Origin of the sequence: Thalassospira lohafexi, assembly GCF_002844275.1 — a bacterium.
In the GTDB taxonomy this organism is placed as follows: Bacteria; Pseudomonadota; Alphaproteobacteria; order Rhodospirillales; family Thalassospiraceae; genus Thalassospira; species Thalassospira lohafexi.
Genome location: NZ_NXGX01000006.1, coordinates 282,339 through 339,743, shown reverse-complemented (window position 1 = coordinate 339,743; position 57,405 = coordinate 282,339). Strand labels below are relative to the sequence as shown.

At 53.1% G+C, this 57,405-nt stretch carries 60 protein-coding genes and 1 tRNA gene (2 of these 61 running past the window's edge); 23 read left to right on the top strand and 38 right to left on the bottom strand.

The annotated features are described in order from the left end of the window. The 3 genes from coaD to COO92_RS16655 form a co-directional block, all read right to left on the bottom strand. A protein-coding gene (gene coaD / locus COO92_RS16665; RefSeq protein ID WP_101303930.1) for a pantetheine-phosphate adenylyltransferase crosses the window boundary here: on the bottom strand, positions 1–102 show its beginning. 426 nt of this gene lie to the left of the window's left edge; the window shows 102 of its 528 coding nt (coding positions 1–102); it begins with the start codon at positions 100–102; its stop codon lies beyond the left edge, outside the window. Between the two features lie 11 nt (positions 103–113). After that, entirely contained in the window at positions 114–2,918 is a 2,805-nt protein-coding gene (gyrA, locus tag COO92_RS16660) for a DNA gyrase subunit A (RefSeq protein WP_101303928.1), read from the bottom strand. Positions 2,919–3,083: 165 nt separating this feature from the next. After that, positions 3,084–4,079: a DMT family transporter gene (locus tag COO92_RS16655; protein WP_101303926.1), complete on the bottom strand. Its 996-nt coding sequence runs from the start codon at positions 4,077–4,079 to the stop codon at positions 3,084–3,086. A gap of 355 nt (positions 4,080–4,434) precedes the next feature. Here COO92_RS16655 and COO92_RS16650 point away from each other — a divergent pair, with 355 nt between their 5' ends. Beyond that, positions 4,435–4,671 (top strand): hypothetical protein, encoded by a 237-nt coding sequence (locus COO92_RS16650; RefSeq protein ID WP_101303924.1) that lies wholly within the window; start codon positions 4,435–4,437, stop codon positions 4,669–4,671. A gap of 33 nt (positions 4,672–4,704) precedes the next feature. Here COO92_RS16650 and COO92_RS16645 read toward each other — a convergent pair whose 3' ends face one another. Continuing rightward, complete coding sequence (locus tag COO92_RS16645; RefSeq protein ID WP_240626480.1) at positions 4,705–5,538, bottom strand: DUF547 domain-containing protein; 834 nt, start codon at positions 5,536–5,538, stop codon at positions 4,705–4,707. Between the two features lie 196 nt (positions 5,539–5,734). Between COO92_RS16645 and COO92_RS16640 the strand changes: the two genes are divergently transcribed. Next, on the top strand, positions 5,735–6,679 hold the full coding sequence (locus COO92_RS16640) for a putative metalloprotease CJM1_0395 family protein (RefSeq protein WP_101303922.1): 945 nt from the start codon (positions 5,735–5,737) through the stop codon (positions 6,677–6,679). 76 nt (positions 6,680–6,755) lie between these two features. Here the strand turns inward: COO92_RS16640 and pyrC are convergent, their stop codons facing one another. The 4 genes from pyrC to COO92_RS16625 all read right to left on the bottom strand — a co-directional run bounded on the left by pyrC (position 6,756) and on the right by COO92_RS16625 (position 9,859). Continuing rightward, entirely contained in the window at positions 6,756–7,799 is a 1,044-nt protein-coding gene (gene pyrC / locus COO92_RS16635) for a dihydroorotase (RefSeq protein WP_101303920.1), read from the bottom strand. Positions 7,800–7,908: 109 nt separating this feature from the next. Next, a complete protein-coding gene (locus COO92_RS22105) occupies positions 7,909–8,055 on the bottom strand; it encodes a hypothetical protein (RefSeq protein WP_165792383.1) in 147 nt (48 codons plus the stop codon). A 483-nt stretch (positions 8,056–8,538) separates the two neighbouring features. Next, a complete protein-coding gene (locus tag COO92_RS16630; RefSeq protein ID WP_240626479.1) occupies positions 8,539–9,549 on the bottom strand; it encodes a serine hydrolase domain-containing protein in 1,011 nt (336 codons plus the stop codon). Between the two features lie 233 nt (positions 9,550–9,782). After that, a tRNA-His gene (locus tag COO92_RS16625) sits at positions 9,783–9,859 on the bottom strand. Between the two features lie 333 nt (positions 9,860–10,192). On the opposite strand from COO92_RS16625, the gene COO92_RS16620 reads away from it, so the two are divergent. Next, complete coding sequence (locus COO92_RS16620) at positions 10,193–11,197, top strand: Gfo/Idh/MocA family protein (RefSeq protein ID WP_101303916.1); 1,005 nt, start codon at positions 10,193–10,195, stop codon at positions 11,195–11,197. Between the two features lie 84 nt (positions 11,198–11,281). On the opposite strand, the gene COO92_RS16615 is transcribed toward COO92_RS16620, so the two are convergent. After that, the gene (locus COO92_RS16615; RefSeq protein WP_101303914.1) at positions 11,282–12,154 is read right to left on the bottom strand and encodes a LysR family transcriptional regulator; all 873 of its coding nucleotides are present in this window, start codon (positions 12,152–12,154) and stop codon (positions 11,282–11,284) included. Between the two features lie 127 nt (positions 12,155–12,281). Here COO92_RS16615 and COO92_RS16610 point away from each other — a divergent pair, with 127 nt between their 5' ends. Beyond that, entirely contained in the window at positions 12,282–12,632 is a 351-nt protein-coding gene (locus COO92_RS16610) for a rhodanese-like domain-containing protein (protein WP_101303912.1), read from the top strand. Between the two features lie 94 nt (positions 12,633–12,726). Here the strand turns inward: COO92_RS16610 and COO92_RS16605 are convergent, their stop codons facing one another. Continuing rightward, positions 12,727–13,899, bottom strand: a complete 1,173-nt coding sequence (locus COO92_RS16605) for an aminotransferase (RefSeq protein WP_101303910.1) — start codon at positions 13,897–13,899, stop codon at positions 12,727–12,729. Between the two features lie 581 nt (positions 13,900–14,480). On the opposite strand from COO92_RS16605, the gene COO92_RS16595 reads away from it, so the two are divergent. Further along, positions 14,481–14,819: a P-II family nitrogen regulator gene (locus tag COO92_RS16595; protein ID WP_007091888.1), complete on the top strand. Its 339-nt coding sequence runs from the start codon at positions 14,481–14,483 to the stop codon at positions 14,817–14,819. 62 nt (positions 14,820–14,881) lie between these two features. Then, complete coding sequence (gene glnA / locus COO92_RS16590) at positions 14,882–16,291, top strand: type I glutamate--ammonia ligase (RefSeq protein WP_022733560.1); 1,410 nt, start codon at positions 14,882–14,884, stop codon at positions 16,289–16,291. Positions 16,292–16,423: 132 nt separating this feature from the next. On the opposite strand, the gene COO92_RS16585 is transcribed toward glnA, so the two are convergent. Continuing rightward, complete coding sequence (locus COO92_RS16585) at positions 16,424–18,085, bottom strand: sensor domain-containing diguanylate cyclase (RefSeq protein WP_240626478.1); 1,662 nt, start codon at positions 18,083–18,085, stop codon at positions 16,424–16,426. A gap of 159 nt (positions 18,086–18,244) precedes the next feature. Further along, the gene (locus COO92_RS16580; RefSeq protein WP_101303906.1) at positions 18,245–18,586 is read right to left on the bottom strand and encodes a hypothetical protein; all 342 of its coding nucleotides are present in this window, start codon (positions 18,584–18,586) and stop codon (positions 18,245–18,247) included. Positions 18,587–18,787: 201 nt separating this feature from the next. Between COO92_RS16580 and COO92_RS16575 the strand changes: the two genes are divergently transcribed. The 3 genes from COO92_RS16575 to COO92_RS16565 all read left to right on the top strand — a co-directional run bounded on the left by COO92_RS16575 (position 18,788) and on the right by COO92_RS16565 (position 21,651). Then, positions 18,788–19,192 (top strand): OsmC family protein, encoded by a 405-nt coding sequence (locus COO92_RS16575; RefSeq protein ID WP_101303904.1) that lies wholly within the window; start codon positions 18,788–18,790, stop codon positions 19,190–19,192. A 151-nt stretch (positions 19,193–19,343) separates the two neighbouring features. Further along, a complete protein-coding gene (locus COO92_RS16570; protein ID WP_101303902.1) occupies positions 19,344–20,660 on the top strand; it encodes an alpha/beta hydrolase in 1,317 nt (438 codons plus the stop codon). Positions 20,661–20,709: 49 nt separating this feature from the next. Beyond that, positions 20,710–21,651: an alpha/beta fold hydrolase gene (locus tag COO92_RS16565; RefSeq protein ID WP_101303900.1), complete on the top strand. Its 942-nt coding sequence runs from the start codon at positions 20,710–20,712 to the stop codon at positions 21,649–21,651. Positions 21,652–21,664: 13 nt separating this feature from the next. Here COO92_RS16565 and COO92_RS16560 read toward each other — a convergent pair whose 3' ends face one another. Further along, entirely contained in the window at positions 21,665–22,609 is a 945-nt protein-coding gene (locus COO92_RS16560; protein ID WP_101303898.1) for a helix-turn-helix domain-containing protein, read from the bottom strand. Between the two features lie 148 nt (positions 22,610–22,757). Here COO92_RS16560 and COO92_RS16555 point away from each other — a divergent pair, with 148 nt between their 5' ends. Next, positions 22,758–23,729, top strand: a complete 972-nt coding sequence (locus COO92_RS16555) for a phytanoyl-CoA dioxygenase family protein (RefSeq protein WP_101303896.1) — start codon at positions 22,758–22,760, stop codon at positions 23,727–23,729. Positions 23,730–23,826: 97 nt separating this feature from the next. Here COO92_RS16555 and COO92_RS16550 read toward each other — a convergent pair whose 3' ends face one another. The 3 genes from COO92_RS16550 to COO92_RS16540 all read right to left on the bottom strand — a co-directional run bounded on the left by COO92_RS16550 (position 23,827) and on the right by COO92_RS16540 (position 27,807). Next, on the bottom strand, positions 23,827–24,801 hold the full coding sequence (locus tag COO92_RS16550) for an adenosine deaminase (protein WP_101303894.1): 975 nt from the start codon (positions 24,799–24,801) through the stop codon (positions 23,827–23,829). Between the two features lie 70 nt (positions 24,802–24,871). Continuing rightward, a complete protein-coding gene (locus COO92_RS16545; RefSeq protein WP_101303892.1) occupies positions 24,872–26,647 on the bottom strand; it encodes a tetratricopeptide repeat-containing sulfotransferase family protein in 1,776 nt (591 codons plus the stop codon). 299 nt (positions 26,648–26,946) lie between these two features. Continuing rightward, positions 26,947–27,807 carry a helix-turn-helix domain-containing protein gene (locus COO92_RS16540; protein WP_101303891.1) on the bottom strand — a complete coding sequence of 287 codons (861 nt, stop codon included), beginning with the start codon at positions 27,805–27,807 and terminating at the stop codon, positions 26,947–26,949. Positions 27,808–27,942: 135 nt separating this feature from the next. Here COO92_RS16540 and COO92_RS16535 point away from each other — a divergent pair, with 135 nt between their 5' ends. Both COO92_RS16535 and COO92_RS16530 read left to right on the top strand, forming a co-directional pair. After that, positions 27,943–29,532 (top strand): adenylate/guanylate cyclase domain-containing protein, encoded by a 1,590-nt coding sequence (locus COO92_RS16535; RefSeq protein ID WP_133125080.1) that lies wholly within the window; start codon positions 27,943–27,945, stop codon positions 29,530–29,532. Between the two features lie 165 nt (positions 29,533–29,697). Next, positions 29,698–30,768, top strand: a complete 1,071-nt coding sequence (locus tag COO92_RS16530) for an EAL domain-containing protein (protein ID WP_101304024.1) — start codon at positions 29,698–29,700, stop codon at positions 30,766–30,768. A gap of 6 nt (positions 30,769–30,774) precedes the next feature. On the opposite strand, the gene COO92_RS16525 is transcribed toward COO92_RS16530, so the two are convergent. Continuing rightward, positions 30,775–31,383: a TetR/AcrR family transcriptional regulator gene (locus tag COO92_RS16525; RefSeq protein ID WP_276307571.1), complete on the bottom strand. Its 609-nt coding sequence runs from the start codon at positions 31,381–31,383 to the stop codon at positions 30,775–30,777. 183 nt (positions 31,384–31,566) lie between these two features. Here COO92_RS16525 and COO92_RS16520 point away from each other — a divergent pair, with 183 nt between their 5' ends. After that, positions 31,567–32,400, top strand: coding sequence for an NAD(P)H-binding protein (locus COO92_RS16520; RefSeq protein WP_101303884.1), 834 nt, complete (start codon positions 31,567–31,569; stop codon positions 32,398–32,400). Between the two features lie 84 nt (positions 32,401–32,484). Here COO92_RS16520 and COO92_RS16515 read toward each other — a convergent pair whose 3' ends face one another. After that, entirely contained in the window at positions 32,485–34,521 is a 2,037-nt protein-coding gene (locus tag COO92_RS16515) for an NADH:flavin oxidoreductase (RefSeq protein WP_101303882.1), read from the bottom strand. A gap of 149 nt (positions 34,522–34,670) precedes the next feature. Between COO92_RS16515 and COO92_RS16510 the strand changes: the two genes are divergently transcribed. Then, positions 34,671–35,297: a TetR/AcrR family transcriptional regulator gene (locus tag COO92_RS16510; protein ID WP_101303880.1), complete on the top strand. Its 627-nt coding sequence runs from the start codon at positions 34,671–34,673 to the stop codon at positions 35,295–35,297. 27 nt (positions 35,298–35,324) lie between these two features. Here the strand turns inward: COO92_RS16510 and COO92_RS16505 are convergent, their stop codons facing one another. The 6 genes from COO92_RS16505 to COO92_RS16480 all read right to left on the bottom strand — a co-directional run bounded on the left by COO92_RS16505 (position 35,325) and on the right by COO92_RS16480 (position 40,799). Next, on the bottom strand, positions 35,325–36,041 hold the full coding sequence (locus COO92_RS16505; RefSeq protein ID WP_101303878.1) for a GntR family transcriptional regulator: 717 nt from the start codon (positions 36,039–36,041) through the stop codon (positions 35,325–35,327). Positions 36,042–36,096: 55 nt separating this feature from the next. Further along, positions 36,097–37,377, bottom strand: coding sequence for a TRAP transporter large permease (locus COO92_RS16500; protein ID WP_101303875.1), 1,281 nt, complete (start codon positions 37,375–37,377; stop codon positions 36,097–36,099). Continuing rightward, positions 37,377–37,829: a TRAP transporter small permease gene (locus COO92_RS16495; protein ID WP_101303873.1), complete on the bottom strand. Its 453-nt coding sequence runs from the start codon at positions 37,827–37,829 to the stop codon at positions 37,377–37,379. The genes COO92_RS16500 and COO92_RS16495 overlap by 1 nt, the downstream gene beginning before the upstream one ends. Positions 37,830–37,917: 88 nt before the next feature. After that, positions 37,918–38,898 (bottom strand): C4-dicarboxylate TRAP transporter substrate-binding protein, encoded by a 981-nt coding sequence (locus tag COO92_RS16490; RefSeq protein WP_101303871.1) that lies wholly within the window; start codon positions 38,896–38,898, stop codon positions 37,918–37,920. A 487-nt stretch (positions 38,899–39,385) separates the two neighbouring features. Beyond that, complete coding sequence (locus COO92_RS16485) at positions 39,386–40,321, bottom strand: AraC family transcriptional regulator (protein WP_101304022.1); 936 nt, start codon at positions 40,319–40,321, stop codon at positions 39,386–39,388. A 133-nt stretch (positions 40,322–40,454) separates the two neighbouring features. After that, a complete protein-coding gene (locus COO92_RS16480; RefSeq protein ID WP_101303869.1) occupies positions 40,455–40,799 on the bottom strand; it encodes a hypothetical protein in 345 nt (114 codons plus the stop codon). Positions 40,800–40,959: 160 nt separating this feature from the next. Here COO92_RS16480 and COO92_RS16475 point away from each other — a divergent pair, with 160 nt between their 5' ends. From COO92_RS16475 to COO92_RS16450, 6 genes are all read left to right on the top strand, one after another. Then, positions 40,960–41,859, top strand: coding sequence for a LysR substrate-binding domain-containing protein (locus COO92_RS16475; protein ID WP_101303867.1), 900 nt, complete (start codon positions 40,960–40,962; stop codon positions 41,857–41,859). A gap of 554 nt (positions 41,860–42,413) precedes the next feature. After that, entirely contained in the window at positions 42,414–43,322 is a 909-nt protein-coding gene (locus COO92_RS16470; protein WP_101303865.1) for a DMT family transporter, read from the top strand. 364 nt (positions 43,323–43,686) lie between these two features. Beyond that, positions 43,687–44,592, top strand: a complete 906-nt coding sequence (locus tag COO92_RS16465) for a DMT family transporter (RefSeq protein ID WP_240626476.1) — start codon at positions 43,687–43,689, stop codon at positions 44,590–44,592. A 100-nt stretch (positions 44,593–44,692) separates the two neighbouring features. Continuing rightward, on the top strand, positions 44,693–45,709 hold the full coding sequence (locus COO92_RS16460) for a permease (RefSeq protein ID WP_101303861.1): 1,017 nt from the start codon (positions 44,693–44,695) through the stop codon (positions 45,707–45,709). A gap of 138 nt (positions 45,710–45,847) precedes the next feature. Further along, entirely contained in the window at positions 45,848–46,192 is a 345-nt protein-coding gene (locus COO92_RS16455) for an ArsR/SmtB family transcription factor (RefSeq protein WP_101303859.1), read from the top strand. After that, a complete protein-coding gene (locus tag COO92_RS16450) occupies positions 46,182–46,685 on the top strand; it encodes an SRPBCC family protein (RefSeq protein WP_101303857.1) in 504 nt (167 codons plus the stop codon). Before COO92_RS16455 ends, COO92_RS16450 begins: the two co-directional genes overlap by 11 nt. 52 nt (positions 46,686–46,737) lie before the next feature. On the opposite strand, the gene COO92_RS16445 is transcribed toward COO92_RS16450, so the two are convergent. Then, complete coding sequence (locus tag COO92_RS16445; RefSeq protein WP_101303855.1) at positions 46,738–47,625, bottom strand: SDR family oxidoreductase; 888 nt, start codon at positions 47,623–47,625, stop codon at positions 46,738–46,740. Positions 47,626–47,765: 140 nt separating this feature from the next. Between COO92_RS16445 and COO92_RS16440 the strand changes: the two genes are divergently transcribed. Both COO92_RS16440 and COO92_RS16435 read left to right on the top strand, forming a co-directional pair. Then, positions 47,766–48,704, top strand: a complete 939-nt coding sequence (locus COO92_RS16440) for an AraC family transcriptional regulator (protein WP_101303853.1) — start codon at positions 47,766–47,768, stop codon at positions 48,702–48,704. A gap of 275 nt (positions 48,705–48,979) precedes the next feature. Beyond that, entirely contained in the window at positions 48,980–49,348 is a 369-nt protein-coding gene (locus tag COO92_RS16435) for a type II toxin-antitoxin system HicB family antitoxin (protein ID WP_165792382.1), read from the top strand. A gap of 88 nt (positions 49,349–49,436) precedes the next feature. Here COO92_RS16435 and COO92_RS16430 read toward each other — a convergent pair whose 3' ends face one another. From COO92_RS16430 to gstA, 5 genes are all read right to left on the bottom strand, one after another. Beyond that, on the bottom strand, positions 49,437–49,892 hold the full coding sequence (locus tag COO92_RS16430) for a GNAT family N-acetyltransferase (protein ID WP_101303848.1): 456 nt from the start codon (positions 49,890–49,892) through the stop codon (positions 49,437–49,439). Further along, complete coding sequence (locus COO92_RS16425) at positions 49,892–51,211, bottom strand: sensor domain-containing diguanylate cyclase (protein ID WP_101303846.1); 1,320 nt, start codon at positions 51,209–51,211, stop codon at positions 49,892–49,894. The genes COO92_RS16430 and COO92_RS16425 overlap by 1 nt, the downstream gene beginning before the upstream one ends. Before the next feature lie 455 nt (positions 51,212–51,666). Then, positions 51,667–51,888 carry a tautomerase family protein gene (locus COO92_RS16420; protein WP_101303844.1) on the bottom strand — a complete coding sequence of 74 codons (222 nt, stop codon included), beginning with the start codon at positions 51,886–51,888 and terminating at the stop codon, positions 51,667–51,669. A 3-nt stretch (positions 51,889–51,891) separates the two neighbouring features. Continuing rightward, positions 51,892–52,272 (bottom strand): nuclear transport factor 2 family protein, encoded by a 381-nt coding sequence (locus COO92_RS16415; protein WP_101303842.1) that lies wholly within the window; start codon positions 52,270–52,272, stop codon positions 51,892–51,894. Beyond that, on the bottom strand, positions 52,272–52,880 hold the full coding sequence (gene gstA, locus COO92_RS16410) for a glutathione transferase GstA (RefSeq protein WP_101303840.1): 609 nt from the start codon (positions 52,878–52,880) through the stop codon (positions 52,272–52,274). Before gstA ends, COO92_RS16415 begins: the two co-directional genes overlap by 1 nt. A 112-nt stretch (positions 52,881–52,992) precedes the next feature. On the opposite strand from gstA, the gene COO92_RS16405 reads away from it, so the two are divergent. After that, positions 52,993–53,880, top strand: coding sequence for a LysR family transcriptional regulator (locus tag COO92_RS16405; protein WP_101303838.1), 888 nt, complete (start codon positions 52,993–52,995; stop codon positions 53,878–53,880). Positions 53,881–54,296: 416 nt separating this feature from the next. Here COO92_RS16405 and COO92_RS16400 read toward each other — a convergent pair whose 3' ends face one another. The 8 genes in view from COO92_RS16400 to COO92_RS16365 are tightly spaced (at most 51 nt apart) and all read right to left on the bottom strand, a layout consistent with a single transcriptional unit that may run on beyond the window. Then, positions 54,297–54,593, bottom strand: coding sequence for a hypothetical protein (locus COO92_RS16400; RefSeq protein ID WP_101303836.1), 297 nt, complete (start codon positions 54,591–54,593; stop codon positions 54,297–54,299). 51 nt (positions 54,594–54,644) lie between these two features. Continuing rightward, positions 54,645–55,247 (bottom strand): 3TM-type holin, encoded by a 603-nt coding sequence (locus COO92_RS16395; protein WP_240626475.1) that lies wholly within the window; start codon positions 55,245–55,247, stop codon positions 54,645–54,647. After that, the gene (locus COO92_RS16390; RefSeq protein WP_101303834.1) at positions 55,247–55,702 is read right to left on the bottom strand and encodes a DUF5675 family protein; all 456 of its coding nucleotides are present in this window, start codon (positions 55,700–55,702) and stop codon (positions 55,247–55,249) included. The genes COO92_RS16395 and COO92_RS16390 overlap by 1 nt, the downstream gene beginning before the upstream one ends. 1 nt (position 55,703) lies before the next feature. Then, complete coding sequence (locus COO92_RS16385) at positions 55,704–55,889, bottom strand: hypothetical protein (protein ID WP_101303832.1); 186 nt, start codon at positions 55,887–55,889, stop codon at positions 55,704–55,706. After that, positions 55,886–56,284, bottom strand: coding sequence for a phage holin family protein (locus tag COO92_RS16380; protein WP_165792381.1), 399 nt, complete (start codon positions 56,282–56,284; stop codon positions 55,886–55,888). The genes COO92_RS16385 and COO92_RS16380 overlap by 4 nt, the downstream gene beginning before the upstream one ends. Positions 56,285–56,286: 2 nt before the next feature. Then, a complete protein-coding gene (locus COO92_RS16375; protein WP_101303828.1) occupies positions 56,287–56,589 on the bottom strand; it encodes a hypothetical protein in 303 nt (100 codons plus the stop codon). A gap of 34 nt (positions 56,590–56,623) precedes the next feature. Next, on the bottom strand, positions 56,624–57,295 hold the full coding sequence (locus tag COO92_RS16370; RefSeq protein WP_101303826.1) for a hypothetical protein: 672 nt from the start codon (positions 57,293–57,295) through the stop codon (positions 56,624–56,626). Next, a protein-coding gene (locus COO92_RS16365) for a hypothetical protein (protein WP_101303824.1) crosses the window boundary here: on the bottom strand, positions 57,292–57,405 show its 3' portion. It continues 573 nt past the right edge of the window; only the last 114 of its 687 coding nucleotides appear in the window; the start codon falls outside the window, past its right edge — the gene reads right to left on this strand; it ends in the stop codon at positions 57,292–57,294. The genes COO92_RS16370 and COO92_RS16365 overlap by 4 nt, the downstream gene beginning before the upstream one ends.

Sequence of the window (57,405 nt, the reverse complement as noted above, 5' to 3'; positions counted from 1 at the left end):
TCGGGTCGCACGACGAATAATATCCATATGCCCCTGGGTAACCGGGTCAAAGGTGCCCGGATAAATCCCGATACGTGAGGCGGTAGCAGACATTTCAGTCATCGAACTTCCAATTAATCGTCGCTGTCCACACCATCGGATTCCGGTGCATCACCGGCATCTTCGGCTCTTGTCGGCACGGCGTCATCGGTGATTTCGACGGCATCTGCGACACCTTCGATCAGACCTTCTTCGCCCTCGATTTCGTCATCACCACCAAGATTTGACAAACGTTCAACAGCAACGACTTCTTCGTCCTGTGCTGTCCGGAACAGTGTCACACCCTGTGTCTTACGACCGGCCATGCGAATGTCATGGGTTGGCATACGAATGACCTTGCCACCATTGGTGACCATCATCAGTTCGTCGCCTTCTTCAATCACGAAGGACGCGGCAACGTCGCCATTACGTTCAGACATTTCGATGTTGGCAAAGCCCTGACCGCCACGACCGGTTACACGGTACTCGTAGGCCGAGGTCCGCTTGCCATAGCCGTTTTCCGTCACAGACAGGATCATCTGATCGCCGCTGAGAATTTCCTGATAGCGTTCTTCGGACAATAGTTCGAGCGGAAGGCTATCCGCCGTGATTTCTTCGCGACGCAGTTTACCTGCGATCGAAAGATATTCACCGCGTTCTTCCATCGAAACATGGTTGCCAAACAGAACCGACATCGCGATGACTTCGTCTTCGTCTGCCAAACGGATACCACGGACACCAACCGAATTACGGCCGGTAAACACGCGTACGTCCGTCACACGGAAACGAATGCATTTACCCTTGTGGGTGGTCAGCAAGATGTCGTCATCATCGGTACAGGTCTGAACCGCAATCAGTTTGTCGCCACGATCTTCTTCAAGTTTCATGGCGATCTTGCCGTTCGATTTCACATTCACGAAATCGGCAAGACTGTTACGGCGCACATTCCCAGTCGATGTGGCAAACATCACATGCAGGTTCGGCCATTCTTCCTCATCCGGAAGTGGGAGAACCGTGGTGATATATTCGCCCTCAGACAATGGCAGCATGTTCACAAGGGCCTTGCCGCGCGATTGCGGAGTTCCTTGCGGCAGGCGCCAGACTTTCATTTTGTAGACCATCCCCTCGGAGCTAAAGAACAGCACCGGGGTATGGGTATTGGCAACAAACAGTTTGGAAACGAAATCTTCTTCGCGGGTCGCCATGCCTGAGCGCCCCTTGCCACCGCGACGCTGTGCGCGATAGGTCGAAAGCGGAACACGCTGGATATAGCCAGTATGAGACACGGTCACCACCATGTCTTCACGTGCGATCAGATCTTCGATGTCATGTTCAAAGTCGCCTTCCTGAATTTCACTACGACGTTCGTTGGCGAACTCGTTGCGCATTTCAGTCAGCTCATCCTTGAGGATCGTCAGCTTCCGCTCACGCGAGGCCAGGATATCAAGGAAGTCTTTGATTTTCTCACCCAATTCGGTCAATTCGGCCGCGATTTTATCGCGTTCGAGACCGGTCAGGCGATGCAGGCGAAGCTCAAGGATCGCACGGGCCTGTGCTTCAGACAGGCGATACTGACCATCGGTCGAGCCCACCTGAAGCGGATCGGCAATCAGTTCGATCAACGGCACAATATCGCCAGCCGCCCAATCACGCGCCATCAGCTGTTCACGCGCAATCGTCGGATCAGCAGCAGCCCGGATCAGTCGGATAACTTCGTCAATATTGGCAACCGCAATCCCAAGACCCACGACAACGTGGGCACGATCACGGGCCTTTTTAAGAAGGTGGATGGTCCGACGCGTAATGACTTCTTCGCGGAATTCGACGAATGCCTGAATGATTTCCTTCAGGTTCATCAGTTCCGGCTTGCCCCGGTTCAGGGCCAGCATGTTAACGCCAAACGACGTCTGCAACGCGGTAAAGCGGAACAACTGGTTCAGAACCACGTCCGAATTGGCATCACGTTTAAGTTCGATCACCATGCGTACGCCTGAACGATCAGACTCATCGCGCAGATCGGAAATGCCTTCGAGTTTTTTGTCGCGCACCAGATCAGCGATCTTTTCCATCAGGCTCGCCTTGTTCACCTGATAGGGAACTTCGGTGACGATGATGGCTTCGCGGTTGGCACGGACTTCTTCGACATTGGTGCGGGCCCGCATGATTACCGACCCACGGCCGGTTTTAAATGCAGAATGGATCCCCGAACGGCCCAGAATAAGCGCGCCAGTCGGAAAATCCGGACCATGGACGAATTCCATCAGGCCTTCGATGGTGATTTCCGGGTCATCGACATAGGCCATGCAGCCGTCAATAACTTCGCCAAGGTTATGCGGCGGAATGTTGGTTGCCATACCAACCGCAATACCACCCGCACCATTGACCAGCATGTTGGGAAAACGTGCTGGCAGAACCGATGGTTCCTTGGTGGTTTCGTCATAGTTGTCGCGGAAATCGATGGTGTCTTTATCGATATCTTCGAGCAGGAAGTGCGCGGACTTGGCCATGCGGGCTTCGGTATAACGCATGGCGGCGGCTTTATCGCCATCCATGGACCCAAAGTTGCCCTGCCCGTCGATCAGTTGCAGGCGCATGGAGAAGCTTTGCGCCATACGAACCATCGCGTCGTAAATCGCGCTGTCGCCGTGCGGATGGTATTTACCCATCACGTCCCCGACGACACGGGCCGATTTACGGAATGGCTTGTTATAGTCAAAACCGTTTTCATGCATGGCGTACAGAATACGTCGGTGCACCGGCTTCAAACCGTCTCGGACGTCAGGCAGCGCACGGCTGACGATCACGCTCATCGCGTAATCGAGATAGCTTCGGCGCATTTCTTGTTCGATGGATACCGGGAAAATATCGCGGCTCTCGGAATTGGTCTCTTTGGTGGACAAAGGCCGTGACCTCTTAAACGCTTGATCTGAAATGATTCAATCGGCGTGACACGTACCTGTTTTCAAGCACATGCCGGACCAGAAAGGCGGAAAGTATCAGGTTTGTCGTCGACAAACAATATTGACAAATCCCATCTGTCCGCATTGGACGACAAAGTTCGGTTTTTATCGCTTATTTTGGCTTTTCGTACTGACCTGACTGGATTTTTCAAGGGTGTCTTTTTCCAGCACCGGCGCAATCGGATCACCTTGTGTATCACTGTTTTCGACCCGTAGCGATTTTCGTGTGAATCGCACCTGAGATGCTGCAATCCCGGCAAGAATAATCACCATCGCCAGGATCGCGGTTGGCTGGGGCACTTCGCCCAGAACAAGGAAGCTGATCAAAACCCCGACTGCGGGCACAAGATAGTTATTAAACACCAGAAAACTGGTGCCCGCTGCGGCAACCAGTTGCAGGATCAAGAACATCGCAATGCCGGTCGGAAACACGCCAAGATACATGATCGAAAGCGCGCCTTCGACATCCCATGTCATGGTCCATGGCTGATCAAGGATCAATGTAAACGGCATCAGCATCAGGGATGCGAATGTCAGGATGACAGCCGTTGACCCAATGCGCGGCTGATCGCGCAGGTTCCGGGTGATCAGCGATGACACGGCATAGCCGACTGCGGCAATCAAAATCGCCAACTGGAACAGGAACTCACCGCCCAACCCCGACAGGGTTTCCGGCCCAACCAGAACAACAACCCCGATTGTGCCGAGAATAATCCCGACCACCTTGCCAAGTGTCAGTTTCTCATCGGCGGTAAAGAAGTGCGCAAGCACCACAGCCGTCAGTGGGACGGTGGACATCAAAATGGCTGCCAGACCGGCATCAACCTGGGTTTCGCCATAGCTGATCAAAAAGAACGGTATGGCGTTACCAATCAGGGCAATGAAAAAGGTCGAAACCCATGCTTTTTTACCCTTGGGCAGTTCGGATTTACGTACCCATGCAAATCCCCACAGCACAAGTGCGGCAAACGTCAAACGTCCGCCTGCAACCACCAGTGGCGAATAGGCATGAACGCCAATTTTGATAAAGGTGAACGAGCTGCCCCACATACCGGCCAAAAGCAGCAGCAGAACATATTCGCGAATTCCCGGACGTGTCATCTTCAGAGCCTGTTTTTGCCATATTTATTGGGCTTTATAACAACGGCAATAAAACCGGATTACAGCGTTAGAGGTCAGGCATCAAAGAATCAAGAAAATAGCGGCACGGGCTTTGCCCCCATAACACTTTGAAGCTGTGGCGTTAACGCCCCTATCGGAGCATGAAGGCCAACAAGCGACGTCAAACCCCGCCTGCAAACGCGCGCCGTAAAGACGGCATAGCTTACGGTGATTGGGATGATGACCTAGAACATAATCGGAAAGATCGAGAAAAATGCTTCAGACACAACTTTTTAATTGCGAATGACTTTCAATATCACTACACTGCGAATAACAAAAAACGGGATATGAGCAGATGAGTTACGTTGATCAGGAATTGTCGGTCGAAGATATGCTTGCCGACCCGATCGTGCAGACATTAATGCGCTATGATGGCATTTCTGCCAGTGACGTTCGTCACACGATGGAACAAGTAAATCTAAACCGCCCTGACATGCCGGTCGGCGCGCACAAGAAATCCATTGATGGCACCAGCAAACATTGGGGCATATCGCGCCCGATCAACGGCGGCGCACCACACAAAGCCGCCTGAACCAAGACGGTTTGGCACCCTGCCCGCCATGCATCATTTGGCGGCGGCGTTTAACGTCCAGTCATATTCATACCCGGCAATATCCAAACGCGGCGCATCGGCCTTTAGCTGTGTGGCAAGCGCCGGCCCGGCATAACGGGTTAAATGTCTGATGAAATCCGCATCACTTTTGCCAAAATCATCCCGATACCAATCATACAGCTGTGACAGCACAAACGCCCCATCCCCATCGCGGTGCACAGACCGGGGATGATTGATGAAACCCTTGGCCGCCTGATCAAGTTGCGCGTCAAGAATGTCTGCATCATAGGCCTTTGGCGCCAATGCCGGACAGCCAATGGACGCACAATTGACCGCGTAATGAATGCGCGGGTCGTGCCAGATCGGGCGTAAAATACGATGTTCGATATCATCAAGGCTAAGCATGCGGCCCTCGACCGTTATAAGCTTTTTGCCCCACGGCCCGGATGAAAACAGTCCTGGCGAAATGTCGATATCGCGGATCGATGTGACCGGATAGTGATCAAGCACCACCTGCACGGTCAGGGCGTTATATAGATTAACCCAATAGGCAAATTGCTGATCACGGTTGAGATCATCAACGCCAACCTGCGCCATGGATGCGATATAGCCCGATATTGCGTCATAACCGCCTGACTTGGCCGACGCATAATCAAATGCGGTAACGCCGGGTTCAACCACCACAACATAACGATCCAGAACGTTCTGCCATAAGCTGTGATCAACCGTGTCGGTGCTTTGCGGATCATGGGCCTGCCAATCGGACCAAAGGTCGGCATCAGGTGCGCTGCGCGCAACGCCGGGGCACAGCAACAAAACCAAAACCATGAAGATCGAGACACGCATTATCGACACCATATTCCAACGTGAATGCAGCAAGCTTCCAACCGCTTTTCGCAAAAACCATTGATAGCCTTGCCCCATAGACACAGTCACATCAAACCAACGTGATCGCCCCAGACGCAAAATCAATTGGTTAAGTCAGGCATTTCACCCATCGGCCTTATATACATTTAACCCAAGGTTGGGTTATAATGGCCCCATGATACAGGCAGGTGCCATACAGGTTATCCCCGGAAGTGGTGGGCAACTTGGCCAAGTCATAGCCACACGCGCCCTGCCCGGCTCCGGGAGCCAACCGACGGTCAATGGATCGGGCGGAACCAATACCGTTGCGCCATCGACCCAGCCCGCCGCCGTTGCGATTGTGCCGCTGGCCTCAAACGCCCCGAAACCGCTGCCGCCTGCATCGTCACCGCCATCCTATCAACAAGCAACGCAAACCACATCCGTGCAAGCATTCAATAGCCAAAGTGCTACGGGGCAAAGTGCGACTGGACAAGGCGCTGACGGGCAACCTGCCGTGCCACAAGCCCCACCTGCACCTGCACCACCACCGCCACAGCAAACTGCGCCGATCCAAAGTGCCGCCTCGGTCGTTACCATCATTCAGCAACTTGATCCGCGTGACATTGACGGCGAAGCCGCATCCCAGCAAACCGACACCCGAAGCCCGGCCGAACGCCAGCAGCAGGAGCGCGAAGCGACACCCCAAAGCGCACGACAACCAACATCCAATCCGGCGATTTTAACCGCCAGCGAACGCGAGATTATTCAGGAATTAAGTGCGCGTGATGCCATCGTTCGCACCGAAGAAGAAAGCCATCAGACCTTGGCCGGGGCCAATGCCGGCATGATCAGCTATAGCTATAGTGCGGGGCCGGACGGGCGGCTTTATGCCACCGGCGGGAAAGTCAGCATCCATCCGCTTCAGGGATTGGAAGGCGTTGCCGCCATTGCCAATCAGGCCGCCATTTCGCGCGCGGCATCGGTGCCGGGAAGCTCTGCCGCCGATTTTAACGTCGCCAAGGGTGCCTCAAAGAATATCTCGACCATGATCGCATCACAGGCCAGCGCCGCAGCCGAAAGCTACCGCAACACAATTGGCCTCAATACCACCCCCGGCACCGTTGATTTGAGCGGGTAACCCTGCCCCAGCCGACCACACAACAAAAAAGCGGCCCACATTGGAGCCGCCTTTTATATGGATTGATCGCCGTTGATCAGGCGTAATGCCAAAACACGTCAAAGCCCGGATTAAACACCGTCACCGGACCTTCGCCCGTTTCGATCTTTTCGGCGAACTTGGCCGGTTCGGCGCGCTTTTCCAGCGTGATCTTGTCGCCATTCAGCGGCAGGCCATAAAACTGCGGGCCGTTCAGCGACGCAAAGCCTTCGAGCTTATCAAGCGCGTCTTCCTGCTCAAACACATGCGCCAGCAATTGCACGGTGTTATTGGCGGTAAAGATACCGGCACAGCCACACGGGCTTTCCTTGCGTTCATCGGTATGCGGGGCTGAGTCAGTACCCAAGAAGAAGCGCGTATCACCCGATGTTGCAGCCGCACGCAGCGCCAAGCGGTGCTTTTCACGCTTGGCCACGGGCAGGCAATACATATGCGGATGAATGCCACCAACCAGAATGGCATTGCGGTTAATGATCAGATGATGGGTGGTGATGGTCGCACCAAGGTTCTTGTCGTGCGCCTTGACATATGCGACACCGTTTTCGGTGGTGATATGCTCCATAATCACCCGCAAGTCCGGCACCCGCTTGCGCAAGGGGTCCAGAACCCGGTCGATAAACACCGCTTCACGGTCGAAAATATCAACATCCGCATCGGTGACTTCGCCGTGGACACACAGCGGAATGCCAAGCTCGGCCATACGTTCCAACGCAGGCATTGCCTTGTCAAAATCACGAACACCACTGTCGGAATTGGTCGTCGCCCCGGCCGGATAAAGCTTCAATGCCGTGATCACCCCGGCCTTATAACCTTCCTCGATATCATCGGGATTGCTGCCCTCGGTCAGATAGAGCGTCATCAGCGGGGTAAAATCATGGCCAGACGGGATGGCGGCAGTAATACGATCCCGATACGCCACCGCATCATCGGTTTTGACCACCGGCGGCACCAGATTGGGCATAATGATCGCACGGGCAAAATGTTCGGACGTCTCGCCAATCACCGATTTCAGCATATCGCCATCACGCAAATGCAAATGCCAGTCATCTGGACGGCGAAGGGTTATGCGATGTGTCGACATGCGGCGATCTCCTGGCAAGCAATGAAATACGTCTGGGGAAAGTGCAGGGGTTAATTAACAGCTTAGGTTGGATTTGGGAATGTCAAAGAGGATCAAGTCGCATGACTTATCATTCGTGTTGCGCTTGAGCTTCACGAGCCTCACAAGCAGCAAATTCATAGACCTCCGAAGCATACTGCTGTGCTGACGACGCAAAACTGTTAGCGTCTTCAATTAGCTGGTTCAAATCATCAATATAGCTATCGATATCGCTCAAATAAGAATCAATTTCCCACTGATCGCATGTATGCTTTCCTGAAAAGCTATAGCTAGACAAACAATATGGAACCGACGGTCGTCGAAGAAAAGAGCTGGGAGTGTTGTTATAAAAGCTCGGCTCGAAACAGGATGCAAACGCTGGACTCCATTGGAACGACGTTAAAATAGCAACCAACGTAAACACAAAACTTCTAAAAAACAGCATCGATACACCTCAATACAATTAGATTAATCTAATTATACTTATAATTACTGTTTTCAATAAGTAAGATTTTGCTGGTAACTGAATTCGTTTGAACTGCTAAAATACGAAAAAGTCTAGGCATTTCTGCCTGACCTTTTCACAATGGGGCGAGTGATGGGGATTGAACCCACGGCCTCCAGCGCCACAAACTAGCGCTCTCAACAGAAAAAGGGGACAGATTTATTTTTCTGCCCCATCCTGCCCGCCACCCTTTTTACATGCTCTTCGTCGCATCCGTCAGGCGAGTGAAAGCACCGGCCCCTCAAGCAGATCCATCAAATCCCCAAAATATCCGCCTGATCGTGCGGGCGACGTCGGATCAGAGGTGATGGCCACCGCCAGATCCTGTTCTGGATGTGCCGCGATGATCTGGCCGCCATAGCCGCGTGCGATAATGAAGCCGCTGCGGGTCAGGAACCAGCCATAGCCATAATCAAAGCCCGAATAAGGTGATCGGGTGCGGGCTTGGGTTGATTGGTCTATCCAGTCGGCCGGAATGATCTGGTCCCCATCGAACCGGCCTTGATCCCGCATAAGGGTTGCGATGCGCAACATCCCGCGCGGCGTCAGCGCCATCTCATTCCCGCCGAAATAATAGCCTTGCGGATCCTGTGTCCAAGCTGGAATTTCAATGCCGAGCGGCTGACCAAGGACAGCGCGCGCCTGCGCAAGCAGGCTTTTTCCTGTCGCAACCGCGAGCACAGCACCAAGGATATGCGTGGTGCCGGTGGAATAGATCATACGCCCGCCGGGCGTGGCGACCATCGGTCGGCGTAGCGCAAAGGCAACCCAGTCTTCGGAATTGACCCAAGCGCCGTAGTTTCGCCCTGATGTGCCCTCAAGCCCGGCCCTGAGCGTCAACAGTTCTTCGATGGTCAAGTCTTCTACACCGGGGGTGGCATTTAAAGGAATGATAGACGGCGCTATTTCGCCTATGGTGGCATTGACCGAAGGGATCGAGCCTTGTGCGATTGCATTGCCAGTCAGCAGACCGATGATGCTTTTCGAGCAGGACTTGATGTTCGCAACCCGATCCAAGCCGCGCCCGCGCGGCGCTTCTGCGACGATGATTTCGTCACCGCGCTGTACCAGGATTGCATGAAGCTGGGACATGACAGCAATTCGCGAAGGGATGTCGGACGGCGCCTGTGCGAAGGCCCGGGCCACAAGGGGAACGGCCATCGCACCCAGAAGGGTCGCCGAAAAGGCACGACGGGTCAGCATCGGATGTGGTCTGTCGCTGGGCATATCCATCAGTCCTTGGAGGTAGGGATCATGTGCGTGCCCAAACTATTCGCAGTCCATATGACCACGGGCAACAACGCACGACTTTCCAGCCAATCGGCCCGGAAGAAAAAACCATTATTTGGAATTATTTAGTCAACAATGTGACACCAAACCAAAATCGGACAAGACCGTGTCGCAGCGTTTTGTAACCAGAAACGAAAAAGGCCAGGCATTTCTGCCTGACCTTTTCACAATGGGGCGAGTGATGGGGATTGAACCCACGGCCTCCAGTGCCACAAACTGGCGCTCTAACCGACTGAGCTACACCCGCCATCGTGTGGCGCGGTTTATATGGCCCGAGGCCCCCAACGTCAAGCGCATATTTTGACTTTTTTGCAGCGGTTTCCCCAGCAAAGCACAAAGCGCCGATTTTTGCGGCCTTTGAGTATCGCCGTCGGTAAATCGCGATTGATTTGGTCACAAATGCCCCAACCTACCCGTCCGAACATCTTGCATGTCACGTCATATGCCTTAATTAATTCAATTCAATACCACATCCTGTTGGTATCGCGCTCGGCCAAGGGCTGATTGTGACGCCGAAGATCAGGACTGCCTGTGTTTATCAATGCAGGCCACGAACGAGAAAAACAGACGGAGTATCGGAATGAAGTGGGGCGTTATCAGCACCGCCAAGATTGGCACGGAAAAAGTCATCCCGGCCATGCAGGAAAGCGATCAGCTGGAAATACTGGCGATTGCCGGCCGCGATCTTGGGAAAACCCGCGAGGTTGCCGAAAATCTTCGCATCCCGCGCGCCTATGGCTCCTATGAGGAGCTTCTGGCCGATCCGTCGATTGAGGCGATTTACAATCCCCTGCCCAACCACTTGCATGTCGAATGGACCATCAAGGCACTTGAGGCAGGCAAGCATGTCCTGTGTGAAAAGCCGATTGGCCTCGACACCACTGATGCCAAACGCCTGATCGAAGCACGCGATAAAAGCGGCAAACAGGTGCTTGAGGCATTCATGGTCCGCCATCACCCGCAATGGGCTGAGGCGCGCAAGATCATTGAAAGTGGTCAGATCGGCGAGCTGACCACCGTGCAAAGCATCTTTACCTATTTCAATGCCGATCCGAACAATGTGCGCAACAAGAAGGATATCGGCGGCGGCGGTTTGCTTGATATCGGCTGTTACTGCATTGTTGGTCCGCGCTATGTCACGGGCAAAGAACCGATACGGGTCGTATCACTGATGGATAAGGACCCGAAATTTGGCACGGATCGGCTTGTGTCGGGCATGCTTGATTTTGGATCAGGGCTTCAGGCAAGCTTTGTCTGTGGCACACAGTCCGCCGCAGTTCAGCGCGTGCATATTTTGGGCACGGAAGGCCGGATTGAAATCCTGATGCCGTTTAACCCGATCCCGGAAAACCCGGCACTCATTCGCGTTGCCGGGCAGAAACAGCCGGGCTTTGACGACGCACGCGAAATCAAATTCCCGATTTGCAATCACTATACCCTGCAAGGTGAGTCCGCGACGGCGATATTCAAGGGCGAAAGCCCGGTCGATTACCCGATCGAAGACGGCATTGCCAATATGCAGATTTTGGATGCCATGGCGCGTTCAGCCAAAACCGGTAGCTGGGAAATGGTTTCTCCACGCTAAGGCCTCCGCCATCAACGCGAACCGTCTCATCAAAGCACAAAAGCCGGGGGAAACCCGGCTTTTTCTTTATCTTGCCGGTGCTATCTATTGCCCGACGAAAACGGCATTGTGTGCCTTTAAACGCGGGAACATGAAATCATTAAAGGCCCGAATGCGCGGCACTGTTTGCAAATCACGATGAATCAGCATCCATAAATCGTTATCAAGTCCGTCAATCGGATCGGTTAATATCCGAATATTGCCAAATGCCTTAGCCAGAAAAACCGGCAACACCGCAAGCCCGCCGCCGCCATCAACCAACCGTGCAACATTCAAAAGTGAGTTGCTGCGAAGTGCGACGTGCTGATTTGCAAAATTCTGATCCCGCCAGCGAGCTGCTGCGATGTGGGCCAGTGTTTCATCACATGTGATCCATGGACCTGCCATTGGATCGGGATACTGATCCGATCCGCAGATGACCGATCTGATCAGCCCAATTTGACGCCCAAACAAGTTTTCGTTGGGGTGATTGATCGGTCGGATGGCAACATCCGCATCATGACGGTTGAGATCATAGAACCGGTTATCGGTCGTAACATGCAGGGTAATTTCGCCGTAAGCCTCGCAAAATGCGGCAAGATCGGTCGCCAACACACCATGGAGCAATGTATCGGTGGTGGTTAGACGCACGACACCGGATGGGCGGATGTCTTTCCCCGCAAGTTTGCGGGCAAGGACCGCCATTTCATCTTCGAGTTTTTCGGCCGTTTCAACCGCAGCCAACCCTGATGGGGTTGGCTGATAATCACCCTGCTGGCGCTCAAACAGCTTCGCACCAAGACGTGTTTCGATATCTGCCATCCGACGAAACAGTGTCGAGTGATGCAAACCAGTTTGTTTTGCGGCCTGCGTTACACTGCGTGCTCTGGCAACGGCCAGCACCAGTTTCAGGTCATCCCACTCAAGCATGTCTGCCATTTCTGCCCACCTCAGTTGATATTCGCATTATTGCACACACTATGTGAAATATCGCAAATTTACTTTGCACATACGCACATCGATACTGATCCCATCAGACAACAGAATTCCAGATGGAGATTGGAAAATGACTGCAAAAATAACCCGTAGTGAACTGCAATCTGTACTTGGCAGCGCACAGGCCCCGGTTTTGATCGAAGCCCTTCCGGCACGGTATTATGTCGATGCCCACCTGCCCGGTGCGATTAATATTCCCCATGACGCGATTGATGAAAACATCAAACACATCCTGCCCGATTTGTCAGCGCCCATTGTGGTCTATTGCGCCAGCGGTCCGTGCAAGAACTCCGGCATTGCCCAAACGGCCCTGACCAAACTTGGATATCAGGATGTCCGCGACTATCACGACGGCAAACAGGACTGGCTTGACGCAGGCCTTCCTTTACAGGGGCAAGGTGTGCTTGAAAAAATGGCGTAATCTGGCGTCAGAAAACACTTAAAAAAAACAGGCCAGCATTCCCCCTGCTGGCCTGTTTTTATATCGCTTTTTATCTTCAAGGCGGTTTTGGCGTTTACTTGGCAAAGGCCTTTTTCATCCGCTCGATGGCGTCCGCCATTTTGGCTTCTTCCTTGCAGAAACAGAACCGTACGAAGTTACGCACGCCGCCGTCTTCGCCCTGATAGAAGGCCGACACAGGAATGGCGACAACGCCGGCCTCCTTGATCATCACCTGGCAAAACTCGACATCATCGCAATCATAGCCAAGCGGGCGGAAATCACAGGTGATGAAATAGGTGCCTTGGGAATCAAGCACATCAAACCCGACTTCCTTTAGCCCCTTCATCAGGAAATCACGCTTGGCCTGCATTTCCGCGGTGAAGTTTTCAAAGTATGCATCGTCCTTGTTCAGGCCATAAGCGACCCCATGCTGCAATCCCGGTGGCACAGTGAACACAAGGAACTGGTGGGCCTTTTTGATCGGCTCCATCAACCGTGCACAGGCGGTGACATAGCCAATTTTCCAGCCTGTCAGCGAGAATGTCTTCCCGGCTGATCCAATCCGCACGGTGCGGTCATGCATCCCCGGGAAGGTCATCAAAGGTTTGTGTTTGCGACCATCAAAGACAAGATGCTCATAAACCTCGTCACACAGGGCGATCACATCATGCTTGATGCACAAATCGGCGATAAATTGCAGTTCATCGTCGCCATAGACCTTTGAACACGGGTTCTGCGGCGAGTTGATCAGGATCAGTTTGGTTTTTTCAGAAAAGGCCGCAGCCAATTCATCGCGCGGCAAATCCCAGTGCGGCGGGGTGACGCGGACCAGTTTTGGGATACCACCGGCCAGCTTCACAATTGGAAGGTAGCTGTCATACAGCGGCTCAATCAGGATGACTTCATCACCCGGAGCGACAAGACCAAGGATCACATCGGCCAGTCCCTCGGTCGCGCCGACGGCGACCAGAACTTCGGTTTTGGGATCAACATCAATGCCATAGAAACGCTTGTTGTGATCGGCTACCGCCTGCAAAAGTTCCGGCACCCCGGCAAGTGGCGGATACTGATTGGACAGTTCCATGGTTGCGCGGGCGGCGGCTTCGCGGATATCAGCCGGGCCATCGGTATCGGGCGCACCCTGCCCCAGATTGATGGCCTGATGTTTCTGAGCCAGTTCGTTCATCACTTCAAAAATCGTGATGCCGCCCGAAGCAAAAAGAGGATTACCGACAAATTCGGTCATGAGGCGTCCTTTTTCTTTATGGTCCTGTCACCGGATGGTGGCGCCATGGTTGAGTACGGTGGCGTCCGGCATTTGATCCCAGATATTTATCCAACCCTGATGCCATGACTATATACTATATCGCCAGCGATACATCGTATCGACATGATCCGTCGACGCAAAGCCAGCAACAAACATTCTGATTTGGTCCCGTTCAGGCCCCCGAAAAGTCCGCCGTCCGGCACCAAGATCGAAAGATCGTCGAGTCACCCGCATCATACGGATTTTTCAGTAAAATTTGATCTGTTATGGCAAATTCTGTCGCATGACGGGGTAAACTTGGCAAGTGCTGATCCGTCTCAGCCCGGCGACGACACGCCGATAACACGGATTTGCATATTTTTTGATCATCTTGCCTAAAACTAAGTCACACCCATCGCAGAAAATGTTAAAAATTTCATGGGTTTTGCTGGGTTTTCATGCAGAGAATCCCTAGAATGCGTTGGCGGACCTGAATTGGCATGGTCCGTGCAAATAGAGAGCGAGCGAAGCATTATGCTTTCCGAGTTCTACGCAACTCTCGCAAAAGCAGAGGGCGCTTAATGAAAAAGATTGAAGCCATCATCAAGCCATTCAAGCTTGACGAGGTAAAAGAGGCCCTTCAAGAGATCGGCCTCAAAGGGATTACCGTCACCGAAGCCAAAGGTTTCGGCCGTCAGAAAGGTCACACGGAGCTGTATCGCGGCGCCGAGTATGTCGTGGACTTTCTGCCGAAGGTAAAGCTGGAAATCGTTGTCGAGGACACGCTTGTCGAGCGTGCGATTGAAGCAATCCAGCAAGCCGCTCATACCGGCCGTATCGGCGACGGTAAAATTTTCGTTTCCTCGCTTGAGGACGCGATCCGTATTCGTACCGGTGAACGGGGCAACGACGCGATCTGATCGGTCTTGTCTGTTATTGAACACCGTACGGTAACTAATTTTGAGTTTTAAAGGGTTGCATCATGTCTGACGCCGCTTCTGTACTTAATCTGATCAAAGAAAAAGGCATCCAGTTTGTCGATCTGCGCTTTACCGATTCCAAAGGTAAATGGCAGCATACTGCGCAGGATATCTGCACGATCGACGAAGACGTCTTTGTTGACGGCATCATGTTCGACGGTTCGTCGATCGCCGGTTGGAAAGACATCAACGAATCCGACATGATCCTGATGCCGGACCCGGCATCGGCTGTTGTTGATCCGTTCACCGCACAGCCTTGCCTGATCCTGTTCTGCGACGTTATCGAACCGGCCACCGGCCAGGGTTACGAGCGTTGCCCGCGTTCGACCGCGAAACGCGCACTTGCTTACATGCAGTCGGCTGGCATCGGTGACACCGCATACTTTGGTGCAGAACCAGAATTCTTCCTGTTTGACGACGTCCGCTGGACCACCAGCCAGGACAGCATGGCTTACGCGCTTGACTCCGAAGAAGGTCCGTACAACACCGGCACCGAATTTGAAGGCGGCAACCGTGGCCACCGTCCGGGTCCGAAGGGTGGTTACTTCCCGGTCCCGCCAGTTGACTCGGCAAACGACATTCGTGCCGAAATGGTGAACTACATCAACGAAATGGGCGTGCGTTGCGAAAAGCACCACCATGAAGTTGCACCGTCGCAGCACGAACTGGGCATTGCCTTTGGCACCCTGATCGACCACGCCGACGCGATCCAGATTTATAAATATTGCATCCAGATGGTTGCACACCAGTATGGCAAAACCGCAACCTTCATGCCGAAGCCTGTCTTTGGTGACAACGGTTCTGGCATGCACGTGCACCAGTCGATCTGGCACGAAGGCAAACCACTGTTTGCTGGCAACGGCTATGCCGATCTTTCTGACACCGCACTTTACTACATCGGCGGTATCATCAAGCACGCCAAAGCACTGAATGCTTTCACCAACCCGACGACCAACTCATACAAACGTTTGGTCCCGGGCTTTGAAGCACCAGTTCTGCTGGCATATTCGGCTCGTAACCGTTCGGCTTCCTGCCGTATCCCGTACACTGCTTCGCCGAAAGGCAAGCGTGTTGAGATCCGTTTCCCGGATGCGCTGGCAAACCCGTATCTTGCATTCACCGCAATGCTGATGGCTGGTCTTGACGGCATCCAGAACAAGATCCACCCGGGCGATGCCATGGACAAAAACCTCTATGACCTTCCGCCGGAAGAGCTCAAAGACGTTCCGACCGTTTGTGGCTCGCTGCGCGAAGCACTTACCAGCCTCGATGCAGACCGCGAGTTCCTGAAAAAAGGCGACGTGATGACCGACGACCTGATCGATGCATACATCGGTCTGAAAATGGAAGAAGTCATTCGCTTCGAACAGTCACCGCACCCGGTCGAATTTGACATGTATTACAGCGCATAATCCTTTCACCCGAAAGGACGACGCCAAAGCGAAACGCCCGGTCATCACGACCGGGCGTTTTTCTTTTCGGCTAAAACAAAAGCAGCACCTTGCGCACGTTTTCACACACCAGACCAAGGCTCCTGCGTGCCCCTACTCGACATCATCCTGATGAATTTCAGGTTCAAGGGCTGGGCTATACAGGCAGCTTTGCGCTTTTCCGGAGTTCTTGGCCTCATACATGGCCTTATCCGCACGGCGGAGCTGTTCACTCATATCGCTGTTTCCGCCCGCGAATACCGAAAAACCGATCGAGGCCGAAATACCACAGTCGTGCTCTTGCCAAATGAACGGCTTTGTCATTTCCGCCAAGATGTCGTCCGCCATCTTGGTCATATCGTCTTCTGTGCCCTTGTTGATGAACAACAGACAAAACTCGTCCCCGCCAAGACGTGCGACCTCATCAGCCCTCCGCGATACACGTTTTAGCCGCTTGGCCGTTTCCACCAGCACCCAATCCCCCGCAGCATGCCCCTTGGTGTCATTCAGATTCTTGAACCCATCCAGATCTAGAATAAAGATCGATGCCGGTGTATCTGTTCCGCGTAAAACGGCTTCGCACTGATCAAGTTTTTGCATGAACCGCGCGCGGTTCGCCAAACCGGTCAATTCATCATTATTGGCTTTGTTTTGAAGTTCGCGCGCGGCGTGCTTTTGCTTGGTGATGTCACTTGTCCACCACAGAACGGCTTCTTCGCCTTCGAACGTCAGCGGCTCAAGCGACGTTTTCAACCATCGGGCTTCTGACATGCCAGGCCGCCGCAATCGCAACTCGACATCTTTCAGTTCGCCAAGCATGTCCATGTCTTTAAGCGACTGCTTCCGGTAGCGTTCTGACAGCAAAATGGAATCAGTTGGGTCATTGACCTCGGCTATATCAAGCAGGGTTTCAAATGTGCGGTTAAAGAAGCGGAAAACACCGTCATCACGGTTTGAGATCGCAACCCCGACCGGCGCACTTTCAAGAAGCCCCGTCAGACGCTGGGTTGCTTGTGCCACCTCAGTCTGGGCCTTTTTAAGCGAACTGACATCAATCAAGGATCCGATTGTACCTGCGATGGCGCCACTTGGTGCCTTAAGACTTGATGCCGCAAATAAAGCGACGCGTTCCTGATCGCCAAGCATGAAGGCAATTTCATCACGCACCTGACCTTCTTGCTTTAAAAGCGGTGCTTCGTGGTCGGCGACCGTTTTATTGAGGTCCTCCGGGGCTATTTTGCTGAACTTTGCCCCGATGACATCTTCCGGCTTTTGTTCGAAAAACGCGGCGAAGGCCCCATTGCAGCGGCTGATCACCCCATCAAGGTTTTTGATGTAAACTGGCGTGGGCAGGACATCAATCAGGTGCTGAATGAAGATTTTGTGGTCGGCCAGTGCCTTGGCAAGTTCCTGCGCCTTGCCAGCATCGCGTAAAACAAGCGCTGTCGTATCAGACGGTCCCTGAGCGCAATGCCACGTGAATATCTTGCCAGACAAGCGAAATCCGGGCAAATCGGCCTGCTTACCTGCTGAAATACTTGCCAGTGCATCACGCACGGCACCCACACCGTCGCCGCTGACGAATTCGCCATTCTTGGCAAGATAGGCAAGGAACTGTTTAATCTCTGTTCCTACCCGCATAACGGACTTGGCATCTTCAAGATGCTTTGCCGCAGCCGGGTTGGCATGCACGACCTTAAGACTGGATCGTTCAAGAAGAATAAGACTATCGCGCGACAATGCCGCCGTTGCAGCAACTTCAGGACTTATTGACAATACACCCGTAGCGCCAAAAGACGGCGCACTCCCACGTTGGTATTTTCAGTGATGCCCCAAACCCAGCAGACCTTGTTTTTCGGTCTTTGTCTTTATGCGTAAGCCATTACATATACAGAAGAATAAGTCATTATAATTCTTATGGTGGGGTACAATCAACTATGATTTTGCCGCCGAAACCGGCAGATCGATATAACCACGGTCGATGCAATGCTCCAGCTCACGCGCAGCAGCCAGCATTTCCTGATAGGTTTCACGAAGATGCTTTAGCTTGGCAAGTTCTTGCTCAGTCGGGTGCTGGTCGGTACGGTCTGCACTTAATTTGAACGCGTACTTCAGGTATTCCGCACGCAAACGGGCGACCGTAATCATCAGTGGCACGGCGTTTTCAACCGACATATCGGGAATTGCCGGACTAATGATCTCGTGATTGATTTCGCGAAGCACATGTTCCATGCCCATCATGAAACGGCTTTTGCTGCGAGCTGCATCCTGCGACATGACCTATACTCCTTAAGCCATAAGGGTCTAATTCTGACGTAAGTATCACGCCGGAAAGTAAAAACTCCAATAACAGTTTACCACCAAGGGTCGCATTAATCCCGCGCTGTGTTGTGGGGACAAAACTGATCGTACCTTGCAGGCACGCGCCAACCGCGCTAGACGATGGATCAACAGTTTTTCAAAAACAGGAATTTGATCATGGAAGCACGGGTAAAGTGGCTTGAGAACCTGACCTTCACAGGCACCAGCGGCAGTGGCCACGCTGTTGTCATGGATGGCGACCGGGAAAATGGCTTTGGTGCCAGCCCGATGGAAATGCTTCTTCTGGGCATTGCCGGGTGTTCGTCAATTGATGTCGTTCATATCCTTAAAAAAGGACGCGAGAACGTTCTGGATGTGCAAACCGATGTCAAAGCCGAACGTGCTGAAACCGATCCTAAGGTTTTCACCAAGATTCACCTGCATTTCAAGGTGAAGGGGGATAACCTGAACGAAGCTAAAATCGGTCGGGCCGTTGAATTGTCTGCGGAAAAATATTGCTCTGCCTCGATCATGCTGTCCAAGGCGGCAGAGATCACCCATAGCTGGGAAATCATGGAATAACCAAGACGCACCATAATATCTCGGTGCCGAAAGTCGACATACTTTTAAAGCGGTCTGATAAAGGCCGCTTTTTTTGTTGCTCGCACATGATCGATGCCCGCGTTAAGGTTGCAGTTGATCAACACACTCGCCCCAGTTCTGGAGATGCCCCATGTCCGTCCGTCACGCGATAGGATTACGACTTTGTTCCATCAGTATCGCAACCGGCCTGCTTGCGGGGGTAAGCACAATACAGGCCGCCAACGCCGATGCCCTTTCCCCATCAGGCATGGTCGTTCAGGCCCCCTCGCCCAATGGTGCATTTCCTGACTATGTCAAAAACACCCGAAGTCAAATTCGCACGGTGTTAGAAAGCACGCGCTTCGCCGATGAAAAACAGCCGTTTGGATCGTTCGGTCTGGATGAAGTTGTTGAAATGCGTGCGCCTTACGACATTGCGCCAGACCGAAATTCCTGTGCGGATGGTGACGTCACCTTATCGCGCGGCGAAAATCTGGGTTTTGTCATGGTCCATGGGCTTACGGACAGTCCATATTGGTTAAGTGATGTACGCGATGCCTTGCGCGATAATTACCCGTGCGCATCGTTCCATGGTGTGTTGTTGCCTGGGCATGGCACGGTTCCCGCCGACCTTATGGACGTTGCGTATCAGGACTGGATGGATACGGTTAAGTTTGGCGTTGAATCGTTTGGCCCGGAAGTAGAACAGATCATTCCCATAGGTTTTTCAACCGGTGCGGCCCTGATTGGGCGTTACTATGATATGGCTGATCACGATGATCGCCTGAACGCCCTTGTCATGCTGTCACCCGGCTTTTCTGCGCGCAGCGGCATGGCATGGCTCACCCCCTATGTCCGCTATGTCAAAAACTGGGCGGGCAAGGGTGAAAACAATGATCCGGGAAAATATGGTTCGATGGCGATGAATGGTGCGGCAGAGTTTCATTTGCTCACCGCCCCCTATCGCGATGGATCAATTGGCACTGTCGACATTCCGGTATTCGTTGCGGTCAGTTCGGATGACCAAACCATCGACCCGCTTGTCGTGCTTGATTTCTTCTGTGAAAAGGTCACTGTCCCAAACCGTCATATGGTCTGGTATCAAGGGGAAATCGAAATCCCCGACGAACAAACCCAATGTGACGGTATTGACGTTGTTAAGTCTGCAAATGCGGACTTCAGAACGTTAAACCATGCTCATACCGGCATTACTCTTTCGCCGAACGATCCTGTTTACGGGCTTGATGGCAAACATCCTGATTGCGGTCACTATGACAACAAAGAAGACAAGGAAACCTGCCAAACAGCACCCGATGCAGTTTACGGTGAACGCAACCTTGTTGACGGTGCGACACCCGGAACCCTGCGACGTGCGACGTTTAACCCGGATTTTGACACCATGATGGAGAAAATCATGCATTTCATCGCGGTGTCACGTGCCCCGGCGACCCCAAATCCCGTAGAATAGATATGCGGTTTTGACGTCGGCTTGAACGGAACTTGAGACAGGCATTTGAATGAATTTCTCCCTGCATCACGTAACCAATAAAGATGGCGTGCGGTTACGCTATGGCATCAGCCCGCCTTCTCGGGGTAATTCGGATGCCTATGTCCTTATTCTGCAGGGGCGCGGCGAATATATCGAACGATACCAAGAAACTGCCGAGGACCTGACCCAACGCGGGTTGGGGTGCGTCACGTTTGATTTCCGCGGGCAAGGTGGTTCTGATCGCACGACGTCAGATCCCATCATGGGCTATATCAAAGATGTCACGGAGTATGTGTCTGATACCGCGTGTATTATAGCCCATATCAAAGATCAGCATGACATAACGTGCCAAATGCTTTTAACCCATTCGACGGGCGGGCTCGTGGCAATGAAGATGCTGCTATCGCAACCAGATCTTTGGAAAAGTGTTGTGATGTTGGCGCCGTTTTTTGGCATGGGTGGTCCGGATTGGCTGGCGCTTGCGGCACAGTTCTTATCCGCCAGCCTCTGCCGATACGGTTTTGATCAGCAATACCTTCCGGGTCAAAAGGCATTGTCACCGCTGAATGCATTTGAGCCGGAAAACCTTTTGACGTCGGATGCCGAACGATATGCTCGTAATGTTGCGCTGCTGACAGCTCAGCCAGACCTTGTCATCGGCGGTGTTTCTGCAGGGTGGCTTGATGCCTGTTTTCGTACTCAGGCCAACCTCATGGGCAAACTTGCGGCACCTGCAGAAGCCATGAGCCTCCCCCCTATCACCATGGTTCTCGCTGGCAACGATCAGGTTGTGTCAAACACCACGACAAATGACCTTTTTGGCAACCATCCCAATGTAACCATGTGCGAAATTCCCGAAGCCCGGCATGAAATCCTGCAAGAGCAGGACTATCTTCGCGATCAATTCTGGGCAGCATTTGATTTGCATGTTTCACGCCATCATGCCGAGTGGCTTTCAAACGCTGGCTAACATCCCAAACAACTCACCGGGATGACGTGCTGATTTCTACCCCGTCAAAGCGCATTTTTCGAAATGCACTTGGCGCCACGCCACGATGACGACGGAACTGACGGTTAAAGTGTGACAGATTCTGAAAACCGGCTTCCTCCGCTACGCAATAAATCGGCATATCTGATGACAGCAACAAACTGACCGCACGCCCAAGCCGCAGCCCCATCAGATAATCCTGAATATTTGTGCCCATATGGCGCTGAAAAAAGCGCCGCAATGTCCGTTCGCTCATGCCTGCATTTTGTGCGATCACACGACTGCTGACGGGCTCGACATAGGCACCATGCAATTGATCAAGCACCTTGCCGAGCCGACTGGCATCGTCGCGACCCGGAACATCGGCATTAAACCGATCAGAGGCCAGCGGCTTGAGGTCTTTGGCTTCAATCAAGGTGCGCAGCACTTCGATTAAAAGCACAAGCTGATCTGCCGGTTTTCCCTGATCAAAATTTGTTGCAAGCTTGGCCACCTTACGCGCAATTTTTGAATCGAACTTCACGCCACGCCGCGACAGAAGCAGGATTTTTCCCAGCGATGATAATTCGGGGATGGTTTTGCAGATCGAATTGATCCAGTCCACCGTGAACCAGAAAACAAACGCCTGATGACCCTTACGCCGTCCCTTAACCTGAAGGGCTGCGTCATGAGCACGCATACCACCCGGCGTTACCGACGGTGGGCCCGCATTTTTTGAGTGCCATGTATGGGGTAAATTCGGCCCCAATAGAACCAGGTCATCCTCGCCATACGTCCCGATATGGTCGCCCACGTATCGCTGTCCATAGCTGCCTAGCGTCAGGGTTAATTCATACTCAGGATGGAAATGCCATTCGAACGGAATTGCTTCCAGATTACGGTGCAATCCCTTCCAAGACCGGTCTGCTGCGATCTGGACATGTTCAAACAGCAATTTCATTTAAATACCAATCACGCTTATACGGCATATATATTGGGCAATATTGACCGAATAGTATCAGTATTTGTCCGTGCTGTCAGTGGGCAAATTCCCGGGTCAGAGGTTAGAATTCAACCTGTCACAAACAAAGCACTCGGGAGATACCGCAATGTCGATGCTGGCAAACGCCCCAATGTCAAACACCCCCAATGCCGATCGTCCCGGCAATGCGTCGGTTAAGGAGGTTCGTGGTGCACAGTTGCGCGACCTTGCAAAGACGTTACCGCTTCGCGTTTTATCCGAGGATGATTTTACCCATTGGCAGACCTATGGCTATGTCGTCGTGCCAAATGCGGTTCCCGATGAACAGGTCCGTGCGACCCGCGATTTCCTATGGGAATTTCAGGAAATGGACCCGAATGATCCGGCCAGTTGGGGCCGACCGCAAATGCGCGATCATGCAATGACCGAACTGAACAATTCAGGCATGGTCGAAGTCTATAATCATCAGACACTTTGGGACAACCGTCAGACACAGCGCGTTTACGACGCGTTTGTTGATATTTGGGATCGGACCGACCTTTGGGTGTCGATTGATCGTGCCAACCTGAACACGCCCAATACAGGTAAACGTGCATTTGACGGCTTCATTCACTGGGATGCCGATACGACGGCCGATCCTTTGCCAATTAATGTGCAGGGTGTTTTATCGCTGGTTGATACCACCGACGATATGGGTGGTTTTCAATGCGTGCCCGATTTATTTGCCAATTTCGAGCAATGGCGCAAAACGGCACCATCAGGTCGCGACCCGTTCCGCCCGGATATGGACAGCATCCCCTATGAACCAAAGCGCATAGCGATGAAGGCTGGTGACCTTGTGATTTTCAACAGCCTGCTCGCGCATGGCATTCGCGCAAACCGGTCGGATCAGTCGCGTATTGCGCAATATATCTCGATGGCACCGGCAACGCCCGAGGAACAGGACCTTGTTGACTGGCGGGTCAAAAGCTGGTCCGAACGTCTTCCCGCCCGCGGCCATGCCTTCCCAGGTGATCCACGCAACTGGGAACAAACCTGCTATGACCGGGCAAACCTGACGCCGCTTGGCGAAAAGCTTCTGGGGAAAACACGCTGGTAATCCAACCCTGCACGTATCATTTAAAAAGCGCCCTTCTGACAGGGCGCTTTTATTTAGGACAGAACTCACCTTGCTGTCATAGGCAGCAGAAACGTGGTCAAAGCTTTGCGATCAGCAAAGCTTTGGTATCGTCATCGACAAAGGCCGCTTCAAGGGCGGTTCGGGTAATGCCAAGAAGTTCCGCATCACTGAACCCGAAACCATCCTGCGCACACTGATATTCATCTGCCAAACTTGTGTGGAAGAACGGCGGATCGTCAGATCCCAGCGTCACCTTGACCCCGGCATCATAAAGTTTACGCAACGGATGCGCCGCAAAATCGGGATAAACCGAAAGTGCGATGTTTGATCCCGGGCACACCTCAAGAACGATGCCACGCTTAACAAGTGCCTCAACCAGTTTCGGGTCTTCGATTGAGCGTACACCATGCCCAATTCTGGTCACTGGCAGTTTATCAATCGCATCCCAAACACTCTGGGGACCTTGAACCTCGCCCGCATGAGTGGTGCAACCAAGACCGCCATCTGCCGCAACCTTGAATGCCGGGTAAAAGGTTTCTTGCGAAAACATGCTTTCATTACCCCCCATGCCAAAACCAACGACATAGGGGTGCCCGCATGCAACGGTGTCTTTGGCGACATCAACGGCAATGTCACCGCCAACATGGCGTACGCAGGTCATGATGATCCGGCCAATGATGCCACATTCCTTTTCTGCGCGGTCAATGCCATCAACAACCCCTTCAAGGTGATCATCAAACGAAATCCCGCATTCAGCCGCATGGGTTGGCGAGCAGAACAGCTCGACATAAAGCGCACCTGATTTGGCCTGCTCGGTCAGATAGAAATGCGTCAGATCGGCGTAATCTTGCTTCGTGCGGATCGCGGCACTTGCCTTATCAAAACTCTTGAGAAACTCGGGAAAATCCGACCAGATATACCGATCCTGATCATCATAAATCCCAGCAGGCAACGTAAGGCCATTTCGCATGGCAAAGGACCGTACAAGCGCAGGCGTCATCGCACCTTCAAGATGCAAGTGCAGCTCTGCTTTTGGGATTTGACGGGTCATTTGGGGGCTCCGGCATTTGCGATTTCTTGATCTTGCAAGAAACCTTTCTACCCCGAAAGCCCCAATGACGTCACGCCGCAAACGTTTTGCGGGTCGATTTCTTATCTGCTTTTTTATCAGGCACTGCGATGTCGGCAACCAGATCGGCAAGTGGCCCGATAAAGGGCTCAAACCGCTGCCACTTGCCAAGGGAGTCCTTATTAATCGGGCGACGCACCTGTATCATGCTTGCAGTTGTCGATGTCTTACCGTCGCGATAGAATTCAAGGCATTGCTCATGCCAATCCAATCCGCAGTGAGCGAGATAATCCTTGGCAACAGCTTCGGGGTTTGCGACCAGGTCTTCATAGCGCAGGTCATAAAGCATCCCGTGCTGATCGGTTTCAAAAAACACGTTCATTAGTGTGCTATAGCCACGATAGTAATCGGCTAAATCACCAAGATCATCAGCAAAGCGCATCGGCACAGCAAACGGCGTTGTATAGATAGAAAGACACGTCGCCAGAGGATGACGATGCGTGTGAATGATCGGCGCCTCCGGAAATATACGGCGGATCGCTTCTAATCGTAAAAAGTTAGCAGGTGTCTTGTTGGCAACAAATCGCGCATCCGAGGCATAGGCCTTCATCGCCACAATATAGCGTTTGCGAATTTCAGCGATGTTTTTCTTAGTCAACCGCGAAACCTGCTCAGCAATGGAGTAACGACCTACGACCTCAGTCAAAATCCGTGCAAGGTCGCCAATTTCGCCCGCGGCATAGACATCGGGGTGCGCCCCAAGAATCCGCTCGCACAGCGTGGTTCCCGATCTCGGCATGCCAACAATAAAGATCGGCATGGGCCCATCTTCTTTCTCTGCCGAGACGTCTTTGACATCGCCAAGATCGACGGTGACGTTATCGCGCGCTAATTCTGCGATACGCTTCATTTCATGAAACTCTGCGACCATGTCAATTGGTCGTGCTCTGCGGTTTGCATCATGTCCGGTTTGATACCAGTCGAATGCCGACTTCATATTGCCATCGGCCTCATCCATCCGCGCCAACGCGAATGACGCCTTATAAACCTGTCCCGCATCGTTTTGCGGGTTAATGGCAATCTCAGTCAGAACCTCGCGTGCGTTTTCCGGCATGGATTGCGGGCGCATAAATGAAATGATGATAAAAGGCTGCGCCCCTGCATCAGGAAAATCATGGATGATTGCAAGACTAGCTGAAACGGCTTTTTCAACTTCCCCAGCAATCGCATAACTGGACGCCAATAGTTCACGTAACGCCCTGTTTTGGGGTTGCTTTTGGGTGATACTTTCAAGTAATGGAAACGCTTTTTCATGCTCTTCTTGATACAGATAAATCCGCGCTAAAAGTGTTTGCATGTCTCGATAGCACGGGTCAGACGGTGCCGTGTTTTCCAGAAGTTCAATTGCCTGAGCCAGTTTTGGCGCATAACTGCGCCCCGGACTTAACTTGCATTGGTAACGGAAAATGACATCCGCAAGCATCAAGGCAAAAACGGAATGCTGCGGCGCGGCGCGATGGCGTTCTTCCAGCACCGACTCGACTGAACTAAAGTCATTTGTAATATAAGCATATTGCAGAAGATTCTGCGATATAGGCCCAAAAAAACGATCATTCGGAAGTAATGTGCGGAAGATACGTCGTAATCTCTTCCCGGCCTGCAGAGGGTTCTTTCCCTGCATCTCGCTCACAGCAGTCATGACCTGTATATCGGTCCGCTTTGGGTGCAGCCTTAGAATCCGGGCACCAATTTTGGCCGCCTTGTCAAACTCGGCGGCCGACATTGCCAATTTTAAATCCTGTGCAATGTCCGCTTTTACCTGCGTCATTTACGTGTCCTTGGTGCGTAAAATATTACAAACGCCCCCTCCCCAAGTACTCCCCGACTGTAAGTCATTTACATGACACTGCACAGCACAAATATATGTATTACTACGTATGGTCACGTAAATGTGAGTGAGCCATCATTTCATGCGACACGACAGGAGCACCGACGAAGATCATCAAACATCCAACGACGATGGTGCGCGTTACCTCCATTTTGCCAAAGACGACACGCAAAATTATGCTGAGCAGCGCCCTACCTACTGCAATCGATCCGACAAAGTTTTTTTTGATTTTTGTGTGGCTAGATGTCACCCAACTGATCGGGTAGTTGGCGGAGCATCCTGACTGGAGGATGTCCGAAGCGGCGTGAGAACGCGCGCGAGAACGCGCTTTGATCGGTAAACCCGACCTGTGATGCCACTACCCCGATTGAGGTCTGTTCATCAGAACCAAGCAATAATTGGCGTGCGGCAAACAAGCGTTGCTCGGTAAGCCAGCGCATCGGCGTTGTGCCAAGATATCGCTGAAAACTGACAAAGAAGCTGCTTTCCGACTGAACCGCAACAGCAGCCATATCCCCAACCGTAATCGGGTCGGCCATTCGCACGTCGGCCCAATCGAGAACGCGTTGCAAACGGGATGGCAAAACACCAGGCAACTCCCAATCATCAGCAGACGTCGTCAAAGCCGCCGACGTTCCCGACAAAATGCGCCGTAAACCGTCGCAAACAATCCCGTCTTCACCTGTTAGGTCATCAATCATGGCCCCGCAGTCGCCAACCCGGCTCGGCCGTCTGATATGATTCCCGTCGTGTATGGTTTTTGACAGAACATGAAACAGGTCGGAAATCACCGCCTGTCGCCCCGTCGCCATTTGAAGATAAGGTGATGCATTGGCGTTACGACGCCACAGCTTTTCAATACCAGTCCTCTGGGCAACAGCAATATCGACATCAAGCACAAGAAACCTGTTTAATCCCTCGGCTCGATAGGCATGCGTATCACCAGCGGGCACAAAGGCCATCTTTGTACCGCGCACCTGACCGCCACGACCTTCAATTTCCATTTCCAGAAGCCCAAGATCGGAAATGATAATCTGGTGAAAATCAGTGTGGTTGTGGCTTGCTGCCTCTGCCTGATACTGTCGAAGACTAAACTGCATGATTTTCCTATCTTCCCCGCATCATCATAAGTGCAGCAAGGCACCCTGCCAACCTGACTTTGACTGCATCTAATCGAGATCAAATGAACCTGATTGCCGTTCTGCTCGTATGAATTGAAAACAACAGGAAAATCCGTGACCCAGGATATGAGCAACATCGCACAAAGCATTTTGCGCCCGACAACAGCGAGCACCGATCAATCCGCATCGGCACCCTTTGTCGCGCGCTATGTCGTTGCGATGATTGGTATGGCAATTATTGATGTGTGTTTTTCTGGGGCGTATGTCCTGATTTCCGGAAACACATCCCTGATCTGGCGCGCAGCCCTTGTCAATATCGCCATTCTGGTCGGGTTAAATGCGATTGGTGCATGGTTTTTATTTCGCCCAATCAGCAAAATGATCGTCGGCTTGCACACTAACTCGTCTCAGCGCCTTAGCCCGGGATTGCGCAGGCTGCGGCAGCTTGCGCTTGCTTCATCCATCTGGGCGTTTTGTGTTGGGTTGATCTATTCTGTTGCAGCATTTGGACTTGGCATCTTCAATACCTATCCGGAACTTTCCGCACAGGTGCCAACCATCCTGAAAATCTATGGCAGCCTTTGGTTCAGCTTTGCCTATGCTGCCCATTTTGCGATTTACGCCTTCTTTGCCGCTGCCGCATGCAGCGAAACAATCAAGCACGATATCCATAAAAAATGGGGATTTAATTTCCGTCCCGGTCGCGCGCGAATTGGTCATCGGCTGGCGGTTGTTATCCTTGCCCTGACCTTGATTTCGTCAATGGCCATTCTTTTGGACCTGACAGTCTTTCGCGACATTCGTGCAACGCAGGGCCTAAGTGTCGAACAGGCCGTAATTTTGGACGTCATCGCGACCGAAACAGCCGCTGTTCTATGTCTGTATTTCATCAACCGCACCCTGACATCCCCCATCAGCCGCCTGACCGAGGCGGTCCGTGACATCGGCCAGGGCAAGATAGACACCCGCATTGCCGTCACCAGCGATGACGAAGCCGGAAAACTGGCCTTTGAATTTAACCGCATGGCCGAAGGCCTATCGGAAAAAGACCGTATGCGCCGGGCTTTTGAACGCTATGTCAGTCAGGATGTTGTCAATCTGGCAATGGAACGTGAACGCAACGATGACCCACGCGCATCGGGCGAGTTGCGTTATGCGACAGTAATGTTCACCGACATCAGCGGCTTTACCCGCATGGCAGAACAACTTGAACCGGCAGAAGTTATCTCGTTACTCAATGAATATTTTGATCTGGTGAATGCCCCGATCCGCGATCATGGCGGGGCAGTACTTAATTATGTTGGTGACGCGCTGCATGCTGCATTCAATGTGGTCCATGATGATCCTGATCACGCGGCAAATGCCGTGCGCGCGGCCATTGCCATGCAAAACCTTGGCCGTGAACATCTGTTTGCCGGACATCAAAAAATCGAAACCAGAATTGGCATTCATACCGGCCCTGTGGTTGCAGGACCGGTCGGATCACGTGACCGGGTCGATTTTACCATTCAGGGGGATGCTGCCAATCTGGCATCGCGGCTTGAGAATATGAACAAGGAAACTGGCACTGAAATCCTGATCAGTGAAACAACACGTGCGCTATGTCATAAGCTTGAAGACGCCGGTGTCGACTTTCGTGCACTTGGCACTTTTGACATCCGTGGTCGCCAACAAACCATCGATTTGTTTACCATCGATATTTGACCTGATGCGTCCCCTGATTTATCCCTTTAGAATTGAATTTTTCAATATGGGCTCCCGTGCTTTGGCGCGACAAGGCCCAAATGGCACTATTATAAGCCATTCAAATTGCCACCTAATCTCTTTTCGTTCAGTATGTTGGGCAAAGATGATACCGGGGAGGAACAAGTGACGTACTGCAATAAATGTGATTCCATTCCGGAAATCGCCCCGAAAGAAGGTCAGTTGTTTTTATGGCCACCGGTGTCACACATAACAGGCAAGATTCTTGCCTCGGCCAAGTCTATCGACGTTCCCGTTGAGAAGACGGCATCCGTTGCAACATTGACCATTAACTATTCCCGCCCGGGGTTGCGCGACCTTATTGATGCGATTTCAAAAGATCTTCTGCCCGAAGAAATGGCCGCAACCAAAGCATTGATCATGCCCCCCAAACAGTCCCCGGAAATCGATGACATTTCCCGGATCACAAGCCTGAATGCAATCAGGGCTGCGATTGGCGCAGAATGGCTGGGGGATGTTTTACGCGAAAGCCGCCTGAACTCCGCATTTCAGCCGATCTTCCCGATCAGCAATTTCACCGCCCCCTATGGACATGAATGCCTACTACGGGGTGTTGCAGCAGACGGCAGCGAAATTACACCCGGGCAACTGTTTGACGCCGCACAATCCGCGACACTTTTGTTCCAGCTTGACCGCGCCGCGCGTGCGGCAAACGTGCGCAATGCTCACAAGGCAGGCGTGACTGGCAATCTGTTTATCAATTTCACGCCGAGTTCGATTTACGATCCCGATTTCTGCCTGCGATCCACCATCGAGGTGGTCGAAGAATGCCAAATCGACCGCAGCAGCATTGTCTTTGAAGTCATTGAAACCGAAAAAGTCCGCAGCACGTCGCATCTTGGCCACATCCTGCGATCATATCGGGACTCAGGTTTCAGGGTCGCACTTGATGATGTTGGGTCAGGATATTCGACGCTCAACATGTTGCCGGATCTGCGTCCGGACATCATTAAAATTGACCGCGAGCTGATCGACCACGTTGATCATGACAACTACAAACAGGCCATTGTCAGCAAACTGATCGACCTTGCCAAACAGCTCGGCATCGAGGTTATTGCCGAAGGCATTGAACGACAGGAAGAACTCGACTTCCTGACAGAGCACAAGGTCGATTATGTGCAAGGCTTCCTGCTCGGACGCCCGGGACCAAAACCATTCACGACAGGCCGCGCATAACCGTTCCTACGACGCATCAAGCATTTCAGTGATTTCACGGCGCGTCATGCGCTTATAGCTGCCAACAATTTCGCGACCTTCTTCAACCGGAACGGAAATCGCCAATCTCATGGTGGCCTCCCCCATACTCATGATCAAAAGACACCGGGCCGAAATGGACGGGTCGGCAGTCTGCTCATTGCGCAACCGCGCGATTGTCCGGGCAAGGAACGCACCATTTTCCCGACTGACTTCAAGCTCCATATCACGCAGCGTCTTATCAGCCTGCGTACCCGTCCAGATGTCGCATATGACCGGTTCGGCAAGGAACAGTTCGAAATAGGTGTCGATCAGTTGATCAAAGGCCGCAATCAAGTTGTGCGCAGACGTGACCGCTGACAGGGCTTCTTCGATACAGTGGCGTGATTCATCGTTGTAGCGATCGGCCAGCGCATGAATGATCGCCGCCTTATCAGGAAAATACTGATACAGCGATCCGATGGAGACTCCCGCCTTTTCTGCGAGTTCCCCCATCTTCATCCCATCACTTCCCTGCAATGCAATCAGCTCGCACGCCACCTTAAGGATGTTTTGCACCCGCTCGCGACTTCTTTTTTGCGTGGGGGCACGGCGCATCTTTTTCGCGTTATCTGACAAATACTTACGTCCTGTTTTCATAAGCTTATCTAACTGTTTTTAGACAACAGCAACAGGCCGGTTCCCTGTCAACTCTCTTGACGAACAGAATACGAGGATTTATCACATTTAGCAAATGTGAGGATTTATCATATTTAAAACCCCAATGTCAGGAGCCCTAAAATGACAGTAAAAACCCGTTTTCTCGTGCTTGGCGCAACGGCCAAAACCGGCCGACGTGTCGCTGAACAACTGCAAAACCTTGGCCATTCGGTACGTGCTGTATCGCGCAGCACCACGCCATCGTTTGACTGGACGAAGCCCGACACATGGGATGATGTCTTACGCGACATTGACGCCGTTTATGTCACGTTTCAGCCTGATCTGGCTGTTCCCGGCTCGGATCAGATCATCGCTGATTTTGCAGCCCGCGCCCTAAGCCATGGTGCGAAACGACTTGTGATGTTGTCGGGCCGCGGGGAAGATGCTGCACAGGATGCGGAACGCACATTGCGAAATTCGGAGGCTGACTGGACCGTGCTTCGGGCCAATTGGTTCTTCCAGAACTTTAGCGAAGACCTGTTCCTGCCTTATCTTCAAAACGGCTTGCTTGCCCTGCCTGCCGGCGACATTCCCGAGCCGTTCGTTGATGCCGACGACATCGCCGAATGTGCGGTCACAGCCCTTCTTGACCCAACGTATATTGGCAAGACGTATGAGCTTTCAGGGCCTGATGCCCTGACCTTTGACGAAGCAACCGCCATCATCGCCAGTTCCGCCAACCGCGACATTGCCTTTGTTCCCATCACACTTGACCAGCTTGATTCTGGCCTTGAACAGGATGGCGTACCCGACGACGTCCGGCGTTTAATCCGCTATCTGTTTTCAGAAGTTCTGGACGGTCGGAACAAAACACCGACAGGCGACATTGAACAAATCCTTGGCCGCAAACCAAAACCCCTTCGGACATATGCCCATGAGGCTGCACAAACCGGCGTTTGGGGCACCCCGGACTAATCCTGACCTTGGATGCGTGCCGCAAACAATGTGCGGCACGCGCCAGTTCATTGGGTAATCGCACAACCGACCCGAGCCGACCGCTTAAATATCCTTCAGGAGCCTGAGGGCATCATAGATCGCCGCATGTGTATTGCGTGCAGATACCGCATCACCAATGCGGAACAACTGGAAATTTCCGTCCGCATTGCGCACAACTGACTGGGGCTTTCCGGCAATCAGTTGATCATGCGACATCTCGCCATGGTTTGAGGACGCCGATTTGAGTTCAAAGTAAAGATCATCAAGCGGAATGGTCCCATGATTGATCACCACCTGATCAACCGTGCGCCGTTTGGCAACGCCACCATAATCACTTCCGACATGGGCCGTCAGGTGATTGCCGTCTTTCTCAACCGCCGCCAGACGATATGTCACCGTAAACGTCACATCGAGTTTTTGCATGGAGCGCATGTAGGGAACAAGGTTCATCGCCATGACTTCCGGTGCGAATGAACGATCCGGGGTCATGATTTCGACCTTTGCACCAGACTGCGCGATAAGTTCGGCAGCCTGAAGTCCTGAATGATCGCCTGCGTCATCGAACACCAGAACATTGGTCCCCGGCTTGACGTCACCGGAAATAATATCCCACGAAGAAACCACCAGATCGTTGCCGCGTGACAGCACTTCGGTATCGGGCAAGCCGCCGGTTGCAATAATCACAACGTCGGGATTTTCGGCCTGAACGGTGTCAACTTCCGCCCATGTATTGAAGTGGAAGGTGACACCATGCTGCGCACACTGGTTCATGCGCCAGTCGATGATGCTGATCATTTCCTTACGGCGTTCGTTTTGCGCGGTTAATCGCACCTGCCCGCCCGGTTTGTCGGCGGCTTCAAAGACAACAACGTCATGTCCGCGTTCACCTGCAACCCGTGCCGCCTCCAACCCCGCGGGGCCGGTCCCGACAACCACAACCTTTTTGCGAATTTCCGCTTTTGAGATGATATGGGGCATGTCGAGTTCACGCCCGGTCGCCGCATTGTGAATACAATAGGCCGCCCCACCCTGATAAATACGGTCAAGGCAATAGTTCGCCCCAACACAGGGTCGAATTTCCTCTTCGCGTTTCTCAATGATTTTGCGCACAACATGCGGGTCGGTCATATGCGCACGGGTCATGCCAACCATATCGACCTTGCCCGAGGCAATCGCATGACGTGCGGTTGCGACATCGGGGATTTTCGCCCCATGGAAAGTCGGGAAGTTGGTCGCAGCACGAATTTCACCGGCAAAATCAAGATGCGGCGAATTTGCCATGCCCTGGATCGGGATCACATCGGTAAGGCCCGCATCGGTGTCAATATGTCCCCGAACGACATTGAGAAAATCAATCATTCCGCTGTCTTTCAGGCGCTTTGAGATCGACAGACCGTCTTCTTTTGTCAAGCCGCCCTCAAGGCACTCATCCCCGGAATAGCGCACACCGACGATAAAATCGGAACCGACCCGTTTGCGAATTTCAGTAAGAACGTCAAAGGTAAACTGCAACCTGTTATCGATGCCCCCGCCATATGGGCCATCAAGATCATTGGTCAGCGGCGACCAGAACTGATCCATCAAATGGCCGTAGGCCTGAAGCTCAATCCCATCCATGCCGCCCGCTTTCATCCGTTCGGCTGCATCTGCATAATCCTTAATGATCCGCTCGATGTCCCAGTCTTCCATCTTTTTGGGGAAGGCACGATGGGATGCTTCGCGGTTGTGCGATGGCGACACAACCGGCAACCAGAATTCTTTATCCCACCGCGTCCGACGGCCAAGATGGGTTAACTGGATCATCACCGCCGCACCGTGTTCGTGAATGGCGTCGGTCAAATCCTTCATCCACGGCACAACCTCGTCCTTATAGACAAGCAGGTTGTTGAAAACCGGTGGGCTGTCCTTTGATACCGCAGCAGACCCCGCTGTCATGGTCATCGCCACACCACCCTTTGCGCGTTCCACGTGATAAGCGCGGTAGCGTTCCTTTGGCATGCCATCCTCCGGATAGGCTGGCTCATGAGACGTCATCATAATCCGGTTGCGCAGGGTAAGATGCTTGAGCTGATAGGGCTGAAGAATGGGATCGTTGGACATGTGCGGGAACTCCGGTTTCGAACTCTCTCTTCTCAACCATATGGATAAATGTACACTTATGTCAATTTTAAGTTCATAGATGTATATTTATAGTACATTCATGTGTAGTTTGCTTGTTATGCACCCCGCAGTTTGCTATGGACTGAGCCATGGAAGAACAATCACAAAATGGTGGCTGGCGCGGTTCGCCCGACGTCTGGCTGAATGCGGCCTATGACGCATTGCTTGAAACCGGGGTGGACGGGGTTAAAATTCAACCCCTTGCCAAGCGGCTTAACCTGTCACGAACAAGTTTCTACTGGTTCTTCAAGGATCGGAAGGAACTGCTGGATGCCCTGATCACGCAGTGGCGTGCGAAAAACACCGGCAACCTCATCAAACAGACAGAGGCATTTGCCGAAACCGTGACAGAGGCGATGCTCAATGTCATTGATTGCTGGTTAAAGCCGGAACTGTTTGACGCCAAATTTGAATTTGCCATTCGGGGCTGGTCTGTTCGATCCCCGGCATTGCTCAGGGAAATACAGTCTGCCGACGAACAACGCCTTGATGCGCTTAAACAAATGTTTATGCGCTTTGGCCAGAACGAGCGTCTGGCCGATACCCGTGCAAGAACCACATATCTGGTGCAAATCGGCTATATCTCGATGCAGACGGACGAAGACCTTGCGGTACGCCTGCAGCGCATTCCCGAGTATGTCGAAGTCTTTACCGGTCAACCGCCCGCGCAACGAGAACTCGATCGCTTTCTTGCCCGAAATCAACATCCGGCCTAACGATAAACGATGAAAGACAAAGGATGGTTAGGAAAACAGATCCTTGTTTTCGTCGATTATCTGGGGCAAGCGTTCCATTGTTCCTGAGAGGTGCTGACGCATCTGCGTGGTCGCCTCATAACCATCACCTGATTGGATGGCGGCAATAACGGCCTTATGGCCTTCGAGAACCGAAAACATTTTTCCCGCACGTGGCAAATCAAGGGTCCGAACCCTTTCAAGATGCCCACTGCGCGCGGTAATCTGCAAATGCAGGTTGGACTGATTGACGCCATTAAAAAGTGCCGCGTGGAAGCTTTCATCGAGCTGTTTGAACAGATCAATCTGTTCAATATCGCCGACCAGTGCTTCTTGCATTTTGACAATGCCCTTGGCCTTGATAACCGCAGCTGTTTCCGGTGCTTCAGCCAATTGACGAACCGCTTCACATTCTGCGGCCACCCGCAGGAAATGCTCTTCGCGAATGCGCGCAACATCAATCTTGGTCACAACTGTTCGTGACTGCGGATAGGACACAACCAATCCGTCCTGTTCAAGCCGCATGATCGCTTCACGCACGGGCGACTGGCTGACACTAAAACTGTCAGCCAGCTCCGCACGCACAAGCGTCGTTTCAGGCAGAAGCGTCAAAGAAACAATCTGTCTTCTGATTTCTTCATATACCAAGGCAGAGGCAGGTACATGAGCGTTGGTTTTAATCCCGCCGCCCTGCACCGCAATCAATCCACCAGTAGAAGTCTTCATGTTCGATATATCTCCTTGGCAATTCTTCTGGTGCCTGAATTTCTCAGGTCATCGATTACATCAATGTATTGGGCAAGATCAACGTCAAGCTTGGTATTGCAGCCATCAAAATGAAGAATATTCCCATGGCGATGAAAAACGGGATCGACGCGCGGCTATAGGCGCCAGTCTTGACATCAAGAATGCCACAGACCGTAAACATGATGACCCCGACAGGCGGTGTCAGCCCGCCAAAATTGATCAACGTGACAATCAGAATGCCCATGTGCACAGGATCATAACCAGCACTGATCAGCACCGGCATGACAATCGGTGTAACCAGAAGAATATTGGCTGCCCCCTCGAGAAACATGCCGCTGACCACCAGAACCGCGACCACCAGCATCAATATCATCGTCGGGTTTTCCGTCAGCGTCGTGACAAATTCGGTGATTTGTTGTGGGGCACGTTCGATGGTCATGGCATAGCCAAGAACAGCAGCCATAATGATCAGCAACATGACCATTCCCAGATCGGAAATTGAGCTTGTCACAGCTTCACGGAACTTCTTGAAATCAAGTTCACGATAAATGAACAACCCGACGCCAAGCGCATAGAAGACAAGGAAAGCACCGGCTTCGGTCGCGGTAAAAATGCCAAAGCGGAACCCGACAATCAGAATAACCGGGAATGCCAAGGCCCAGACACTTTCAGAAAAGCTCGACACCAATTCCTTACCACTTGGAACGGTTGGAAGGTCGGGCTTGTATCCGTTTTTGCGCGCAACCAGCCAAGTTGTGATCATTAAAACGATTGTCAGGAAAATACCGGGTACAACCCCGGCAAGGAACAGGCGACCAATAGAGACCTCGTTGACAAAGCCAAACAGGATCAAACCGATGCTCGGTGGAATGGTTGCGGTAATCACCGAACCAAAGGCCAAAACAGCGGCCGTCATCGCCTTGGAATACCCCTGCTTGATCATGCTGGGGCCCAAAAGGCGTGCCTCCATCGAGGCATCCGCAACAGCCGAACCGGAAATACCGCCCATCATGAAGCTCAGCACAATGGAAACCTGCGCCAAACCACCCGCCATCCAGCCGGTTAGCAATCGGGCAAATTTAACCAGGCGATAGGTAATGCCCGTCACGTTCATCAGGTTGCCGGCAAAGATAAAGAAGGGCACAGCCAAAAGCGGAAAACTTTGTGTTGCCGTCACCATTTTCTGAATAACCACCGTCGGTGGCATGGCGCCGCTTACAACAAAAACCGGAATAGATGCGAGCCCAAGCGCAAACGCCACAGGCATGCCGATAATGAGGAAAACCGTGAATAGAACCGCGATCAAGATCAACATCAGTTTGCCTCCCTGCGTCGCATACGTCGGATAAGTTGCGATACCATGGTGCGGATCATCAAAAGGATGCCAACGACCATCGACGCATGAATGTAGGAAGCATTGATCTGGGCCGCACCAACAAGACGCGGATGCATCAAAACCATGTTGCCCCAAGCGTAATAAAGAAGAAACGCAAGGAAACCGATGATCACAACGATGTTGAAAATCTCGATCAGATCGGCAGTACGCGCAGAAACAACTTCCCTTACGATTTGAAGCCCGAAATGCCGGTCTTCCTGCATGGCGATATCTGCTGCCAACATGCACAGCCACGCAAAAATCAGCTGAGCCATTTCGACCGACCAGATAATCGGCGTTCCCATTGCCCTTGAAACGGATGCGACGGCAACAAGTAACACAACGGTGACAAGCAGCATTCCGCCAAAGGCAAACTCAATTCGCTTGAGCATGTATTCTATTCCATCTTGAAATTTGAAGTGCGTTGCTGCGCACGCGCGGCAACGCACTTTTGTTCGGCACGTTTTCTAAGCGCTGGAATTAGCGTCCAAGAACCTTGTTGACGATTTCTGCCTCGGCTTCGAGATCAAGCATCTGATAAACCGGAGCAACGGCTTCCTTGAACGGAGCCAGGTCAACTTCACTGACCTCAACGCCACTTGCCGCAACGTCTTCAAGCGCCTTTTCACCAAGCTCGATGGTCAACTTGGACGCATAGCGACCATTTTCGACAGCCAGATCACGGACAATTTTCTGATTTTCCTCAGAAATCTCGTCCCAGGCATCTGCGCCAACAACAAGAGCTGTAACCAGCTGGATATGTCCCGTTTTCGTGACATTCTTGATCACTTCGTAAAGTTTGGCATTCCAAATCGCCGTTGGCTGAGCTTCAGCCGCATCAATTGTGCCAAGCTGCAATGCGCTGTAAACTTCACCCCAAGCAATCGGGGTGGGCTCAGCCCCCATCGCACGGATGGTTTCAATCCAAACAGGCGCTCCGATGGTCCGCATCCGAACACCGGAAAGATCATCCGGACCCGAAATAGGTTTCTGGGTCAACGCATGACGTGCGCCCTGATACCAATTCGATGCAATCATCAAGAGGCCGGATTTCTCGCGAAGTTCTTCACCCCAGGCGAGGTATTCATCGGAAAGGGCGAATTTGTCGGCCTGTTCATAATTATCAAACAGAAACGGTGCCGACATGATGGCAAGTGACGGTACAAAACTGGAAAGACGGGCAACATCGGTCACCGTGCCAACAGCAGCACCCGCACGAGCCTGATCGATCATTTCGGTGGTATCGCCCAATTGGGAATTATGGAACACCTCAATGAGAACGTCGCCATTGGTCGCTTTTTCGACGTCGGTCTTAAACTTTTCAAGCCCCTGCCCCATCGGATCATTTGGCGATAAAACCGTTCCGATACGCAGCGTGGTCTCTGCGTAAGCTGACAGAGGTGCGGCAAGTGCGCCTGCAAGCACCGCACAGAGTCCGAGTGTTTTGAACGTGGTTTTCATTTGGATATCCTCCCGTTGGATTGGCTTTTGCCATTAATTGATATTTTAGTTGTTGTAAAATCTTAGATACCAAATGCCAATCTTGTCAACGAAATTATCAACTTGTAAAAATTGATTAATACCAACAACTTAATAAAATTATCTCATTTTCTGATCGCCAACTTGTAATCAACCGCAGCACGATTAACCGCAAATGCACATGGTGCGAGACAGAAATCATCGCTGCGAATTAACGAACACACCATCACGGCGGCAATCGTTTTCGGGCCTTATGGGGGATTATTTGCGAGCAGCCACACAAGTGTCTTATGCGTGCGGATACGCGCAAAGGTGATGATGGACATGGGCTCGAAAAAATAAGGAAAACAAGTAAAAGATCACGGCAACCGATGGTCACGCGACCAGACCGTACTTGTCATGACAAAAAGCCAGACGGCACATGCCCCTTGAACGATGTTAGCGCTAACACTCTTTTGAAATCAGCGCCTTAAGATATGTCGCGGTATTTTGCCGGTGTCACACCGGTCATGGCGCGAAAACGGGTGGTCAGATGCGCCTGACTGGAAAATCCGGTGGCATGTGCAATTTCCGCCACAGCATACTGCCCGGATCGCAACATCGTCATCGCCAGTTCGATCCGACGCCGCAAGACAAACTTATGCGGCGCTTCGCCGACCGATTTTCGAAACATGCGGGCAAAGTGATAGGCCGACAGGCCGGAAACAGCCGCCAATTCCTCAATCGTCAGGGCTGCCTCCAGATTGGCATCGACATAATCAAACACCCGGCGTTTGATCACTGGGGACAATCCACCGCGCACCTTAAAGCCCAGATCACGCCGCGTTGAATAGCTGCGCAACATATGGCCCATCAACGATTGCCCGGCATGTGACATCGCCATCCGGTCGGCCGGAATATCCCAATCAAGGGGCAACATGGCATGCCGCACGGTTTGTTCGATCAAGGGATCAAGAAAGAAGGTCTTTTCGGGGACTTCGACGCCGTTGGGTTCAATGTCAAAGGCCTCAACCACCGCCCGTTCCCACGACGCATGCGGGATATAAAGGTGAAACAGTTCCACCTCACCCTGCACCACCCAGTCAGACGTCATGTGGGCTGGCATAAAACAACAGCGCCCCGGACCACCGCCGGTAAGGGGATCTGCACCGATTTTACGCTGAATGCCGGTCCCGCCATTCACATACAGACTGATGGTGTGATGGTCCGGATCGGTATAGCGCGTCAGGACATCGGCCTTACGCCGCCAGTGTGCCACCGAAATGCTGTCGCCAAAATCACCCGCGCGCAGCAGATTTGCATCGCCAATCAACTGATTGAAGACTTCAAATTTCTGATAGCGCCCATTGGGTTCGAACTTTGCCTGCTCGGCCCCGGGGACAGATGCGAATTGCGGTTCTGGCATCGGCATTCCTGACTTTCTGAACACAGATCATCGCACCGTGCATCACAATTGCAAAGTCCCGTGCGCGCATCCCTGCCCTGTTTTGCGCAAGAATGTGAAAACAGGGCAGCACGGATGTCGTTTTCAAAACGCCTCAATCCTTTTTCTTTGGGCTGGGCCACGCCAGAACCATACCGGCAAGCACATCGTGCGCGGCAAACCCCCGCCCGGTTCGTCGGTCGTTTGTGCCCTGCATCTGTTCGGACAATTCGGCCGCCGTCATGCCCGAAATATCGCGAAGTGTTTCCGGATCAAGCGACAGCGTTTTCTTCAATGACTTTTGCTTCTGACGATTTTCGCGCCATGCCGTCAAGGTATTCAGGAAACGCCTGGCAAAACCCTCAGACTTTGAGGATGACAGCGTCACACCAGCCTGAGCACACGCTTGTGATGCACGGGTTCGTTGAGTGTTTTCGTAGGATATGAAGGATGCAGACATGAGAATCTCCAATCGTTGTTTTTAAAACAATGAACATTTCTCATTGATGAGACAAACGAGAAGATTTAACATCACCGATTAGATATTCTCATAGATAAGGTTTTCTGTCGGTGGCAGCACTCATAACGAGATGCCACTCACCAAAACAATGAGGCTGGCGATGAACACAACTCCCGCCCTGATCCATAACCTTGATCTGGACCTTGCCCGGACCTTTGTTGCCATCTGCGAAACCGGTAATTTTTCGCGCGCGGCCGAAAAGGTCCATCGCAGCGCATCGGCCATCAGCCTGCAGGTCAAAAAGCTGGAAGGCATGGTGGAACGTGAATTGTTCAAACGTGAAACCCGCCGTGTCAGCCTGACCGAAGACGGCGAAGTGCTTTTGGGCTATGCGCGGCGGTTACTCAAACTCAATGACGAAGCCATATCGCATTTTCATGCGCCGGAATTTTCCGGGATCGTCCGGCTGGGTGTTCCCAATGATACCGGCATCATCGCCATTCCCGAAATCCTCAAACGCTTTGCCGACAGCCACCCGCACGTTGATATCGACGTCCATCTTGGCCCGACCTACAATTTGCGCCATCGCGTTTCCGATGGTGAAATTGACGTGGCAGTGTTTAGCTACGATCCCGAACTTGACCCGCAACCACCGATACACTCCGAACCGCTTGTCTGGCTTGGTGCGCGGCATGGAACGGCCCTTGATAAACGCCCGGTCCCGATGGCGATGGCCGAACAGGGATGTTATTGGCGCACCATGGCGCTCAAGGCGCTTGACGAAGCCGACGTCAATTACCGCATTGCCTATACCAGCGAGTTTTGTCAGGCCCAGATTGCTGCGGTACGTGCTGATCTTGCGATTGCGCCCCTACCAATCAGCGTGATTTCCGATGATCTGGTGCATCTTGGCCCGCGCCATGGCCTGCCGAAACTGGGCGAATACCGCATGACCCTTGCCAAACGTGATGGTCACGGTGCGGTCGAAGAAGCCCTTGCCGCGCATGTCGTCGCCGGGTTCAGGAAAATATCGGAACGCGGCATGCGGCTGTTTGCCTAAGCATATCCGACGAGGAACAAATACGTTCTGCCACGTCACGTACTTAAACTAAGGACGAAAAGTCCCTTTTTCACACCAATAGCGAACAGTGACTCCTGGCTGTTGGGCAAACAGTCCTGCCGTGATCGCGCAGTTTTCCTGATTGTATGAGGGCGAACTTTCCGCCGCATCGAAAGTCGCAATATGTATTCGCATGTTTGCGTCCAATGAAGATGCTCGATATAGAGTGAAAACATGATTGTCGTCACATCCTCCTAACAGAAGAACTAGTCCGACTGTTATCCAGACGTTCCTTTTCATGCCCCCTCCATAACTACTTTCACCAGATAGATAAAATCACGGTATCTCTAAACATGCGCCAGACTGATGCTCTGACCATCGGAACAATATGGCACAAGAACATGAAAAACACCGCAAGAACGTGAAAGCCATCCCAGCGGTTTTCGGGCTTAATCAGGTGTATCGGATATGCCCCACATGTCCGTTGCACACCCTTGGCTCCCCCCCCCTCGCGCGCCACCAATCGCGCCTGTCTTTGATTGAAAGCCCCGCATATGACCGCCCTTCTGTTTGTCATCGTTACCGCCTGCTGGGGATTTACCTGGTATGCGATCAAGCTTCAAATCGGGCCGATCCCGGTTGAAACATCGATCTTTTACCGCTTTGCGCTGGCGGCCATTGTGCTGTGCGGGTTCTTGCTGATCAGCCGAAAATGGCGCCCGGTGCCATGGCGCGCCCATCCGTGGTGCATGCTTCTGGGCTGCGGACTGTTTAGCATCAATTTTATTCTGATGTATTCCGCGACGGCCTATATCGCGAGCGGCATTGTCGCGGTGATCTTTACCACCTCGACCATTTTTAACGCGCTGGGCAACTGGGCGTTTTATGGCAACCGTCCGGGGATGCGCTTTGTGTTTGGTGCTGCCTTTGGTCTTGCCGGGATTGCCTGCCTGTTTGCCAATCAGATTTACGCGCTGTCGCATAATCCGCATGCCATCACTGGCATGTTGCTGGCGCTTGGCGGGACGGCGGTGTTTAGCTGTGGCAACATGGTGTCGGTCAAACTGCATGCCATGGGCATTCCCAACCGCGATGCGGTGGCACGCGGCATGGTCTATGGCACGGTACTCTTGTTTATCTTTGCAGGTTTGCGCGGGCAAACACCGGTGATGCCGACAGAACCGCTATATATCGGTGGCTTGCTCTATCTTGCCATTCCCGGCTCGGTCGTTGCCTTCCTTGCCTATCTGGCGCTGGTCAACCGGGTTGGGGCTGGCCGGGCGGCCTATGTCACGGTTCTGTTCCCGGTCGTGGCCCTGACGGTATCGACCTTCCTTGAAGGATATGTCTGGACACCGATAGGTGCATCGGGCCTTGCGATGATCTTGCTGGGTAACATCACCATCTTTGCCAGACTGCCAAAATTCATTGGTATGAGGAATAAAACAGCCCCTGCCGACTAACGATTTTTACATCACACAATAAACGGGGCGGTTCGATTTTCGGGCCGCCCCGTTTTACGTTTAAGGAGGTCACGGCGGCAATCAAGTCCACCAGATCATCCATCATCCTCGCAACATCATATGCCCACATCCCGGCTGGCATTCACGTCCGGAAGTGGCCAGCCGTCCGATTGGTTTTGCCATAGGCTCCGTTTGTCATCACGCCCCACATAGGATGGAACAAACGATGTTGCCCCATGAAACAAAGACACGCCGCCTTAAACTTGACGAATATGCCGATAGCCGCACCTGCAGTCACACGCACCGCGCGCGGCATGCGCCTTCCCCACAACAAATCAAACCGTCCGCAAGGGATACCAACGCGATGGATGGCAAAAGCTGTTTGATGCTGATTGTGCTGTCGATCCTGTGGGGTGGATCGTTTTTCTTTACCGAAATTGCGCTTGTCGATTTGCCGCCCTTTACGCTAGTGCTGTGCCGGGTGGCGATGGCATCGCTGATCCTGTGGTGGGTGGTGTTGCTGCGCAATGTTCCGATCCCGCGTGATCCGAAATTCTGGGGTGCGATTGCGGTGATGGGTGCCCTAAATAACCTTGTGCCGTTTTCGCTGATTGTCTGGGGCCAAACCCATATCGCCAGTGGCCTGGCGGCGATCCTCAATGGCACCACGCCGCTTTTCACCATCATTATTGCCCATATCGCCACCGACACCGAGAAACTGAACCTGCGTAAGGCAGCAGGCGTTTTAATCGGCTTTGCCGGGGTTCTTGTCGTGATTGGCATGCCCGAGGCAAAGACATCCGCCGCGACAGACTTGCTTTCCACGCTCGCCCCCTGTGCGGTTCTGCTGGCGGCGATATCCTATGGCTGTGCCGGGGTATATGGCCGCCGGTTTAGCAGCACATCCCCGATCCTGACGGCGGCGGGCATGACCAGCGCGTCGAGCCTGATGCTGATCCCGTTGGCCGCCGTGGTTGATACCCCGTGGCACCTGCCCGTCCCCTCGCCCACCACCATTATGGCCGTGCTGGGGATCGCAGCACTTAGCACCGCGCTTGCCTATATCCTGTATTTCGCGATCCTGAAACGGGCCGGTGCCAGCAACCTTTTGCTCGTCACCTTCCTGATCCCGGTCAGTGCAATCTTGCTTGGGGTTGGGTTTCTGGGTGAAACGTTGTTGCCGCAGCACATCGCCGGGATGGGCGTGATTGGGGTCGGGTTGGCGGTGATTGATGGGCGGTTGGTCAAACGACTGCGCAGAGAAACATAAACCTGTCCCCGTTGTTGGCTTTTGCATTTGTCTCGTTTTTGCGTTTTACATATCCGCTACATGCAGTGATCATTCAATTGCCTTCACACAAGGAGCAGGCATGAACGGGAACAGTGCGGCAGCAAACAGATCGAAGATCGGCCTAATTGTTCTGGCCGTCGCACTCGCGACAACGGCCATCATTGTTTGGCCCACGCAGGCCTGGATTATGGCGCGTTTCATTGCCCTTAGCCTGCTTTCCGTGGCACCCGTTGTCGTGCCGGGAATTTTTCTGACCGCCTGGGTCATGGCAAGCGGCGCAGACGCCCATATTGCGCGCGCGTTCGAAGGCAGGCTTTTCCCCACGGTGATCGTGGCCTCTGCAATCGGTGCAATCACCCCGGTCTGTGGCATCACGATATTGCCTTTAATGGCGGGCTTGCTGGCAGCGGGAATACCATTAGCCCCGGTCATGGCCTTTTGGCTGGCATCTCCGATCACGGACCCTGCGATGCTTGCCACGACTGTCGCAACACTTGGCGTCAGCTTTGCTGTCGGCAAGACTCTGGCCGCTTTCGGGTTGGGGCTTTGGGGAGGTTTCATCACATCGGTATTTTCGTCAAGCCCATGGGTTACTACGCCGTTACGAAACAACAAACTGGTCGGCAGCATTCAGCAATGCCAAATCTCCGAACAAACACCATTCACAGCCCGCATCTGGTCAGATGCTTCGCGCCGCGCCAGCTTTAAACGAAACTTTATCGCGACGACGCGGCTTATCCTGATCTGTTTGATCCCCGCCTTTGCTGCGGAACATGCACTTAACGCCGTGCTGCCCGCCAAAGCCCTGTCCGCGTTCGTCGGCGAAGACGTATGGTGGGCCATCCCCTTTGCCGTATTCGTCGGCGCACCCGCATATCTCGACGGGTATGCAGCATTACCACTGACACGCGGGTTGATGGAGCACGGAATGTCTTCCGGTGCGGCCATGGCCTTTCTGGTGTCCGGCGGGGTGGTGAGCATTTGGGGCGCATTGGCGATACTCCCTATCCTGAAACTCAAGACCTTCTTTTTGTATCTCGCGCTCGCCGTCTCCGGCTCCCTGATCGCAGGATATGTCTTTGATTTGGTATCCTGAGACCTGTCCTGATCAATCACATCGAAATCCACGCGACCGATAAGCCCTGTTTCAGTTTCCCTTGGGGTCATCCAAATAAAATAGCCGATAAAACACTTAGCTATTGATCTAACTTTTCAGTTCATTATAGTTAGCCGTATGGATAAGTATAATGAACCACTCGACACCATCTTTCACGCACTGGCCGACCCGACCCGCAGGGCGGTGGTCCAGTGCTTGGTGAAAGGCCCGGCACCGGTCAAGGAATTGGCAGCACCGTATAATATGGCTCTGCCTTCCTTCATGAAGCATATCAGCGTGCTGGAACAGGCAGGACTGATTGCCTCACAAAAACAGGGGCGCGTGCGCACCTGCACGTTCAATCCCGACAAATTGGCGGCGGCAGAGCAATGGTTCGAGCAACAGCGCGCCATCTGGGCAAGCCGCTTTGACAATCTCGACAATCTACTGACAACCCTTCAGGGAGAAACCGATGAAACCTGATCTGCGCTTTGACTTTGTCGCCGACATGCAGAAAAGCACCCTGACCGTCCGGCGAGAATTTGCCGCGAAACGGCAACTGGTGTGGGATTGCTATACCAAGTGCGAACTTCTCGACCAATGGTACGCCCCCAAGCCGTTGACAACGAAAACCAAGTCTTTTGATTTCAACGAGGGCGGGCATTGGCATTTTGCCATGATCGACCCGAATGGCACGCATTACTGGAGCCGCACGGATTACGAAACGATCACTCCGATTGACGGCTATACCGGTTATGACGGCTTTACTGACGAAACAGGCGTCATCAACCCTAACCTGCCGCGTTCTCACATTGCCATGACCTTCACGGATCAGGGCGCGCATACGCTGACCGAGACAGTGGTTTCTTACAACTCGCCCGAAGACCTGCAAACGGTCATTGATATGGGCATGGAAGAAGGCATGGCCTCGACCCTTGAACGGCTTGACGAGTTGCTGGTGAAATTGACGGCGTAAGCTACCGTCCAAAATGCAAAAAGGACCGGAACTGCCCGGTCCTTTTTCTGTTTCATGCAGCAAAATATCCGGCGTTTTTCATATCCGTGATGAGCCCCACCTCATCAGGTTTCCAGCCCAATGATTTTTGCGTCATGGCGCTCGATGCCCGGCAGTCGATTGCCGCAAAATGGGTAAACCAGGTAAAGTAATCTTTGGCCTGCTCCATCGTCAGGGATTTCAGCGGTACGCCCAAACCTTCGCTGATGGTGTGCGCGATATCGGCAAAGGCAATCGCACCTTCATCGACCGCATGATAAACCCTATTTAGCGCGCCCTGTTCAATTGCAAGCCGATAGGCGCGTGCCGCATCAAGTCGATGCACCGCCGCCCAATGGTTTTCGCCGTCTCCGATACAGGCCGCAAAGCCCTTTTCACGGGCCAGATTGATCAGGATCGGAATAAATCCATGGTCACCAGCCCCATGTACCGAGGGTGGTAACCGCATAAGTGATGCATTCACCCCCTGTGCTGCAATTTTCGCGACGGCTTCATCGGATGCCTTGCGCGGCGTATCTTCCCCGACCGTGTCGGTTTCAACAACAGGATGGTCGGCCCGCAATAAAGCGATCCCCGATGTCGCAATGAACGGGCGGTTCGACCCCACCAAGACCGATCCCATCGCCTCAATCGCAAGACGGTCTTTTTCGCAATTTTCGGCAAATTTCGAGAAATCGTGATTAAATCCAGTATGGATGACCGCGTCGCAAGACGCCGCCCCGCTTTTAAGGCTTTCAAGGTCCTCAAGATCACCTCGAAAAACCGTCGCACCCGTTTTGGCAAGCTTGTGGGCCGATGCATCAGACCGCACCAGACCAAGCACCGAATGCCCATGATCCAGAAGTTCACGCACCACCGCAGAACCAACAAACCCTGTCGAACCGGTTACAAAAATACGCATTCTTACTCCATCCTGACATTTGGAAAACAACCGGGAAACACAACCGTCCCGTTTCAAGCAAGATACCGTCTGTTACTTGGATGATCTATGCGCTACACTCCATTATTCATTCGTAATCGTCCAATATCGAAGGAACCCTCATGGATCCACTTTCCGATGTTCTGTCTCTGATCCGGCCTGATAATTACCTGTCTGCCGGGTTTGATATCGGTGCCCCTTGGGCGATCCAGTTCCCAGATCAGGGACAAAACATCAAAACCGCTGCCGTGGTCAAAGGCGCATGCTGGCTTGCTGTGGACGGCATGGCCGATCCTGTACACCTGAAAACTGGGGATTGTGTGCTTTTGCCACACGGCAAGGCGTTTTTGATGGGAAGCAACCTTGACATATCACCGATGGAAGCCGGTAAAACCTTCAAACCCACCGGGTTTGGCCATATCCGTACACTGAATGGTGGTGGTGATTGTGTGGTCGCCAGCAGTCGCTTTGGCCTTAAAGGCCCACAGGCCGATTTGCTGCTTAAAATGTTACCGCCCCTTGCCGTCATTCGCGACCGGGCGGGAAGTACAGAACTTCGCTATTGCATTGAACGCACCATGGCCGAAATGCGTAAAAACGATCCGGGCAGCAAACTGATCCTGCAGCATCTTGCCCATATGATGCTGATACAGGCATTGCGCATGTACTTAAGCAATGACGCCAAAGGTATCGGCTGGTTCTTTGCCCTTGCCGACCCGCAAATCAGCATCGCCATTTCTGCCATTCACGCCGCCCCGGCGCAGAACTGGACCGTAGAAAGCCTCGCGCAAACCGCCGCTATGTCACGATCAGCCTTTGCTGCCCGCTTCAAGGAAAAGGTCGGACAAAGCCCAATGACCTATCTGACACACTGGCGGATGTTGCTCGCCGGTGAAAAGCTCCTGAATTCCCGCGAACCGATCTCGCAGATCTCGCTGTCACTGGGATATGAATCCGAAAGCGCGTTTAGCACGGCCTTCAAGCGGGTAATGGGCTGTGCGCCGCGGGGGTATTCGAAAGCAGTAGCCTGCATCCCGCGCTCGTCCCCTGTGCCATCCTAATTGCCGCTTTAAGCTATGGCCAACGAGCGAGTTTGAAGAAGGTCAGACAATTAAACGCACAATACGCATTATGCGCATAACTTTTGACTTTACCGGCATTTATGCGCATAATGTGCATACATCTGATGAAAGGGGGCCATGGATAGCAGCGAAATACTCAAACGGCTGAAAGATGATGGCTGGGAAATCGTTCGCACCAAAGGCAATCGGGTATAAAGCTGCTGTAAATGGCCGTCCGGTTCCTTACGCGAAATGGGAAACAGGATAACAACAGAATGAAACAGACCTATTGGGGTTTGGTACATACCGACGATGACGACGGCTTCGGAATTTCCTTTCCGGATTTCCCGGGCTGTGTGTCCGCAGCAGATACCATGACGGAATTGGTGGAAATGGGTACAGAAGCCCTTAACTTCCACATTGAAGGCATGCACGCGGACGGCGAAGAAATTCCCGCCCCGTCAGCAGCAGTCGGCCTTGAAGATGGCGCGATCGGGATTGTCGCGATCACCGCAACCATTCCGGGGAAGAAGCGACGGATCAACCTGACACTAGATGCCAACCTTATCGACCTGATCGAGGCGAAATACGGCAAGCGGGCGGTTTCGAGCTTTCTTGAGGAGGCTGGGCGTAAGGCGCTTTAATAATAAAAGAGGAAAAAGGGGACTGTCCCCTTTTTGGTCCCGATGGTCGACTGATGCCAAGGAAGAGAAGATAGCGGCCTTTCAGACCTCACCCCTCAAGCATCTGCTCATAAACCACCCAGTTCGAAGCCTTGCCGATCTGATCGTAAAGGCGCCGCGCCGTCGCATTGTCATCTGCCGTGATCCAAGTCAGCTTGAACCATCTTCGCATGCGAGCGATGTCTTCCAGCCGTTCCATCAGGGCCTGTGCGGCGCCTACGCGGCGAGCTTGGGGCGCAACAAAAAGATCGTCAAGCTGGCCGAACCAGGCACCGGTCAGGGTTTCGGGCACAGCACGATATTGCGCGAACCCCACGACCTGATTGCCATTCACCGCCAGCAGGCATTCCATCGGCCCTTTGGGCTCCATGATCCATGACCAGGTTGTCTCAAGCACCGCGTCGGACGGCTCACAGCCATAAAACGCCATATAGTCGCGAAACAGACCGGACCAGGCGTCACGGTCGGCTTTTGCGGCGGAGCGTATATCGATCATCGGCGTCATCAGTTTTCAAACTCCCAGCCGATGCGATAAAGGTTCGTTCCTTCGGCCTTGGCAGTGTACATCGCCTGATCGGCTATATGGATAAGGGTATCGAGCGTTCGGGCATGTTCGGGATAGATCGCAATACCAAGGCTGGCCCCAACCCAACACGTCCCCTGACCCAGTTCCGTTGGCGTGGAAACAGCAACAAGGATCTTCTCGGCGATATTATGGATCTCGGCGTCGGTTTCCAGATCCTCAAGGATGACTGTAAATTCATCACCGCCAATTCGCGCCACCGTATCAGACGCCCTGAGCGCATTGATCAATCGCTGTCCGGTATTGATCAGAACGCGATCCCCGACGGCGTGGCCGAGTTCATCATTGATCTGTTTGAAACCGTCCAGATCGATAAAGATCACGGCGACCTTTTTCTTATGACGTTTGGCGCGGTCAATGGCCTTTGATAGACGATCCTCGAAAATGGTCCTGTTGGGCAAACGGGTTAAGGCATCGTGGAAGGCGAGTTCGCGAATTTGATCGGCTTCTTCGCGTTCCTCGGTAATGTCGCGAACGACCCCCATCATTTTGACAGTTTTGCCAGTTTCGTCCTTGGTGACGTTGCCGGTTTCGCGCAGCCATCGGATGGAGCCATCCGGCCAGACAACACGGTATTCTTCATCGTGATTTTCGCCGGTTTCAATGCAGCGAATTTCGCCTTCGCGAACGCGTTCCCTGTCGTCCGGATGCACGGCATCACAAAACAGCGGATAGGTCGGTGTCACCTCGCCCGGCTTATAGCCGAACATGCCATAAATCGCGTCAGACCAGTAAAGCTCGTCCGTATCCACGCGCCAGTCCCACGTCCCGATGCGTGCAAAATACTGGCTTTGTTTAAAGCGTTGCTCTTCCTCGGTCGCGTCTGGCCGAACGCGCGACAGATCATGCACGACCAGCACACTTTCGCACTGCCCTGGGAGCTGCAAGAACCGAACATCAACCGGAAAAGTGGCGCCGTTTGATCGGATTGCGTCGGTGCGATATTCGTCTGCCTGCTGTTCATCAGAACGTTCAGGGGCATCAGAAAGCAAGTCGTTAAGACGGCGCCCCGCAATCTCTTCCTCAGTCCGGTCAAACATCTCAGCTGCGGCGATGTTAATGTTTCTGACCGATCCATCGGCACCAAGCACCAGAACACCGTCGGAGACGTTTGCCAATACCGCGTCGAGAACCTCCAATCGCGCTCGTTCCCGCCTGCGCACATGAGCAGCATAAGCCAGCGCAACAACCGCAATGACGGCAAGGAACACAGAAATGGACAAAAGGAGGGCGTCAGGCATCTGTGGACGTGGGTTTCCCGAAACAAGGTTGTGGTTTTAAATGTAGCTATACGTAAGCAGGAACGAAAGATAGCAGAAAGAATAAGGCGATTAATTGATCCACATCTAGAGATTAGGACTTTTCCAGAGACCAGGGCAGGAGGGATAAGGAAACAGACAAAAAGCCCGCAAAGCAGGCCGTTTGGTCAAACAGCCTCACCCGCTGTTTGCGTTTGTTCGTTCTTGTTTTCAATATCGTCCGTGTCGTTCTGATCCATGAGGGAAAAGGGGACTGTCCCCTTTTTTCTTACGGCCACAACCATTATCATATTAGGTCCCACCACCGCCTTCGGTCGTTCTGTTTACTTCCGGTCCTGCCAAGCAGCATGAGTTCAACGATTTGATGTACGCCGGCCCCGAACTTTTGGGAACCGGCGTACTGTTGATTTAGTCGTCTCTGCATAAATGATCAGGGCTTAGCTTTCTGTCGCCCTGATATCGCGCGCGGATCGTCCCGATATGCCCCAATCATCAAGTGACACCTCGTCAATCACGACGAACGTGGTTGCTGGCGACTTATTCAGAACGTTCTGGAGCAGGTCCGTAACGCCCTTGATCAATTGCGTTTTTTCCGCTGGTGTTGGGCCGGTTCCATCCGGCCCACCTTCGCGGGTTACCTTGATATTGACATAGGGCATCGCTCACCCCTCCTTTTCCTGATAGGCAAAAACCTTGGTGAGCACCTGCCAGCCCGCATCGGTATGAATCAGCGTAAGCAGGTCTTGATATTCCCGGCCCATCATCGTCATGCGGGCTTCTACCAAGCCCATTTGACGACTGATCAGCTTGACCCGATCAACGCTTTCGCTGCGATTTTCGCCGCGTTTGGCCGGGGGTTCGCGGTTATCGATCCGCGTCATGTAGGCCTCAATATCCATGAACTCGTGATTGCCTTCGCTGGCATTGATGTAGGCAAGCTTGGGATGAAACACCGTGCGCAGAACCTCACTGTCGGAATGATAAAGGCCATCGAAATAGCGCTCCATCAAGGCTTCGACTTCCAATTCATCAGCGGACTTCATCACACAAGCCCCTCGGCCTTCATCGCAGCCAGCGTTGCCGGGCGTGCCTCAACGCGTTTGACGAACTTGGCAAGGCGTGGCCAGTTATCGAGGTCGATATCTTTGACATTCGCCCAGTTCACCAGAACAAACGTATAGGCATCGGCAACGGAAAACTGGTTCGCGACAAGGTAATCACGGCCGTCCGCCAAAACGCTTTCGAGATGATCAAACTTTGTCGCGACCTTGCCCTTTGCTGCGGATTTATCCGCCTCGCTCGAACCATCAGTAAAAAGGGGTCCCCAGGACTTATGCAGCTCTGCTGCGGCAAAGTTTAAAAACTGCTGAAGGCGCGCACGAGCTACTGAACCGGGCTTTGGCGAAAAGGCTCGGTCCGGGTGGGTATCGGCAATGTATTGGAGGATTGCGACACCTTCGCTGAGGTAATCACCCGTTTCGATCTCAAGTGCCGGAACATAGCCATTCGGGCAGATGTCGCGGTATGTTTGGCCGCTTTCGGTGCGCCCTGCCTGAGTATCCACGCGTTCGATATCAAAACGGGCACCCACTTCATGCAACATGATGTGGCTGGCGAGCGAGCATGCGCCGGGCATGTAATAGAGTTTCATAGGTAGCTCCTTTGGTTTGATGTATGGCCTCTGTATGCCAACCCAAACGAGCAATTGATAATATTGACTTTTCATATTAATGATCGATAAATAAGATCATGTTGAGGCACGGATGAACCTGGAACAACTCATTGCCGTTGACGCAGTTGTCAGCACCGGCACATTTCGCGGCGCTGCAGACCGGCTGAACAAGGCGCAATCGGCGATCAGCCATCAAGTTCGAAAGCTCGAAGATGAGCTGGGTTTTGCCATCTTCTCACGCGAAGACTACCGCCCTCGCCTGTCATCGGAGGGCGAGGTCTTTTTGCGCGAGGCGACCCGCGTGCTTGATCAGTTTCGCAAGCTTCAGGCGACAGCGCAGGAACTGCGCAGCACACAGGAACCGCTCGTTCGTATCACGCTTACGGCAACCATATCGCTCGAACCTATCCTGAAAGTTCTGGGTCAGATCGGTGACAAGTTCCCCAATACCCACATCGCTGTCGCAACCGAGATGATGGGCGGTCCCCTGGCTCGATTAATGAAGGGGGATGCCGATCTGATTGTCGCGGGTCTGGAGGGTGTAGAGATCGATCACGTCGAAACCACCCCTGTCGGCTCTGTCGTAATACGCCCCGTCGCGCATCGCAGCTTCGCCGTCGCCCAACGCAGTGGCATGCGATCACGCATGGAAATGCAAAGCTATGTTCAGGTCATCGTCTCTGGCACCGGCGGGCCGGATTACGATCAGACACGCGACGTCCTTGCTGGTGGGCGGCGTTGGACCGTATCGGATTTTGCCACCAAAAAATCGATCATTATGAATGGACATGGATGGGGTGGCCTCCCCGAACACATGATCACGGATGAGCTTAAAAGCGGCGAACTCGTCGTGCTTAATATCGAAGGATTTCGCCCCCGCCACACCGAAGTCTTCGCGATACGACGACGCGATCAAACCATGGGTCGGGTAATGGGTGAAATCTGGCGGACGCTTCAGATGCAGGCTGGGGCGACTTAAGCCAGACACTCCGCGACACGTACGAAGGAGGGAATTGTAAAAATCAGCCTTTGTTTGGGCTGCTTTTTATCCTTGGGCTTTGCCCGGCGGACCGTTGAGCGTTCCGCGCAACATCTCTCGAAAGCTGGGTGCCTCGCTTTCTCGCGAACCAGTGTTTTTCTTGGTGGGGCAAGCCAGATCCGAGGGTGCCAATTAAAAACCCCCTCAGGCGGAGCCATGAGGGGGTTTTTAATTGGTAGCCGAGGAGGGACTAACAGAGTCCTGAAAAATCCTTTGTTTTCAATGCAACAGTGCCCCACGACATCACCTTACCAGCCCATTATATATCAATGACTTACAAACAGGGTGCCCCACGATTTCAGGCAGGTCTTGATCACCAGTTCGCGGGAATGGTAAAAGAACATAACGGGAACAATTCAGGCAAAAAATATATGGGCCATGATTGGAATGGATATATCAGCATCGGGGAAGCCGCCCGCATGAATGATCATTGCCGGATCTATTGCGCGAACCATCTTTGCGACCATTCGGGCCGTCTGGATTTCAGGCCGTTGCTGCGCAAGTATCCGCCGCAAACCGGGCTGGGCAAAGTCCTGAAAACCCTGCGCTGTCAGAAGTGCGGCGGCCTTGGTGCCACCCCGATTGCAGAGTCCGGCACAAAGGAACACCCCGCCAGCCCGATCTTTTGCGCGCGGGTTGGGCGCGGCACCCATCGATGCGACCCCGCGGGGCAGTGCAAGGACGGGTGCCGGCTGGATGCAGCGTTACCCGGATGACTTGCCCGATGACTTGGCAAACACCTTGCCAATGCCGCCCGCCATCCGTGACAGGGCCGCCATGCCCGCAGGGTTTGATTGAACGCCTGCTTTCTTTTCACCAGACCGCCCATAAACATAAACGCCAAGGACCGCTAGCCCGACCGACCAGATGGTTGAAAGACTGACCATGGCCGTCACAACTTCGGCGGCATACTCGGGGGTATTGATGATGGTCCAGGCAATCGCCCCCATCTGCAAACCCCATGTCACCGCCATGATATACCCAAAGGTCGGACGCATCCGGCGCACATAGGCATCTTCTGATTTTACTTCGGTCTGGATTGTCTGGTTGATGGTCGCAAGCCGCTCATTCTCGGCACGATACATTTCAACCGCCCGGTCAGCGGCCTTTGACTGATATTCAAGCAGCAAAGCCGGATCGGCCTTAAGCGCGGTGACAATGTCATCCTCGCTTTCCATGCCGGTGACCTTCTTGCCAACCTCAAGGGCGGTCTGCATGACCTTTTGCGCCGTGCTGTCATCATCTGTAAACAGATCGATCAAGGATGGCGCAAGCCCGATCAGAGTCGGGATAAGACCAACAACCATTACGCGCTCCGATCCTGATCAATGTATTCGATGGTCAGATCACCGGCCTTGGCCGCTGCGATCACCATCGGGTAAAACGTGCGATAGGCCGCAACCGACCGACCGATCATCATCGCACCGGGTTTGGGATCCGTCATTTCCCCGACCAGAAGACATCCCGCCGTGTCAGCATCGGTATTGCCAACATGGATCAGGATGTACTCAAACCCCGGCACATCAAGAACATGCAGCATCCCGTCATGGATATCGGCGAACTTGACGGCATAGCGGGCATCAAACCCGCCAACGTTGCGCACACCGACCCGGTACGTCCCGGCGGGAATGCGGGTTTCGCCCGCGACCTTGGTCGCCTGATACTGGTCTTCAAGGCCAAAGCAAACAAAAACACCATCAACCATGATCAGGCTGATGGTGCTGTTGGCATCGCTGACAAAGCGGTTTACCGTAATCTTCATATCAGCCCCCTTTACACATCGCGACCGCGATCACCACCCAAAGGCAGACCCAGCCAAGCGCCGCCCCGACAATCGCCATGATCGCCCAAAGCCACGCGGGTGCGCCAAAAAGCCACGACCCGCCACCAAGCACCGCCGCACCGATCAGGATGGCGATGGCTTGCACAAAAATTCCCCAGACTGTCATTTCGGCTGTCCTTTCGCATAATTGGCCAGAAGCCGGTCCAGCATTGCCTGACTGCCACTTGGGCCAAGCCATGAACAAATACCGATGCAGGCAACGGCCTGACTGCCTTCAAGTGCGAAGTAGCTGGCCACACCCGACCCGACCGCCGCACACATCACCGCCATGGGGATTTCCCACACAAGGTCCCATGACCAGAAACGCCGCTGCCCCAGCCGCACAAGGCGCTGATGCCAGAGCATGCGGACAAGAACGGCAAACCCGACCAGAAGGCCGTTTGCCTTGATCAACCCGATCAGCGTATCAACCGAAAAATCCGGCGGCAGGTTCTCTTGCATCTCACCCCCTGATGCATGGCGTTGATGACGGGCCGACCCGCGCCGACCGCGATCCGGCACGACTATGTCCCCGGCCCCGTAAGCACGGGCTTGATGTCCTGCCATGCTTCGCCCGACGCCACCAGGAAACTTGGCCCGGCGGGATAGGAAAACAGGATGGTCCAGCTTTCCCCGTTCGGGGATGTCAGAACCTCGATCACCCCGCCATTGGCCGTGACGCCAACTGCAACCGGTGCCTCGGCATATTTGTCCGACAGGCTGGCAATCACCTTGGCGCGATCGCCGCATACCGGCCCGGCGGAAATGGGGACGGATGGCCATAAAAAAAGGACCGCAACACATGCGATCCCGAAGATGCGTTTCATGGTGTGTCTCCCTTGTCACTTCTGCGAGAACCGCCTAAAGACTGATAACAGACATTGCCTGCGGTGACGCATTGGTGGATTGGGTTACTGATATCGTTCTGTCTGCTTCGTCACTGGCAAACATGTCGGAGGCACTGCTCCGCGCGTTATCCGGCGCAGAATCCTCGTCTTCGGTCACACCGGCCCATGTAAACGTTGCCGAACCGTTGTTAAAAACAGCGCCGATCACAGCACCGCCAGCCCGCACATTTACGGTGGTCGAAAGCGAGATTTCCGAAAGCGTCCCAACAGCCGAACTATCGAACACACTGGAATATCCGATCACGCGATAAGACATGACACCGACGCGGAACAAAGATCCCGTGAAAGTCACGACAACATCGGCAGCGGTTCCAGATGGCAAAGGGGCCTTCCAGAATTCCACATAGTGCTCGTTCGGATTGCCACTTTCACCGATGTCTCCGATCCGGGTTGCAGAAACACCCCCTATCGTCACACCCGTCACCGGAGGTTCTGTCGTGCCCGAACTCTGGTAAAAAAGCGCAACGATTACTGTGCGTCCATCATCGGCTGCACCAACCGGGACGGATGACAATGTGCGCGGCCCGGTAAATGTCCCGCCGGGATTGTAATATCCAATCCCGGTATAATCGAGTTCTTCAATTGCTCTGGAACCCAAAATAAATGAATTCGTGACAAAACTCATGAACGCGCACCAATCAGGACGATCTTAAGCCCCGCCCCCGCAATCGTTGATCCGACCGCATCAATGTCTATGGTCATTTCGGAATCATCGGCCAAGGATGCGTCCGAAAT

Coding starts and splice junctions, on each gene's coding strand:
- COO92_RS16655 (WP_101303926.1), bottom strand. CDS start 4,079: ATGACACGTCCGGGAATTCGCGAATATGTTCTGCTGCTGCTTTTGGCC.
- COO92_RS16650 (WP_101303924.1), top strand. CDS start 4,435: ATGAGTTACGTTGATCAGGAATTGTCGGTCGAAGATATGCTTGCCGAC.
- COO92_RS16645 (WP_240626480.1), bottom strand. CDS start 5,538: ATGCGTGTCTCGATCTTCATGGTTTTGGTTTTGTTGCTGTGCCCCGGC.
- COO92_RS16640 (WP_101303922.1), top strand. CDS start 5,735: ATGATACAGGCAGGTGCCATACAGGTTATCCCCGGAAGTGGTGGGCAA.
- pyrC (WP_101303920.1), bottom strand. CDS start 7,799: ATGTCGACACATCGCATAACCCTTCGCCGTCCAGATGACTGGCATTTG.
- COO92_RS16630 (WP_240626479.1), bottom strand. CDS start 9,549: ATGCCCAGCGACAGACCACATCCGATGCTGACCCGTCGTGCCTTTTCG.
- COO92_RS16620 (WP_101303916.1), top strand. CDS start 10,193: ATGAAGTGGGGCGTTATCAGCACCGCCAAGATTGGCACGGAAAAAGTC.
- COO92_RS16615 (WP_101303914.1), bottom strand. CDS start 12,154: ATGGCAGACATGCTTGAGTGGGATGACCTGAAACTGGTGCTGGCCGTT.
- COO92_RS16610 (WP_101303912.1), top strand. CDS start 12,282: ATGACTGCAAAAATAACCCGTAGTGAACTGCAATCTGTACTTGGCAGC.
- COO92_RS16605 (WP_101303910.1), bottom strand. CDS start 13,899: ATGACCGAATTTGTCGGTAATCCTCTTTTTGCTTCGGGCGGCATCACG.
- COO92_RS16595 (WP_007091888.1), top strand. CDS start 14,481: ATGAAAAAGATTGAAGCCATCATCAAGCCATTCAAGCTTGACGAGGTA.
- glnA (WP_022733560.1), top strand. CDS start 14,882: ATGTCTGACGCCGCTTCTGTACTTAATCTGATCAAAGAAAAAGGCATC.
- COO92_RS16580 (WP_101303906.1), bottom strand. CDS start 18,586: ATGTCGCAGGATGCAGCTCGCAGCAAAAGCCGTTTCATGATGGGCATG.
- COO92_RS16575 (WP_101303904.1), top strand. CDS start 18,788: ATGGAAGCACGGGTAAAGTGGCTTGAGAACCTGACCTTCACAGGCACC.
- COO92_RS16570 (WP_101303902.1), top strand. CDS start 19,344: ATGTCCGTCCGTCACGCGATAGGATTACGACTTTGTTCCATCAGTATC.
- COO92_RS16565 (WP_101303900.1), top strand. CDS start 20,710: ATGAATTTCTCCCTGCATCACGTAACCAATAAAGATGGCGTGCGGTTA.
- COO92_RS16560 (WP_101303898.1), bottom strand. CDS start 22,609: ATGAAATTGCTGTTTGAACATGTCCAGATCGCAGCAGACCGGTCTTGG.
- COO92_RS16555 (WP_101303896.1), top strand. CDS start 22,758: ATGTCGATGCTGGCAAACGCCCCAATGTCAAACACCCCCAATGCCGAT.
- COO92_RS16550 (WP_101303894.1), bottom strand. CDS start 24,801: ATGACCCGTCAAATCCCAAAAGCAGAGCTGCACTTGCATCTTGAAGGT.
- COO92_RS16545 (WP_101303892.1), bottom strand. CDS start 26,647: ATGACGCAGGTAAAAGCGGACATTGCACAGGATTTAAAATTGGCAATG.
- COO92_RS16540 (WP_101303891.1), bottom strand. CDS start 27,807: ATGCAGTTTAGTCTTCGACAGTATCAGGCAGAGGCAGCAAGCCACAAC.
- COO92_RS16525 (WP_276307571.1), bottom strand. CDS start 31,383: ATGCGCCGTGCCCCCACGCAAAAAAGAAGTCGCGAGCGGGTGCAAAAC.
- COO92_RS16520 (WP_101303884.1), top strand. CDS start 31,567: ATGACAGTAAAAACCCGTTTTCTCGTGCTTGGCGCAACGGCCAAAACC.
- COO92_RS16515 (WP_101303882.1), bottom strand. CDS start 34,521: ATGTCCAACGATCCCATTCTTCAGCCCTATCAGCTCAAGCATCTTACC.
- COO92_RS16510 (WP_101303880.1), top strand. CDS start 34,671: ATGGAAGAACAATCACAAAATGGTGGCTGGCGCGGTTCGCCCGACGTC.
- COO92_RS16505 (WP_101303878.1), bottom strand. CDS start 36,041: ATGAAGACTTCTACTGGTGGATTGATTGCGGTGCAGGGCGGCGGGATT.
- COO92_RS16500 (WP_101303875.1), bottom strand. CDS start 37,377: ATGTTGATCTTGATCGCGGTTCTATTCACGGTTTTCCTCATTATCGGC.
- COO92_RS16495 (WP_101303873.1), bottom strand. CDS start 37,829: ATGCTCAAGCGAATTGAGTTTGCCTTTGGCGGAATGCTGCTTGTCACC.
- COO92_RS16490 (WP_101303871.1), bottom strand. CDS start 38,898: ATGAAAACCACGTTCAAAACACTCGGACTCTGTGCGGTGCTTGCAGGC.
- COO92_RS16485 (WP_101304022.1), bottom strand. CDS start 40,321: ATGCCAGAACCGCAATTCGCATCTGTCCCCGGGGCCGAGCAGGCAAAG.
- COO92_RS16480 (WP_101303869.1), bottom strand. CDS start 40,799: ATGTCTGCATCCTTCATATCCTACGAAAACACTCAACGAACCCGTGCA.
- COO92_RS16475 (WP_101303867.1), top strand. CDS start 40,960: ATGAACACAACTCCCGCCCTGATCCATAACCTTGATCTGGACCTTGCC.
- COO92_RS16470 (WP_101303865.1), top strand. CDS start 42,414: ATGACCGCCCTTCTGTTTGTCATCGTTACCGCCTGCTGGGGATTTACC.
- COO92_RS16465 (WP_240626476.1), top strand. CDS start 43,687: ATGGATGGCAAAAGCTGTTTGATGCTGATTGTGCTGTCGATCCTGTGG.
- COO92_RS16460 (WP_101303861.1), top strand. CDS start 44,693: ATGAACGGGAACAGTGCGGCAGCAAACAGATCGAAGATCGGCCTAATT.
- COO92_RS16455 (WP_101303859.1), top strand. CDS start 45,848: ATGGATAAGTATAATGAACCACTCGACACCATCTTTCACGCACTGGCC.
- COO92_RS16450 (WP_101303857.1), top strand. CDS start 46,182: ATGAAACCTGATCTGCGCTTTGACTTTGTCGCCGACATGCAGAAAAGC.
- COO92_RS16445 (WP_101303855.1), bottom strand. CDS start 47,625: ATGCGTATTTTTGTAACCGGTTCGACAGGGTTTGTTGGTTCTGCGGTG.
- COO92_RS16440 (WP_101303853.1), top strand. CDS start 47,766: ATGGATCCACTTTCCGATGTTCTGTCTCTGATCCGGCCTGATAATTAC.
- COO92_RS16435 (WP_165792382.1), top strand. CDS start 48,980: ATGAAACAGACCTATTGGGGTTTGGTACATACCGACGATGACGACGGC.
- COO92_RS16430 (WP_101303848.1), bottom strand. CDS start 49,892: ATGACGCCGATGATCGATATACGCTCCGCCGCAAAAGCCGACCGTGAC.
- COO92_RS16425 (WP_101303846.1), bottom strand. CDS start 51,211: ATGCCTGACGCCCTCCTTTTGTCCATTTCTGTGTTCCTTGCCGTCATT.
- COO92_RS16420 (WP_101303844.1), bottom strand. CDS start 51,888: ATGCCCTATGTCAATATCAAGGTAACCCGCGAAGGTGGGCCGGATGGA.
- COO92_RS16415 (WP_101303842.1), bottom strand. CDS start 52,272: ATGAAGTCCGCTGATGAATTGGAAGTCGAAGCCTTGATGGAGCGCTAT.
- gstA (WP_101303840.1), bottom strand. CDS start 52,880: ATGAAACTCTATTACATGCCCGGCGCATGCTCGCTCGCCAGCCACATC.
- COO92_RS16405 (WP_101303838.1), top strand. CDS start 52,993: ATGAACCTGGAACAACTCATTGCCGTTGACGCAGTTGTCAGCACCGGC.
- COO92_RS16400 (WP_101303836.1), bottom strand. CDS start 54,593: ATGGGTGCCGCGCCCAACCCGCGCGCAAAAGATCGGGCTGGCGGGGTG.
- COO92_RS16395 (WP_240626475.1), bottom strand. CDS start 55,247: ATGGTTGTTGGTCTTATCCCGACTCTGATCGGGCTTGCGCCATCCTTG.
- COO92_RS16390 (WP_101303834.1), bottom strand. CDS start 55,702: ATGAAGATTACGGTAAACCGCTTTGTCAGCGATGCCAACAGCACCATC.
- COO92_RS16385 (WP_101303832.1), bottom strand. CDS start 55,889: ATGACAGTCTGGGGAATTTTTGTGCAAGCCATCGCCATCCTGATCGGT.
- COO92_RS16375 (WP_101303828.1), bottom strand. CDS start 56,589: ATGAAACGCATCTTCGGGATCGCATGTGTTGCGGTCCTTTTTTTATGG.
- COO92_RS16370 (WP_101303826.1), bottom strand. CDS start 57,295: ATGAGTTTTGTCACGAATTCATTTATTTTGGGTTCCAGAGCAATTGAA.